Annotated in this window: 58 protein-coding genes (1 of these 58 running past the window's edge); 54 read left to right on the top strand and 4 right to left on the bottom strand. The window is 31.0% G+C overall.

Translation table 11 applies throughout. The features are described 5' to 3' along the window. From fliO to J2Z44_RS07785, 14 genes are all read left to right on the top strand, one after another. Positions 1-216 carry the 3' portion of a flagellar biosynthetic protein FliO gene (fliO, locus tag J2Z44_RS07845; protein WP_021283749.1) on the top strand. The gene continues 189 nt to the left of window position 1, outside the view, so the window shows 216 of its 405 coding nt (coding positions 190-405); its start codon lies beyond the left edge, outside the window; its stop codon occupies positions 214-216. Between the two features lie 13 nt (positions 217-229). Beyond that, on the top strand, positions 230-1,039 hold the full coding sequence (gene fliP, locus J2Z44_RS07840; RefSeq protein WP_021283750.1) for a flagellar type III secretion system pore protein FliP: 810 nt from the start codon (positions 230-232) through the stop codon (positions 1,037-1,039). A 12-nt stretch (positions 1,040-1,051) separates the two neighbouring features. Further along, entirely contained in the window at positions 1,052-1,321 is a 270-nt protein-coding gene (gene fliQ, locus J2Z44_RS07835; protein WP_021283751.1) for a flagellar biosynthesis protein FliQ, read from the top strand. A gap of 11 nt (positions 1,322-1,332) precedes the next feature. Further along, positions 1,333-3,174: a fused FliR family export protein/FlhB family type III secretion system protein gene (locus tag J2Z44_RS07830; RefSeq protein ID WP_021283752.1), complete on the top strand. Its 1,842-nt coding sequence runs from the start codon at positions 1,333-1,335 to the stop codon at positions 3,172-3,174. Between the two features lie 40 nt (positions 3,175-3,214). After that, positions 3,215-5,287: a flagellar biosynthesis protein FlhA gene (gene flhA, locus J2Z44_RS07825; RefSeq protein WP_378109462.1), complete on the top strand. Its 2,073-nt coding sequence runs from the start codon at positions 3,215-3,217 to the stop codon at positions 5,285-5,287. After that, positions 5,287-6,357, top strand: a complete 1,071-nt coding sequence (gene flhF, locus J2Z44_RS07820) for a flagellar biosynthesis GTPase FlhF (RefSeq protein ID WP_021283754.1) — start codon at positions 5,287-5,289, stop codon at positions 6,355-6,357. Before flhA ends, flhF begins: the two co-directional genes overlap by 1 nt. Continuing rightward, the gene (locus tag J2Z44_RS07815) at positions 6,351-7,220 is read left to right on the top strand and encodes a MinD/ParA family protein (RefSeq protein WP_021283755.1); all 870 of its coding nucleotides are present in this window, start codon (positions 6,351-6,353) and stop codon (positions 7,218-7,220) included. The genes flhF and J2Z44_RS07815 overlap by 7 nt, the downstream gene beginning before the upstream one ends. A gap of 9 nt (positions 7,221-7,229) precedes the next feature. Next, positions 7,230-7,883 (top strand): flagellar brake protein, encoded by a 654-nt coding sequence (locus tag J2Z44_RS07810; protein WP_021283756.1) that lies wholly within the window; start codon positions 7,230-7,232, stop codon positions 7,881-7,883. 11 nt (positions 7,884-7,894) lie between these two features. Next, a complete protein-coding gene (locus tag J2Z44_RS07805; protein ID WP_021283757.1) occupies positions 7,895-8,629 on the top strand; it encodes a FliA/WhiG family RNA polymerase sigma factor in 735 nt (244 codons plus the stop codon). A 15-nt stretch (positions 8,630-8,644) separates the two neighbouring features. Then, positions 8,645-9,247 (top strand): leucine-rich repeat flightless-interacting protein, encoded by a 603-nt coding sequence (locus J2Z44_RS07800; RefSeq protein ID WP_021283758.1) that lies wholly within the window; start codon positions 8,645-8,647, stop codon positions 9,245-9,247. 62 nt (positions 9,248-9,309) lie between these two features. Further along, the gene (locus J2Z44_RS21800; protein ID WP_021283759.1) at positions 9,310-9,444 is read left to right on the top strand and encodes a hypothetical protein; all 135 of its coding nucleotides are present in this window, start codon (positions 9,310-9,312) and stop codon (positions 9,442-9,444) included. After that, complete coding sequence (locus J2Z44_RS07795) at positions 9,444-10,232, top strand: flagellar hook-basal body complex protein (protein ID WP_021283760.1); 789 nt, start codon at positions 9,444-9,446, stop codon at positions 10,230-10,232. Before J2Z44_RS21800 ends, J2Z44_RS07795 begins: the two co-directional genes overlap by 1 nt. A 16-nt stretch (positions 10,233-10,248) precedes the next feature. Continuing rightward, the gene (locus J2Z44_RS07790; RefSeq protein WP_021283761.1) at positions 10,249-11,031 is read left to right on the top strand and encodes a flagellar hook-basal body complex protein; all 783 of its coding nucleotides are present in this window, start codon (positions 10,249-10,251) and stop codon (positions 11,029-11,031) included. Positions 11,032-11,281: 250 nt separating this feature from the next. Further along, entirely contained in the window at positions 11,282-12,073 is a 792-nt protein-coding gene (locus J2Z44_RS07785; RefSeq protein WP_021283762.1) for a hypothetical protein, read from the top strand. Between the two features lie 167 nt (positions 12,074-12,240). Here the strand turns inward: J2Z44_RS07785 and J2Z44_RS07780 are convergent, their stop codons facing one another. Further along, positions 12,241-13,884, bottom strand: a complete 1,644-nt coding sequence (locus J2Z44_RS07780) for a putative manganese-dependent inorganic diphosphatase (protein ID WP_209649472.1) — start codon at positions 13,882-13,884, stop codon at positions 12,241-12,243. Between the two features lie 556 nt (positions 13,885-14,440). Here J2Z44_RS07780 and J2Z44_RS07775 point away from each other — a divergent pair. Further along, on the top strand, positions 14,441-16,987 hold the full coding sequence (locus J2Z44_RS07775) for a cation-translocating P-type ATPase (protein ID WP_021282384.1): 2,547 nt from the start codon (positions 14,441-14,443) through the stop codon (positions 16,985-16,987). Between the two features lie 216 nt (positions 16,988-17,203). Here J2Z44_RS07775 and J2Z44_RS07770 read toward each other — a convergent pair whose 3' ends face one another. Further along, complete coding sequence (locus J2Z44_RS07770; RefSeq protein WP_021282385.1) at positions 17,204-17,626, bottom strand: hypothetical protein; 423 nt, start codon at positions 17,624-17,626, stop codon at positions 17,204-17,206. 402 nt (positions 17,627-18,028) lie between these two features. On the opposite strand from J2Z44_RS07770, the gene J2Z44_RS07765 reads away from it, so the two are divergent. Next, positions 18,029-20,380, top strand: a complete 2,352-nt coding sequence (locus J2Z44_RS07765) for an AAA family ATPase (protein ID WP_209649471.1) — start codon at positions 18,029-18,031, stop codon at positions 20,378-20,380. A 152-nt stretch (positions 20,381-20,532) separates the two neighbouring features. Here J2Z44_RS07765 and ychF read toward each other — a convergent pair whose 3' ends face one another. Further along, on the bottom strand, positions 20,533-21,630 hold the full coding sequence (ychF, locus tag J2Z44_RS07760) for a redox-regulated ATPase YchF (protein WP_021282388.1): 1,098 nt from the start codon (positions 21,628-21,630) through the stop codon (positions 20,533-20,535). 861 nt (positions 21,631-22,491) lie between these two features. On the opposite strand from ychF, the gene rsmH reads away from it, so the two are divergent. From rsmH to J2Z44_RS07630, 26 genes are all read left to right on the top strand, one after another. Then, positions 22,492-23,424 (top strand): 16S rRNA (cytosine(1402)-N(4))-methyltransferase RsmH, encoded by a 933-nt coding sequence (rsmH, locus tag J2Z44_RS07755; protein WP_021282389.1) that lies wholly within the window; start codon positions 22,492-22,494, stop codon positions 23,422-23,424. Between the two features lie 27 nt (positions 23,425-23,451). Continuing rightward, positions 23,452-23,934, top strand: coding sequence for a septum formation initiator family protein (locus tag J2Z44_RS07750; protein WP_021282390.1), 483 nt, complete (start codon positions 23,452-23,454; stop codon positions 23,932-23,934). 200 nt (positions 23,935-24,134) lie between these two features. Then, positions 24,135-26,333, top strand: coding sequence for a stage V sporulation protein D (locus J2Z44_RS07745; protein WP_021282391.1), 2,199 nt, complete (start codon positions 24,135-24,137; stop codon positions 26,331-26,333). Positions 26,334-26,534: 201 nt separating this feature from the next. Continuing rightward, positions 26,535-27,983, top strand: coding sequence for a UDP-N-acetylmuramoyl-L-alanyl-D-glutamate--2,6-diaminopimelate ligase (locus J2Z44_RS07740; protein WP_021282392.1), 1,449 nt, complete (start codon positions 26,535-26,537; stop codon positions 27,981-27,983). Then, complete coding sequence (locus J2Z44_RS07735; protein WP_021282393.1) at positions 27,984-29,360, top strand: UDP-N-acetylmuramoyl-tripeptide--D-alanyl-D-alanine ligase; 1,377 nt, start codon at positions 27,984-27,986, stop codon at positions 29,358-29,360. It abuts the gene before it with no gap. Positions 29,361-29,373: 13 nt separating this feature from the next. Next, a complete protein-coding gene (gene mraY, locus J2Z44_RS07730; RefSeq protein WP_209649470.1) occupies positions 29,374-30,330 on the top strand; it encodes a phospho-N-acetylmuramoyl-pentapeptide-transferase in 957 nt (318 codons plus the stop codon). A 21-nt stretch (positions 30,331-30,351) separates the two neighbouring features. Next, a complete protein-coding gene (gene spoVE, locus J2Z44_RS07725) occupies positions 30,352-31,452 on the top strand; it encodes a stage V sporulation protein E (RefSeq protein WP_021282396.1) in 1,101 nt (366 codons plus the stop codon). Between the two features lie 408 nt (positions 31,453-31,860). Next, positions 31,861-32,664: a cell division protein FtsQ/DivIB gene (locus J2Z44_RS07720; protein WP_021282397.1), complete on the top strand. Its 804-nt coding sequence runs from the start codon at positions 31,861-31,863 to the stop codon at positions 32,662-32,664. A gap of 12 nt (positions 32,665-32,676) precedes the next feature. Then, positions 32,677-33,393 (top strand): DUF881 domain-containing protein, encoded by a 717-nt coding sequence (locus J2Z44_RS07715; protein ID WP_021282398.1) that lies wholly within the window; start codon positions 32,677-32,679, stop codon positions 33,391-33,393. 10 nt (positions 33,394-33,403) lie between these two features. Beyond that, positions 33,404-33,745 (top strand): small basic family protein, encoded by a 342-nt coding sequence (locus J2Z44_RS07710; RefSeq protein WP_209649469.1) that lies wholly within the window; start codon positions 33,404-33,406, stop codon positions 33,743-33,745. Positions 33,746-33,754: 9 nt separating this feature from the next. Beyond that, the gene (locus J2Z44_RS07705; protein WP_209649468.1) at positions 33,755-34,471 is read left to right on the top strand and encodes a DUF881 domain-containing protein; all 717 of its coding nucleotides are present in this window, start codon (positions 33,755-33,757) and stop codon (positions 34,469-34,471) included. 157 nt (positions 34,472-34,628) lie between these two features. Next, on the top strand, positions 34,629-35,291 hold the full coding sequence (locus tag J2Z44_RS07700) for a YggS family pyridoxal phosphate-dependent enzyme (RefSeq protein ID WP_021285808.1): 663 nt from the start codon (positions 34,629-34,631) through the stop codon (positions 35,289-35,291). A gap of 18 nt (positions 35,292-35,309) precedes the next feature. Further along, positions 35,310-35,780 (top strand): cell division protein SepF, encoded by a 471-nt coding sequence (locus J2Z44_RS07695; RefSeq protein ID WP_021285809.1) that lies wholly within the window; start codon positions 35,310-35,312, stop codon positions 35,778-35,780. A 9-nt stretch (positions 35,781-35,789) separates the two neighbouring features. Next, complete coding sequence (locus tag J2Z44_RS07690; protein WP_021285810.1) at positions 35,790-36,053, top strand: YggT family protein; 264 nt, start codon at positions 35,790-35,792, stop codon at positions 36,051-36,053. Between the two features lie 15 nt (positions 36,054-36,068). Beyond that, the gene (locus tag J2Z44_RS07685; protein ID WP_021285811.1) at positions 36,069-36,842 is read left to right on the top strand and encodes a YlmH family RNA-binding protein; all 774 of its coding nucleotides are present in this window, start codon (positions 36,069-36,071) and stop codon (positions 36,840-36,842) included. A 16-nt stretch (positions 36,843-36,858) separates the two neighbouring features. Continuing rightward, the gene (locus tag J2Z44_RS07680) at positions 36,859-37,464 is read left to right on the top strand and encodes a DivIVA domain-containing protein (protein WP_209649467.1); all 606 of its coding nucleotides are present in this window, start codon (positions 36,859-36,861) and stop codon (positions 37,462-37,464) included. A gap of 305 nt (positions 37,465-37,769) precedes the next feature. After that, positions 37,770-38,855: a 3-dehydroquinate synthase gene (gene aroB, locus J2Z44_RS07675; protein ID WP_209649466.1), complete on the top strand. Its 1,086-nt coding sequence runs from the start codon at positions 37,770-37,772 to the stop codon at positions 38,853-38,855. A 4-nt stretch (positions 38,856-38,859) separates the two neighbouring features. Continuing rightward, complete coding sequence (locus tag J2Z44_RS07670; RefSeq protein ID WP_021285816.1) at positions 38,860-39,552, top strand: 5'-methylthioadenosine/adenosylhomocysteine nucleosidase; 693 nt, start codon at positions 38,860-38,862, stop codon at positions 39,550-39,552. A gap of 10 nt (positions 39,553-39,562) precedes the next feature. Next, complete coding sequence (gene aroF, locus J2Z44_RS07665) at positions 39,563-40,363, top strand: 3-deoxy-7-phosphoheptulonate synthase (RefSeq protein WP_021285817.1); 801 nt, start codon at positions 39,563-39,565, stop codon at positions 40,361-40,363. 92 nt (positions 40,364-40,455) lie between these two features. Further along, positions 40,456-41,763, top strand: a complete 1,308-nt coding sequence (gene aroA / locus J2Z44_RS07660) for a 3-phosphoshikimate 1-carboxyvinyltransferase (RefSeq protein ID WP_209649465.1) — start codon at positions 40,456-40,458, stop codon at positions 41,761-41,763. Positions 41,764-41,837: 74 nt separating this feature from the next. Further along, the gene (locus J2Z44_RS07655) at positions 41,838-42,455 is read left to right on the top strand and encodes a TraR/DksA C4-type zinc finger protein (protein WP_021284432.1); all 618 of its coding nucleotides are present in this window, start codon (positions 41,838-41,840) and stop codon (positions 42,453-42,455) included. A gap of 63 nt (positions 42,456-42,518) precedes the next feature. Next, positions 42,519-42,971 (top strand): signal peptidase II, encoded by a 453-nt coding sequence (gene lspA / locus J2Z44_RS07650; protein ID WP_021284433.1) that lies wholly within the window; start codon positions 42,519-42,521, stop codon positions 42,969-42,971. Next, positions 42,971-43,891 carry an RluA family pseudouridine synthase gene (locus tag J2Z44_RS07645; RefSeq protein WP_021284434.1) on the top strand — a complete coding sequence of 307 codons (921 nt, stop codon included), beginning with the start codon at positions 42,971-42,973 and terminating at the stop codon, positions 43,889-43,891. Before lspA ends, J2Z44_RS07645 begins: the two co-directional genes overlap by 1 nt. A 68-nt stretch (positions 43,892-43,959) precedes the next feature. After that, entirely contained in the window at positions 43,960-44,499 is a 540-nt protein-coding gene (gene pyrR / locus J2Z44_RS07640) for a bifunctional pyr operon transcriptional regulator/uracil phosphoribosyltransferase PyrR (RefSeq protein WP_021284435.1), read from the top strand. 12 nt (positions 44,500-44,511) lie between these two features. Continuing rightward, entirely contained in the window at positions 44,512-45,624 is a 1,113-nt protein-coding gene (locus tag J2Z44_RS07635) for a THUMP domain-containing class I SAM-dependent RNA methyltransferase (protein WP_209649464.1), read from the top strand. Between the two features lie 322 nt (positions 45,625-45,946). Next, the gene (locus J2Z44_RS07630; protein WP_021284437.1) at positions 45,947-46,753 is read left to right on the top strand and encodes a hypothetical protein; all 807 of its coding nucleotides are present in this window, start codon (positions 45,947-45,949) and stop codon (positions 46,751-46,753) included. 129 nt (positions 46,754-46,882) lie between these two features. Here J2Z44_RS07630 and J2Z44_RS07625 read toward each other — a convergent pair whose 3' ends face one another. Further along, a complete protein-coding gene (locus J2Z44_RS07625) occupies positions 46,883-48,628 on the bottom strand; it encodes an Rqc2 family fibronectin-binding protein (RefSeq protein ID WP_021284438.1) in 1,746 nt (581 codons plus the stop codon). Between the two features lie 164 nt (positions 48,629-48,792). Here J2Z44_RS07625 and dapF point away from each other — a divergent pair, with 164 nt between their 5' ends. The 12 genes from dapF to efp all read left to right on the top strand — a co-directional run bounded on the left by dapF (position 48,793) and on the right by efp (position 57,530). After that, positions 48,793-49,620, top strand: coding sequence for a diaminopimelate epimerase (gene dapF, locus J2Z44_RS07620; RefSeq protein ID WP_031271735.1), 828 nt, complete (start codon positions 48,793-48,795; stop codon positions 49,618-49,620). A gap of 322 nt (positions 49,621-49,942) precedes the next feature. Further along, complete coding sequence (locus tag J2Z44_RS07615; protein WP_021284440.1) at positions 49,943-51,484, top strand: GspE/PulE family protein; 1,542 nt, start codon at positions 49,943-49,945, stop codon at positions 51,482-51,484. Beyond that, positions 51,474-52,670 (top strand): type II secretion system F family protein, encoded by a 1,197-nt coding sequence (locus J2Z44_RS07610; RefSeq protein WP_209649463.1) that lies wholly within the window; start codon positions 51,474-51,476, stop codon positions 52,668-52,670. Before J2Z44_RS07615 ends, J2Z44_RS07610 begins: the two co-directional genes overlap by 11 nt. A 3-nt stretch (positions 52,671-52,673) precedes the next feature. Next, positions 52,674-53,111, top strand: a complete 438-nt coding sequence (locus J2Z44_RS07605) for a pilus assembly FimT family protein (RefSeq protein WP_021284443.1) — start codon at positions 52,674-52,676, stop codon at positions 53,109-53,111. Then, on the top strand, positions 53,092-53,529 hold the full coding sequence (locus J2Z44_RS07600; RefSeq protein ID WP_209649462.1) for a type II secretion system protein: 438 nt from the start codon (positions 53,092-53,094) through the stop codon (positions 53,527-53,529). The genes J2Z44_RS07605 and J2Z44_RS07600 overlap by 20 nt, the downstream gene beginning before the upstream one ends. Beyond that, positions 53,504-54,001, top strand: coding sequence for a type II secretion system protein (locus J2Z44_RS07595; protein ID WP_021282297.1), 498 nt, complete (start codon positions 53,504-53,506; stop codon positions 53,999-54,001). The genes J2Z44_RS07600 and J2Z44_RS07595 overlap by 26 nt, the downstream gene beginning before the upstream one ends. Next, positions 53,973-54,449 carry a hypothetical protein gene (locus tag J2Z44_RS07590; RefSeq protein WP_021282298.1) on the top strand — a complete coding sequence of 159 codons (477 nt, stop codon included), beginning with the start codon at positions 53,973-53,975 and terminating at the stop codon, positions 54,447-54,449. Before J2Z44_RS07595 ends, J2Z44_RS07590 begins: the two co-directional genes overlap by 29 nt. Before the next feature lie 243 nt (positions 54,450-54,692). Next, entirely contained in the window at positions 54,693-55,205 is a 513-nt protein-coding gene (locus tag J2Z44_RS07585) for a hypothetical protein (RefSeq protein ID WP_209649461.1), read from the top strand. Positions 55,206-55,208: 3 nt separating this feature from the next. Then, positions 55,209-55,649: a hypothetical protein gene (locus J2Z44_RS07580; RefSeq protein ID WP_021282300.1), complete on the top strand. Its 441-nt coding sequence runs from the start codon at positions 55,209-55,211 to the stop codon at positions 55,647-55,649. Next, positions 55,642-56,034 (top strand): hypothetical protein, encoded by a 393-nt coding sequence (locus J2Z44_RS07575; protein WP_021282301.1) that lies wholly within the window; start codon positions 55,642-55,644, stop codon positions 56,032-56,034. The genes J2Z44_RS07580 and J2Z44_RS07575 overlap by 8 nt, the downstream gene beginning before the upstream one ends. An 83-nt stretch (positions 56,035-56,117) precedes the next feature. Continuing rightward, positions 56,118-56,618: a shikimate kinase gene (locus tag J2Z44_RS07570; RefSeq protein WP_021282302.1), complete on the top strand. Its 501-nt coding sequence runs from the start codon at positions 56,118-56,120 to the stop codon at positions 56,616-56,618. Positions 56,619-56,972: 354 nt separating this feature from the next. Further along, positions 56,973-57,530 carry an elongation factor P gene (gene efp, locus J2Z44_RS07565; RefSeq protein ID WP_017415703.1) on the top strand — a complete coding sequence of 186 codons (558 nt, stop codon included), beginning with the start codon at positions 56,973-56,975 and terminating at the stop codon, positions 57,528-57,530. Positions 57,531-57,671 lie beyond the last annotated feature (141 nt).

The following is a 57,671-nucleotide window of genomic DNA, read 5'->3' as shown; positions in this document are numbered from 1 at the left end:
AAGGCTTATTTAATCTCTAGCTCAAATGGTAAAATTGAAATCCTTAAAGAGATGGAACCAGAAGAGATTGAGAAAATAAGAGAAATTAACGCTTTAAACATGCAACAGTTTAATAATGGCATAGAAGGAATTAAAATGGATTCTTTTAAATTATCAAAATTAATATCAAAATTTAATTTGAAAAAATCCGATGATGATCAAATTACTAAGGACTAGAGGAAAGTGATTTATGAAAAAAAGAAGTTATAAACCTATTATATTTTTGGGTGTTTTGTTAATTTTTATATTGCTAAAAGAAAATATTGCTTATGCTGCAAATAACACTATTCCTATACCTAATGTAGATATATCCTTCAATGAGCCATCTACACCAGTTGAATATGTGGACAATATAAAGTTACTATTGATATTAACTGTTCTTACAGTATTACCATCAATATTAATTATGACTACCGGATTTGTAAGAATAGTTACAGTTTTATCATTTTTAAAGAATGCTATTGGAGCACAACAATCGATTCCAAGACAAGTAACAATTGGATTAGCGTTATTTTTAACTTTCTTTGTAATGGCTCCAACCTTTAATACCATAACTACAGAAGCTGTAACACCTTATTTGAACGGAGAAATTACTACAGAAGTAGCTATGGATAAAGGTGTTAAGCCACTTAAAGATTTTATGCTAAGGCAGACAAGGGTTAAAGATTTAAAACTGTTTTTAGAGGCAGGCAAAGCAGAAGATTCTGTCAAAATGGAAGAAGGAGAAGGTGGAATTCAAACTCCAAACTATGATGAAGTTCCTGTTCATGTAATACTTCCGGCGTTTGTTATTAGTGAATTACGAACAGCTTTCGAAATAGGATTCTTATTGTTTATACCTTTTTTAATAATAGATATAGTAGCTTCAAGTGTTCTTATGTCTATGGGGATGTTTATGCTACCACCTGCAATGATTTCTTTACCTTTTAAATTGTTACTATTTATATTAGTTGATGGGTGGAATTTAATTAGTCAGTCTTTAATTTTAAGTTTTAAATGATGAGGTGAGTACATGTCAGATACAATGGTTATTGCTCTGTTAAAGGATATGATTAAGGTAGCACTTATGATTTCTGGTCCAATTTTGATTACTGCTACAGTAGTGGGACTTATAATCAGTATTTTTCAAGCCACTACTCAAATACAGGAGCAAACATTAACCTTTGTTCCTAAGATTTTGGCAGTGGCTGCAGTAGGACTTTTAACTGCTAGTTGGATGGGAAATCAACTAATAAGTTTTACCAAGCAAATCTTCACAATAATTTCTAATATTGGAGCTTAGGTGGGATAAATTTGATTGACTTAGCATTGTTTGTAGTTTTTTTTATGGTATTTCTAAGACTTACTTCATTAATATTTTCTGTGCAAGTATTTTTCCCAAGTGATACACCTGCACTCTTAAAAGTTGGACTAGCTATGGTCATTTCTATAATCATTACACCTATGTTAGATTCTAGTTCAGTTGAAGCTATAAGTAGTATAATGGGAATTATACCAATAGCTATTAAGGAAATTATCGTAGGTCTTTCAATGGGGTTCGTTATTAACTTAATATTTTCTATGGCACAAATGGCAGGGCAAATGATGGATTTTTCCATTGGTTTCTCAATGATGACTCTATTTGACCCAATTGCTAGTGAAAACTTATCTGTAATGGGAAGACTTTTATATTGGATTTCCATAATGGTTTTTATGTTAGTTGATGGACACTTAATTGTTATAAAGGCCCTTATTGATAGCTTCAATGTTGTTTCACTAGGGAGCTTTACTTTTTTACCTGAACACTCCACCTATATGATTCATGTTATCTTAGAGTTTTTTGTTATTGGAGTTAAAATAGCAATACCTATAATTTTAATATTACTAATTACAGAAATAGTTCTTGGTTTAGTTTCAAGGGTAATGCCTCAGCTTAATGTTATGATTATGGGTATGCCTATAAAACTTTTAGTTGGCCTTTCAGCCTTTGGAGTATTAATACCCATGATTATGAAAGTTATAGTTGCAAATATTGGTAACTTGGATCGGATATTTACTCAGTATTTCAACATTCTACCATTCCTTGTAATCTTTGTAGCTAGCGACAGTGGTGAAAAGACTGAAGAAGCTACACCTAAAAAGAAGAAAGATGCTAAGGAAAAGGGGCAAGTTGTTAAAAGTAAGGAGCTGACCTCAGCTATAGTGTTGGTAACGGTTACTATTATTGCTTTAACACTTAGTAATTTTGCTATTAATAAATTAAAAGAAACTATCATATTGTATTTGCATTACTATCCTAATTTCGTGCTAAATAGTCAAAGCTTTAAGGGTATTTTAATAAATTCTTTTATTAGAATTATGATGATTTTTTTACCTGTTGCAATTCCGATTATGATAATTGGCGTTATTGCGAATGTAGCCCAAACTGGAAAGGTATTAACCACAGAAACTTTAAAGCCTAAACTTGAAAAGTTGAACCCAATTAGTGGGTTTAAAAGAATGTTTTCGATAAAGGCGCTTGTGGATTTAGTAAAAAATATAGCTATTGTAACTATTGTTGGCTATGTAGGTTATAACTTTATTAAAGATAATTATTATTCAGTAATAAATTATAGTAATTTTAAAGTTGATGCTATAGTTAGTGAGATTTCTAAGCTTATAACAAGTATTTTTTCTAAAGTTTCACTAGTTTTAATAGTTATAGGGATAGTAGATTATGTTTACCAGAGATACCAGTATAACAAAGACTTAAAGATGACTAAACAAGAAGTAAAGGAAGAATTTAAACAGCAAGAAGGTGATCCCTTAGTGAAATCTAAAATTAGACAAAAACAAAGGGATATGGCAATGAGACGAATGATGCAGTCAATACCTGATGCCACAGTGGTTATTACAAACCCAACTCATATCGCAGTTGCTTTGAAATATGATGAGAATAGTGGTAAGGCACCAATGGTTGTAGCAAAGGGTAGCGATAACATCGCAGTTAAAATAAAGGAAATTGCTATAGAAAATAAAGTTCCAATTATTGAAAACAAACCTCTTGCAAGATTAATGTTTAGTAAGGTAGAGTTAGATGAAGAAATACCTTATGACATGTATCAAGCAGTAGCAGAAATTCTTGTTTTAGTAGTGAAGGCATCTTCAAAAAAATAGATATTTATTATAATTATTAATTATGAAATTATAAAGAAGGATGATGGATTTGGCAGAGTATGGAACTTTTAAAATAAAAAATAACTTAGATGTTGTAGTTGCTTTTGGAGTAATACTTATTGTACTTATGATAATTATTCCATTACCACCAGCAATACTGGATGTTTTCTTTGCAATAAATATTTCAATATCAGTGGTAATATTACTTATTTCTATGTTTACTACTCATGTACTACAGTTATCTGTATTTCCAACGCTACTGTTAGTTACTACATTATTTCGATTAGCGTTGAATGTATCCTCTACAAGACTTATATTATCTCAAGCTAATGCAGGTAAAATTGTGCAAGCCTTTGGAGAATTTGTTATTGGTGGTAATTACGCAGTAGGAATAATAATTTTCTTAATTATTATTATTATACAATTTATAGTTATAACTAATGGTGCAGGAAGAGTTTCGGAGGTTAGTGCAAGATTTACCCTTGACGCAATGCCAGGTAAACAAATGAGTATAGATGCAGATTTGAATGCTGGTATGATTAGTGATGAGCAAGCTAGGGAGAGACGAAAAAATCTTCAATTAGAAGCTGATTTCTATGGAGCTATGGATGGAGCTTCTAAGTTTGTAAAAGGGGATGCTATTGCTGGAATTATTGTAACTATTATAAATATTATTGGTGGAATAATCATTGGAGTTTTAATGATGGATATGGGTGCAGCAGAAGCAGCAGCAACCTACACTAAGTTGACTATTGGAGATGGACTTGTAGCACAAATACCTGCATTATTAATTTCTACTGCTTCAGGTATATTGGTTACTCGTTCAGGAAGTGATGATAACTTAGGTACTCAAGTTACATCACAGTTAACTGCTTTCCCAATAGTAATTGCAATAGCTTCTTTTGTATTATTTATCTTTGCATTCATTCCTGGAATGCCAACTTTTATTTTCTTAGTGCTTTCAGCCGCTATAGGATATAGCTCATATCTATTATATAAAGAAGAGAAAGCTAAAGTGGTGTCTAGTATGGAGCTTGAAGAAAAAGAAATAATTGAAACAGAAAATCGTGAGCCAGAAAATGTGATGAATTTAATCACAGTAGAACCACTTGAAATAGAAATTGGTTATGGATTAATTCCATTAGCAGATGAGTCTTCAGGAGGAGATCTCCTTCAAAGAATTTCTTCTGTAAGACGACAGTGTGCTATTGAGATGGGAATAGTAGTACAGCCTATTAGAATTAGAGATAATTTGCAGTTAAAAACTAATGAGTATATAATTAAAATTAGAGGAACTGTAATAGCAAGGTCAGAACTAATGCCAAATATGTTACTTTGTATGAATCCAAGTAATGAGGAATTTTCAATGGCAGGTATTAGGACTGTGGAACCCACTTTTGGAATAGAGGCTTTATGGATTAATAAGGATCAAAGAGAGGATGCTGAGATTAAGGGCTTGACAGTTGTAGACCCAACGACAGTTATGGTGACTCACTTAACTGAAACTATTAAATCTCACTGCCATGAACTTCTTGGTAGACAAGAAACTAAGCTTATTATTGATTCAGTTAAAGAAAAATATAATACTGTAGTTGAAGAACTAATTCCAGATTTAATGACGATTGGCGAGATTCAAAAAGTTCTGCAAAATCTTTTAAGAGAAAAGGTTTCAATAAAAGATATGGTTACAATTCTAGAGTGTCTGGCAGATAATTCAAGGAATACTAAGGATATTGAGATTCTTACAGAGTATGTAAGATTTTCTCTTGGAAGAAATATATGTAACGAACTTATTGATGAAGATAATATTCTTACAGTATTAACCTTGTCACCGGAGATTGAAAATATTATTGGAAACAATATTCAAAAGTCCATGCAAGGATCTTTTCCAGCTGTAAATCCTGAAGTTACAACTGAATTACTAAACTCAATTAGAGATGGATTGAATAGAACATATTTTCCAAACAATATACCAGTTATTTTGGTTTCCCCAAGGATAAGGCCAGCTTTTAGAAAGCTTATTGAAATGGTATTTCCTAATGTGGCGATACTTTCACTTAATGAAATACCAAATGATATTGAGATAAGAACTGAAGGAGTTGTAGCACTATAATGATAATAAAACGGTACTTTGCCAGAAATATGAGGGAAGCACTAAATAAAATAAGAGAAGACCTAGGAAAAGATGCGGTTATCATTAGTCAGAGAAAGGTTAAAAAGCCTGGACTAAAAGGCTTTTTTTCATCTAAAGTCTTTGAAGTTACAGCTGCAATTGATTCAAAGGAAAATACTGAGGCTCAAAATGTGGATATACCTAAATATAGTGATAATAATTCAGGTATCTTACTTAAAGAGATGGAAGAAATGAAAACATTGATGAACTCCTTTATTGAAAACAGAAGCAATATTCCCAATTATGATTTTAGGGAAAATGATAGTGTTGAGGGTTTGCTTAAAGATTTAGACTTATCAAATGAAATTATAAAAGATATTTTAAGCAAATTACCTAAAGATTATGACGAGTCTGAGGTAAGAAGTTCATTACAAGCTTTAATTCATGAACTTGTTAATGTTGAAACTCCAACAATGGAAGGGATTATTGCATTGATTGGACCTACTGGAGTTGGAAAGACTACAACAATAGCAAAGTTAGCTGGTAAGCTTGCTCTTATTGAAAAGAAAAAAGTTGGATTGATTACTGTTGACACCTATAGAATAGGTGCTGTGGATCAGTTAAGAACTTATGCAGAAATAATGTCAATTCCCTTCAAGGTAGTATTTTCAATTGAAGATATGGAGAGTGCAGTTGATAGTATGAAAGATTGCGATGTGGTATTAGTTGATACAACTGGGAGAAGTAGTAAAAATGCCATGCAAATATCAGAACTAAGAAGATATATAGATAAATCTAAAGCTAATAAAGTGCATTTAGTTGTTAGTGCTACAACTAAAAATAAAGATGTAAAAATTATAACAGAAGGTTATAGTACTATAGCTTATGATTATGTAATTATTACTAAATTAGACGAAACAAGTACCTATGGTTCAATTTTAAATATTATTCACAATTCAGGAGCACCTATTAGCTTTATAACTACTGGTCAAAATGTGCCAGAAGACATAAAAACACCAACAAAAATTGACGTTGTAGACTTGATACTAGGAGAGAAAAGCATATGTTAGATCAGGCAACTAAATTGAGACAAATGGCAGAACAGTATGTTATCAAAGATGATAGAAGAGATACAGAAACCAAAGTTTTAACTATAACATCTGGTAAAGGTGGAGTTGGAAAAAGTAATATTGTGGTAAATTTGGGCATTATGCTCCAAAAGCTTGGTAAGAAAGTCATGATTTTTGATGCTGATTTAGGTATGGGTAACGATGATGTTTTAATAGGATGCGTTCCTAAATATAATGTATTTGATGTAATTTTTTCAGATAAGGAAATAGAAGAGGTTTTAGTTGAAGGTCCATATGGAATAAAGTTACTTCCAGGTGGGTCTGGATTATCTAAAGTAGATGACTTAACTGAAGTGCAAAGAAAGAAGTTTTTAAAAAAGCTTGAGAATATAGAAGGGTTTGATTACATATTAATTGATACTGGGGCGGGTGTTAATAGAAGTGTTCTAGGGTTTATTGCTTGCAGTGACGAACTTGTAGTTGTAGTTACACCTGAACCAACTGCTCTTACAGATGCTTATAGTTTATTAAAAGCTGTGAATCATTTTAAAATTAAAGCTAATGCAAAAGTTATAATAAATCGTGTCATTAGTGTTTCAGAAGGTAATAATACCTTTTCTAAGCTCAGAAACGCTGCAGATAAGTTTTTAAAGATTAAGTTAGAACACCTTGGAAATATAGCAGATGATTCAAAGGTAACCCAAGCTGTTAGAAAGCAAAAACCGTTAGTATTATCTTATCCTAACACTGAGTTTGTTGAGGATATAACAATAATTGCAAAGCATTTACAAGGCATTAATTATAGAGTTACTACTAGTGGAGTACAAGAATTATTCAAAAGAATTTTTAATATATTTTCTTAGGGAGGCAAAATGAATACAATTACTTTTCAAGTTAATAAAAAGTTAGATATAATATGTGATAATGGTGCTATAGCAAAAAGTATAATTCAAGAAGTAAACGAGAGTTTTTTTTATATTAGCATTCCTATGAGTGGAGGGATTTACTATCCGTTAAATCAAGGTGATATTATAGAGGCATACTATAGTGATGAGAAAAAGAATATATATAAGTTCAAATCACATGTAGTAGGAAGAAAGCATGAAAATATCCCACTAATTGCAATTAGTATGCCAACAGAATTTTATAAGGTGCAAAGAAGAAATTATGTTAGAATTAATTATGTAACTGAAATTAGTTATTTAGTTCTAAAAAATTATGATATTAAAGCTAAAAAAAATGTTCTTTTAGAAGAGTTTACTAAAGGTTATTCTGTTGATTTAAGCGGTGGTGGAATTAAGGTTAAAATAGCAGAAAAGTTAGAACTTAATGATATTTTAATGGTATGTCTACCAATTGAGCATAACCAGCACTTAGTTAAGTGTAAGGTGAAAAGAATAGAAAAGAATACTAGCAATAATGCCCATGTTTATGGTCTTTCCTTTCAAGATCTTGACAATACCATAAGAGAAGCAATTATAGGGTTTATTTTTAAGTACATGAGAAAAAACATTAGATCTAAATAGGAGGAATAAAAATGTCTGTAGCATGCCATGTAGACGTTAAAACAGAAATTGTTAAGAAGTACCTACCACTAGTAAAATACATAGCTTCAAAGGTTATAATTGGTAAGACAAGGTATGTTGAATTTGAGGACTTAGTTAGTTATGGGATAATTGGACTTATGGATGCTATAAATAAGTTTGATGAAGGCAAAGGAATGAAATTTTCAACTTATGCATCAATAAGAATAAAGGGTGCTATTATCGATGAACTAAGGAGAAATAGTCCAATTCCTAAAAGGTCTATGGATAAGCTAAATAGATATAATGAGGCCATAGAGGCGTTACGCAATAAATTGCTTAGAGAACCTACTAATTCTGAAATTGCAGATGAGTTACAAATTGCAAAGGAAGAAGTTTCACAAATCGAAGGATATATAAACTATATCTCAATGGTATCCTTAGATTCTCTCTTATTTAGTGAAGATGATGATGTTGCATTGTTAAACTCTATTGAAGATATTAATAGTCCAAGTCCACAAAAAACTCTTGAAGATACAGAAATGAAAGAGTATTTATATAAGGCTCTAGATTTATTAAGGGAAAAGGACAAATTAATATTAAACTTGTATTACTTTGAGGGGTTAACCTTAAAGCAAATTGGAGATGTTTTAGACGTTTCAGAGTCGAGAGTATGTCAGTTACACAGCAAAGCAATCATTAATTTAAAAAATGCAATTCGCAAGCTGAAATACGATTTAAATTCTTAGAAGTAGGGTGGATACATGTATATAATATTAATTTTTATTGGTTTTTTCTTAGTCATATTAAATTGGAAAGCTATAAGAAAGGAAAAGACTTCATTTAAGTCAGCCTTTGACACTGCATCAGCTAGTGTAGAGGAAGTTGATTTAATGCTACTTGAATTGAGAAGAGAATTTGCAGAAACAATTACTGAATTACAACGAGAAATTCTAGATTTAAAAGATATAATAGATAAGGGAACCCTAATAAAAAGAGAAGATATAATAAGTCAAGATGCTAACGTTGATATAAAGAATGAAATGAATAGTATAGAGAAATTAGATTATGATGAAGAAAAAAACTACAATAGTAGTGCACAAAGACTTGAGATAAGTTATAATAAAGAAGATAGTGGGATAATTACTAAAAGTTTACTGGAGAAAAGCGAAGCTAATATTAAAAGTGAATTACATAAAGACTTTGTTTTGGATGTAGAAAGCAATGATACCTTATCCAGTAATACTCTAAAGATTGAAGATATAAAAAATCTATTTAATGAAGGTCTAACTTTAGATGAGATTGCAGCTAGACTTAATATTGGAAAGGGTGAAGTCCTATTAATAAAGGAATTATATCTAAAATAAAGAGTTTTTTTGAGTTTTTCAGTGATAGAAAAATTTTATTTGGTATAGGTATTGGAATTTTAATGGCAGCTTTTTTTTCGTTTTTCAATGTAATTAGCTATAGCTTAAGTGATGGACAAGTTGAAATTAGAGCTAGGAAAATGGGAATGAAATATCCAGAGGAAATTAGGGTAATGATTAAAGATGAGGTGAAATAATGATAAGAGGGTTATATACAGCTACAGCAGGTCTTATAACAAGTGAGGCAAAACAAAATGTTATTATGAATAATATTGCCAATGCTAATACTTCAGGCTATAAGTCTGAAAATATCTCTATAAAAAGCTTTAATGAAGTAATGATATCTAATAGAGATAAGTTTCAAGGTAATAGAAATGTTCGAAATAATATTGGATATCTAAGTAACGGTTCTGAGATTAATGAAAGAAATACTAATTTTTCTCAAGGGTTGGTAAAAGGAACAGGTATTAACACTGATTTTGCTATTGAAGGAGAAGGGTTCTTTGTAGTTCAAAGAAATGAAGCTGGTGGAATGAAAAATTACTATACCAGAGATGGTCATTTTAATATTGATGGGAACGGTTATTTAGTTACAGTTAATGGGGACAGAGTTATGGGGTATAAAAATGGTCAATTGGAGCCTTTATATGTAGGTAGTGGAGATTTTGTATGCAGTAAAAGCGGCGAGATTTCTGTGGAAGGCATAGGAAGAAGTCAGCTTGCAGTAGTTGATTTTCAAAAAGAAAATAATACTTATGGAAATCTTATTAAAGTTAGCGATAACTTATACCAAGGTGAAAATCCAATTATGTCTACTAAGTATTCTATTAGTCAAAGATCACTAGAAACTGCAAATGTAAATATAATTAAAGAAATGTCAGACATGATGGCTGTAATGAGAAATTTTGAAAGCGATACTAAGGTTTTAAAGGCTTTAGATGAAACTTTGGGTAAGGCTGTAAATGAAATTGGTACAGTAAGATAGGTTAGGAGTGAGGATTATGTATGCACTTTTGTACACTAATAGAAGTTCAATGATGGCACAACAAAATAAGCTAGATGCTATTTCTAATAATATTGCAAATGTAAATACTATAGGATATAAAAAAGTTAATGTTCAGTTTCAAGATTTATATAATAATTCGTTACAGAGAGAAGGCGTTCCTACAAGTGTAGGTGCTAACAACCTTTACACAGGCAGTGGAGTTAAAAGTACTATTGCCCTTAGGCAATTCTCTCAAGGTGGGTTTAATGAAACTGGACTTAGCACAGATTTAGCTGTAGACGGAAAAGGGTTCTTTAAGGTTTATAAACCTGATGGCTCTGTTGCTTACACAAGAAATGGTAACTTTAAAATTGACTCTAGTGGAATCTTAGTTGACAATAATGGTTATAGATTAAGTGTTGTTGATGCACAAGGTAATGAACTAAATGTGCAAGACAGATTAAAGCTACAGGGTTCAAGCGTCCAAGTGGATAAAAACGGAAGTTTTATGATTAAAACAGATGGTAATTTTAGAACAATAGGTGAAATAAAGACCTATGATTCTATTAGTGGTGATGGATTATTATCAGCAGGCGATAGTCTTTTTGTTCCAAGGGAAAATGTGCAAATGGTTGAAGTGAAGGATAGGTCTATTCTTCAAGGATATTTGGAAAACTCAAATGTAGATATGGGTCAAGAAATGACGGATATGATTGTAACTCAAAGGGCTTTCCAATTAAGTTCTACTGGGTTAAAGACAGTAGATGAAATGTGGCATATGATTAATAGTTTAAGATAAGGCATCATAGCCTTCACATCTTGGACTTGTTATTTATTTTCAGATGCCTAACATATAATAATACATATTAAACTCATGTAAAAGGAAACTTTTGCGTGAGTTTTTTTACGGTGGAGGAAACTCACCTTTAGTTCCTTTAGCATTCTAAAAAAATTAGTGGAAACATATAATAGTGTATAAAAATTAATGGGTTTAAGGTATATATGAGAAATAATTGACTTGGTTACTTTTTTAGTAGGGGAGGAAGGCTATGGGGGTTGGATACCTATTTGGATGCTTACTTAGTATAGTTCTATGGCGATTTGATAGGCATGCTATGTTTGAAAGATTTCATGAAATTATTGTAAATAAGCTAGAAAAGAAAGTTTATTGCAATATATTTTATTTGTTTTTTATTGCAATTGTGTGCTTTATAGTAGGATTAGTTTGGCATAGAGAATTTAGAAATCTTTTGGTAACTCTACTAGTGATAGAAATTAGTGATACTGAAGCTAAAGGTAATTCAAATAGGATAGGTGATAAAAGGCAGTTCTACAATAAACTTTCCTGTATTGCTAGAGGTTTAGTTTGTGGATTCATTGCGCCAATTTTTTATATAGTGATTTTAGGGAATTTTGGAGGGGTTATTTATACTTTAATATACTATATTGGATTCCATAGTGAACTGCTTACTTTTAGATTTTTAAATAATCTACTAAATATTATTCCTTCGCTTATTGCCATATTAATACTATATACCATATATGTACCTAGAAATAAAACCTTAAGGATAAGTTTTAAAGGTGACTTCATTGGAAATGTTATTAGAGATCCATTAATAAATGTATATATTATATCCGCTTATATTGAGGGAGTAAATTTTTACTATGATGTGGAAAGAAAAAATGTTCACTACCTTAAAAGTTACGGAATCTTCTCAAATAAGATTGATTACATGTCTATTAAGGATTTTTCATCATTAGTTTATAGCATATGTTTTGTTGTCTTTGTAGCATTTTGGATTTATGAAGCAGAGCTAATAAAGGTAATTTTAACATCATAAACCATCTTTATAATATTACTTTTCTTAACAAAATTATAAAGCCTAGTTAAACAAAATTTGCCTATAGGAAGCCTTAGTTAATAGATAACTTTTGGCTCCTATAGGCTGTTATAATTCACACAAAATATAAAAGTAATATGTAGGTTTTAATTTTAAACCTAGGTTAACTACTTAGTTTGATTTATAACCTCAGTAATTGGAGGAATAACTTGTTTTTTTCTAGATACAATGCCATCTAGGAAAACCGTATCATTTTTAGATTTTACATTGAAGGCTCTGTAGAACAATTCTTTATGTTCACCAGCAGCGATAAATAATGAACTACTGCTAAATATGTCTGTAATCATTAAAAGCATTATGTCAAAGCCGTTTGAGGAGGCTTTTCTATTCATAAGAGCCTTGAAATCTTCTATCATTGGGTTAAAGCCTTCAATATAGGTAGTAGTTACTTGAGATACCCCAACTTTATAATTGTTAATTGCAAAGGTTTTAAAGTCTTGGTATATGATTTCCTTAGCAGTTTTACCTTCAAGAGAAGTTCCAGCCTTAAACATTTCCTTTGCAAACTCTTCAATATTTAAGTTAGCAATTTCTGCTAATCTTTTTAGTACTATCTCATCTACTAAGGTTGCTGTAGGTGACTTTAGTAAAAGCGTATCTGAAATAATTGCAGCACATAAAAGTCCTGCAATTTTCTTGCTTGGTCTAATACCATTTTCAAAGAAAATTGAAGCTACAATAGTTGAGGTACTTCCTACAGGCTCATTTCTAAAGTAGATTGGAATCCCAGTTTGAATATCAGCAATTCTATGATGATCAAGAATTTCTAGAACTTCTGCTTCTTCAAGGCCAGCTACTGATTGAGCTTTTTCGTTGTGATCCACTAAAATCAGTTTTTTTCTATTTTGAGTAATTAAATGATATCTAGAAATACTTCCAATTACCTTACCATTTTCATCTAGGACTGGATAGCTTCTATATCTAGTTTCAAGCATAATATCTTTTATGTCCTCGATAAAATCATTAGTATCAAAGGAGATTACATTATTTTTAGTCATAACAAAGCTAATTGGGATACTTTGAGGAATTAGTCTTGCTGCAGTGAAAGAGTCGTAAGGCGTAGTTATAACTGTGCAACCTTTTTTCATGGCCATGTCTATAGTACTGTCACTAGGAATATGACTACCACAAACTATCATAAGTTTTGCTTGTTTTTCTATAATAAACTTTTGAGTATCCTCTCTATCTCCGCATATTACAATATCCCCTGGCTCAATTATAGTTTTATCAGAGTCAGGTGCCATAGTAGAAACTACAACTTTTCCAGCAAGTATTAAATTTTCTTCCGATAAATATATAATTTTCCCAGATAGTGTTTCAAGTATGTTATTAATACTTGTATTGCTTTTAGCAAGAATGTAATTGTCCCAAATATCTAAATAGCTTGAAGCTAAGTTTGATACAGAAACTATTCCCCAAAGCCTGTCATTGGAATCTATTACAGGGAGGGTCTTTATGTTATTTTTTTTCATTATGGACCAAGCCATCTTTAAAGATATGTCAGGAGCAATAGGAGCTACGGTATCAATATCCAAATCTGCAACTTGAGTCTTTACAGTTTGAACAAGCTGAGGAGGTTCAACACCAAAATAATTTAATACAAAGGCTGTTTCCCTGTTTATTTCGCCAAGTCGTATAGGGATAGCAGGAATTTTTTGAGTTTTATTTTTAAACTCAGCATAAGCAATTGCAGCACAAATAGAATCTGAATCTGGATTCCTATGTCCTGTAATATAGATGGTATTCTTCATTTACATACCTCCTTAAAAATTTCCTTAAGGCATCTGAAATAAGGCGTTTGAAAATAAATAACAAGTAAAAGATGCCTAAGAGTATATGTAGTATTTTATAATGTAATTATTACCATGTCAATGAGTCTATAAAGACCACGGAGAATTTATAGAATTTCAATGGGCTTTTTACTAGAATAGAAAATTTTGAGCTAACTTATATTAGTAGCAATTTTTAAATATGGCATTAGGCATCTGAAAATAAATAACAAGTCCAAGATGCGAAGGATATTTTTTGATAGACAAGAAAACAGGTTCCGCAGATAGTGGGCTATCTAAGGGTTCTGTTGACGCAGTATATCACAAAATAGACGAGCAGATTGACTTATTTATTTTTTGAAGATGCCTTAAGTAAACTAGACTAATAAATATATACTTTTATTTGTTGAGATTGAAGCATTTTACTAAGGAATATACTAAAGGGCTAGTACATATATTTTATGGAAAGGCATCTATGTGGAAGTATATATAACCAAATCCTATAGATTCCTAAATTTTATAAAAAGGGGGAAAAAGTGTGAGAGCTAAAGAATACAGAGGGCTTACTAGCGAAGAAGTTGAAAGAAAATTAAAAGAACATGGCCTTAATGTGCTGGAAAATAAGAAAAAAATTTCAGCTATTAAAATTTTTCTTTCACAATTTAATGATTTAATTATATGGATACTTATTGTAGCCACCTTAATTTCAGGAATTATGGGGGACAAGGCCGATGCTATAACTATCCTAATTATCGTAGTAATGAATGCAATATTAGGATTTGTTCAGGAATTTAAAACTGAAAAATCTTTAGAAGCCTTAAAGGAACTTGCATCACCAACAGCTAAGGTAATCAGAAATGGAAGAATTGATATAATTAATTCTATTTATCTTGTGCCTGGAGATTTAATTGTTTTAGAAAGTGGAGATAGGATTCCAGCTGACTGTATCCTTGTAGAGGATAACAATATTATGGTGGATGAATCGTTGCTTACTGGAGAGTCTGTAGGAGTATTTAAGAGTAGTAATGATGACAATTGCCATATGTATATGGGCACTATAGTTCTTACTGGCAAAGGAAAGGCAAAAGTGTACTCTACAGGTATGAATACTGAAATGGGTAGAATTGCAGATATGCTTGGAAATATAGAAGATGAGACTTCACCTTTAAAGGAAAGGCTAAATTCTCTAGGAAGAATACTAGTGGTTTTATGTCTTTCTATTTGTACTTTGGTAACTTTTTTAGGCATATGGCGTGGTCAAAATGCCTATGAGATGTTCTTATCTGGAGTAAGTTTAGCTGTAGCTGCTATACCAGAGGGATTATCCGCTATTGTTACAGTGGCACTAGCTCTAGGGGTTTCTAGAATGTTAAATAGAAATGCTTTAGTTAGAAAACTTCCAGCGGTAGAGACCTTAGGCTGCACTTCTGTAATATGTAGTGATAAGACAGGAACCTTAACTCAAAATAAGATGACAGTTAAAGCCTTACTTTGCGATGGAAGGGTTCATAACTTAGATGAAGAAAAAGAATTTCAGCAAGATATGCTAAAAAAAATCTTTACCTATTGTAATGATTGTAACTATGATTTTACTAATAGTTCAATAGAAAAGGCTTTGATGGGAGATCCAACAGAAACCGCATTAATTAAAGCTTTTTTCAAAAAACCAAGAGATATCGAAAATTTTGTCACCTCTGCTGAAAGAGTTTATGATATACAATTTAACTCTACAAGAAAAATGATGACAGTTATTGTGAAAGATAGTAGAGATAAAGAAGTATGCTATGTTAAAGGGGCACCTGAGAGGGTAATAGAAAGATGTTCTCATATCCTAATTAATGGTAGAGTTGAGCCGTTTACTCCTGCTTACAGAAAAAGTGTAGAGAAATTAATTGATGATATGTCCTTTAGAGCTCTAAGATGTATTGCAGGAGCATATAAGGAAAATAACTTAGTTAAAAATGAAAGAGTTGAAAGTGATTTAGTTTTTGTAGGGGTGGCAGGAATCATTGACCCTCCAAGAAAAGAGGTTAAGGATGCTGTTTTAGAATGTAAAATTGCAGGAATAAAGCCTGTAATGATAACAGGAGACCACAAAAATACTGCATTTGCTATCGGTAAGGAACTTGATATTTGCACTGATGCTTCAGAGGTTATTACTGGGGCTGAACTAGATACTCTAAGTGATAAAGAATTAAACAAAAATATAAACAACTATAGGATATTTGCTAGAGTTAGTCCAAAACACAAATTAAGAATTGTTAAAGCCTTTAAGGCCCAAAATAAGATTGTGGCTATGACAGGAGATGGAGTTAATGATGCTCCAGCAGTTAAGGAGGCAGATATCGGTATTGCAATGGGAGTTTCAGGTACTGATGTAACTAAGGAAGCAGCCTCTATGATTCTTTTAGACGATAATTTTGCTACCATTGTAGCGGCAGTAGAAGAGGGAAGAGTTATTTATGATAATATTAGAAAGTTTATAAGATATTTATTGTCTTGTAACCTTGGAGAAGTACTAACAATGTTTTTAGCTTCACTTTTCTATTTGGAAGTCCCACTGTTGCCTATACAAATACTTTTTGTTAACTTGGTTACAGATGGATTACCAGCTATTGCTTTAGGAGTAGATCCAGCAGACAAAAATATTATGTATGAGAAACCAAGGGATAAAAATGAAGGAGTGTTCTCTAGAGGATTGAAAGAAAAGATTTTATTAAGGGGATCTTTAATAGGAATTTGCACAGTATTAGCCTTTTTAGTTGGTAAATACTATAGATTTGATTTAGAGACTTGTAGAACTTTAGCTCTTGGAACGTTGATTTGTTCTCAGCTAATTCACGTATTTGAATGTAGAAGTGAGAAACTTTCACTGTTTGAAATAAATCCCTTTACCAATATGTATCTAATAGGTGCTGTTACTATTTCTATAGGAGCCTTAATTTCTATTATGTATGTACCAACCTTCCAAGGAATATTCCATACTTCAGCAATAAATTTTGGACAATGGATGATAATTGTTTTCTTCTCAGGAATCATTTCCTTAATTAATAGTGTGTATATACTATTTACTCATAGGCATTAGAATACTTTTTAGGGAGCTGAAAATAACAAATAAGTTAACGCTGTGAAGAGATACTTTCAGTTGACAAATAGGCAGGTTCCTTGGATACTGAGCTATCTCGGGATACTGTTAGCGTAGTATAACTCGAAGTAGACCAGTGCACTAATATATTCATTTTTAAAAACTTCCCTAAAAAACCAATAAAAAAATAAGGTAGCAAATTCGCTACCTTATTCTTTATTTAAATCTTCTGTCTGCTCTCATTCTCTGCATTTTTAATCCACCCTCTACAGGAATTAAGTCCTTCTTAGTGGTTAGGTTCATAACATTCATAATTGAAATAAATTCTTTTAGATCTTTTTTCTTTTTCTTCTTTCTATCAGGCTTTAATCCCTGAATTACTAAAGAGTGACCCTGCTTTATTTCAATAAAATCAGGCTTTTTAAACCATCTTCTCTTATTGTAAATGCAAGTAGCAACAGCTTTGCTATTTTCTTGCTTTAATACTATTGTAACAGTTATCCAATTAATAATTCCTAAAAAACTTTTTTCCTCTGATTTTATGGAAAGAACTCTTCCTTGAAGCTGCGTAAGTCTGTCTCCATATTTTTTCAACCAATTATTAGTATAGCTTTCTGATAGTTTTTCTTTAAATCCCATATTGATGACTCCTTTTCGTGAAGAATATAAGGCATCTTCAAAAAATAAATAAGTCAATCTGCTCGTCTATTTTGTGCTATACTGCGTCAACAGAACCCTTAGATAGCCCCACTATTTGCGGAACCTGTTTCCTTGTCTATCAAAAAATATCCTTCACATCTTAGACTTGTTATTTATTTTCAGATGCCTAAACTTATAATTACTTAAAGTATATGTTTATTTATTAATATTATTATGATAACAAAAATATTATATAATAACCACATTATTATAACAAGTTTAAAGGAAAGTTTCAAAGATTAAAATAGAAAAACTTACTATTTTATAAAATTTTTATATTTTTGTTCCAAAATCACAGTTAAAAGAATATTAATATAATAAATGATTTTGAAGGAGGAGAGTATGTATAAAGAATTAACTCCCAAAGACATAATTTATGATTTTGATATTAATAGAGTCTCTGCATCAGAGGAAAAGTGGATGTTACCTCAATATTCAGAGGCATATAAAAAGATAAAAACTGCTCTTCAGATAGATAATGATGGTTATAATATTTATTTAGTTGATGATTACTCTAAAGATAGAATTAAACATATTATTGAGTATGTTAAAGATATCTTTAAAGATAATAAGGCTCCGGATGATATTTGTTATGTAGTTAAAGATGATGATAAACAACCAATACCAATTATACTTTCAAATGGGCTTGGAAATGAATTTAAGGAAGCACTTGAAGAATTACAGGGTTTATACTCCGAATATACTTTTCAGTTCTACAATGACTCAGAGAACAAAGAAAAAGATAATTTGGTAGACAAAATTCAAAAGAAAAGAAATGAAATTATTAATAGCTTAGTAGAGGTTTCTAAAAATAGTGGATTTGATATTAAGAGTAATAATGGTGGGTTTACCTTTATTCCACTAAATGAAGGCAGAGAAATGACTGAAGAAGAATATGAAGATTTAGACATGGATGAAAAAGATGCCATGATTAGTAAAGTAAATGAACTTAAAGCAAAGGCCAAGGACATATTAGAGCAGCTAAAGAATATGGAAGCCAATGAGCTTAAAAAAATAAAAGAAATAATGCTTATGTATCTCAATGAGCAAATTGAAAATAAGAAGGAAAACTTTAGAGAAACCTTTGAAGATAATAAAGAGGCAGTAGAATATTTAGAGTATGTATGCGAGACCATAGAAAGTAATTTAGTGGAAAACTATAGCATTAATTACGATGATGATGAAGAAAAGATAAATGAAATTATTTATAAGTATATGATTAATGTTATTGTTGATAATAATGGAAACAAAACACCACCGGTTATTTTTGAGGAAGATCCAAATGTTACAAATCTTCTTGGGAATATTGAATATGAAAACCACAATAATGTCTATGTTTCTGACGTATCTTTGATTAAGGCAGGTAGTCTAATTAAGGCTAATGGAGGATGTTTAATTATAAGAGTTAACAATTTATTAAACAATCTTCAATCCTATTATTATCTTAAAAAAGTATTAATTACAGAAAAAATAGATTTAGATTATAATAAGGGATATTTTGAATTATTAGCTCTTAGTGGATTAAAACCCAAGCCAATTGGAGTTAAACAAAAGGTTATTTTAATCGGGGACTACGAAACCTACGACTTGTTATACACTCATGATGAGGATTTTAGAAAAATCTTTAAAATGAGAACAGAGTATAAGACTGTTATGGAAATAGATAAAAATATTAAAGGTTCTCTAGTAAACGAAGTAAATAGATTTTGCGCAGAAAATAATATTAAACCATTAAGTAATGGAGCAATTAAAGAGATTGCCAAAGTGCTTTCAAGAAAAGCAGAAAATAAAAATAAAATCTTCTTCGATGATTATGATTTAACAAATTTAATTCTTTTAGCAAACGATAGAGTTTTGCAGCAAGGTAAAGAGACTATCGATGATGATGATATTATCGAAGTTGCCTATAAAAAAGAGCTCATTGAAGAAGAAATATTAAAGACTTACAAAGAGAAGAAAATGCTAATTAGCGTAAGTGGCAGCAGAGTAGGGCAGATTAATGGCCTTTCTGTTATTGACACGGGTTATGTAAGCTTTGGTAAACCTTTAAAAATAACTTGTACCTGTTACAAAGGAGATGGGCATATTATTGATACCCAAAGAGAATCTAATTTAAGTGGAAGAATTCATAACAAAGCAATAAGTATTTTAAGAGGTTTTATGAGTTCTCTCAATGGGGGATATAGAAAGCTCCCTGTAGATTTCCATATAAGCTTTGAACAGCTTTATGGAATAGTTGATGGAGATAGTGCTTCTGTAGCAGAAGTTGTTTGTATGATTTCCTCTTTAACAAAGCTTCCTATTAAACAAAATATAGCAGTTACAGGGTCTATAAATCAGTTTGGTGAAGTACAACCAATTGGCGGTGTTAATGAAAAAATTGAAGGTTTCTTTAGTGTGTGTAAAGAAGTGAATACCATAGAAGGAAAAGGAGTATTAATACCTGCATCAAATAAAGATGATTTAGTCCTATGTAAGGAAGTAGAGGATGCTATTTTACAAGGGAAATTTAAACTATATACAATGGAAAATATTGATGATGCCCTTCAAGTATTACTAGATTACAAAGACCCAACCTTGGAGAAAATTTTAAAAGTTATTGATAAGGAAAGTAAAAAATATATAGAAAAACCAAAAACACCTAAAGCTGGGGCTAGGAAAGTAAACCCAGAAAATAATAAGGTAGAAGATTAGGAAAACCTACAGGATAGAAATGTTATAAAATAAGAAAGTACACTGTGTGGATGAGAGGTAACTTATCCATAAAGTGTACTTTCTTATTTTATATAGAATAAAAGGAGATAAAAATCAGGTCACTTTTTCAGTGGCCTCATAAAAATCCTTTTTTATACGTTAAATCTAAAGTTAACTACATCTCCATCTTGCATTATATACTCTTTACCTTCGAGTCTATAACAACCCTTTTCCTTTGCCGAAGCTTCAGAACCACATTCTACTAGTTTATCATAAGAAACAATTTCAGCTCTGATAAATCCTCTTTCAATATCACTATGGATTTTTCCAGCAGCTTCAGGAGCCTTAGTTCCAATTTTAATTGTCCATGCTCTTACTTCTTGAACACCAGCAGTTAAAAAGCTCATTAGTCCAAGAAGAGTATAACTTTCTCTAATTAATTGATCTAATCCTGATTCACTTAAGCCATATTCACCTAGTAAATCCTTCTTTTCCTCATCGCTTAAAGTAGAAAGCTCTTCTTCGAGTTTTGCACAAACTATGATAACTCCAGAATTTTCATCCTTAGCATAAGATTTAACTTTTTTTACTAAATCATTTTCAGCATTCCCAGACATTAAATCTTCTTCACTCACATTGCAAGCATAAAGTACAGGTTTTGAGGTAATTAAGAATAAACTTTTAACAAATATATTTTCATCTTCTGTAAGTTCTAAGGTTCTAACAGGCTTATTATCTTCTAAATGTTTCTTTATTCTTTCCATAAGCTCGTATTCGGCCTTAGCAGTTTTATCTCCAGAACGAACTAATTTTAAAGCTTTTTCCATTCTTCTGTCTAAAACTTCAAGATCAGAGAAGATAAGCTCTAAATTAATAGTTTCAATATCTCTAATTGGATCTACTGAACCTTCAACGTGAACTATATTCTCATCATGAAAGCATCTAACTACATGAACTATAGATGCAACTTCTCTAATATGAGATAAAAATTTATTACCAAGTCCTTCACCTTTGCTAGCACCTCTAACAAGACCAGCAATATCATAAAACTCTATAGCAGTATAAACCTTCTTCTTTGAATTATAAATTTCTTGAAGTACATCAAGACGGTTATCAGGTACGCTAACTACACCTACATTTGGCTCGATAGTACAGAATGGATAATTTGCAGATTCTGCACCAGCCTGTGTAATAGCATTAAATAAAGTACTTTTACCAACGTTTGGTAAACCAACAATTCCTAATTTCATAAATTTTCTTTCCTTTCAAAGATAATACAAGATATAGGAGAACAAAGATAAGGCTTAGAATACATATAATACCAATCTTTGCTACCTTAAGGCCTTTAGAAGATGAATATAATAAATTTTCACCTTAAGAGCCTATGTTATTGAGAATCAAAGTTAAGAATTAACTCACACATTAGTGTTACAATAGATGCCTTAAGACCTTTTAAAGATTAATAAAACATATTTTCATTCTTTAAGTCTTTAAACAACATATAAGTCTTTAAACAACATATTATGAGTAAATAACATTATTCTTTACATATTTATATTTTTCTAAATAATTCTTTTAAATTATACTCTACAAATAAATATATTTCAATATTAGGCATCTGTAAATAGATAACAAGTCAAAGATGTGAAGGCTATTTTGTGATAGACAAGGAAATAGGTTCCGCAGATAGTGGGGCTATCAAAGGGTTCTGTTGACGAAGTATAGCGCGAAATAGACTAGCAGATTGACTTATTTAGTTTTTGAAGATGCCTTAGTAAAGGTTATGGAAATTTTAATTTTATTATGATTTAATTATAAATGAATGGAAAATTGCAAAAAAGGGGTTTATTATTTAAAATAAGGTGTAATAATATAACCCATCCAATTACAGCATTTTACAGTATTTGTAAATAAAAAAGCTGTTGAAAAATAAATTATAAAATCACAAAAAAAAGCAATAATTCCTTCACCTTTTTGAAGGAATTTTTAGGTAAGCATAGAATAATATGATAGGTAAGTAGCCTATATGCATTTATTTTTAAAATTATGAAATAAAATTGTAAAGATGGTAAAAATATACACAGAACTATTCGTAGAAGGAGAAGATGTAAATGGAGTTTAAACATATTTCTGTAATGCTTCAGGAATGTATAGAAGGTTTAAATATTAAGCCCGATGGTATATATGTAGATTGTACCTTAGGTGGTGCAGGACATTCTTTAGAGATTTTAAAGAATTTATCCTCAAAAGGCAGATTAATTGGTATTGATCAAGATGAAGATGCACTAAATGCAGCTAAAGAAAGACTAAAAGATTATAACAATGTAACCTTTGTGCATGATAATTTTTATAATATCAAAGAAATACTAGAAGAACTTAACATAAAAAAGGTAGATGGTATACTAATGGATTTAGGAGTTTCTTCTTACCAGCTAGATGAAGGAGAACGTGGTTTTAGCTATATGCAGGATGCTCCTTTAGACATGAGAATGAACAGAAATTCTCCTTTTTCTGCTTATAATGTGGTAAACGAATACAGCCAAGAAGAACTTTATGATGTGATAAAAAGCTTTGGTGAAGAAAAGTTTGCTAAGAAAATTGCTACAATTATTGTGGACAGGAGAAAGAAAAAGCCTATAGAAACTACCTTTGATTTAGTAGATATAATTAAAGCTTCAATTCCTGCAAAGTTTAGGCAAGAGGGAGGACATCCAGCTAAAAGAACTTTTCAAGCAATTAGGATTGAAGTTAATAAAGAACTACATATTTTAGATAGAGCCATAACTGATGGAGTAGAAGCTCTGAGCTTAGGTGGAAGAATGGCTATTATTACATTCCATTCCCTTGAGGATAGGATTGTGAAAAATAAGTTTAGGGACTTGCATGATCCATGTAAATGTCCTAAAGAGCTACCTATGTGCGTTTGTAATAAAACACCTATAATAAAGCTCATAAATAGAAAGCCTATAGAGGCTTCAGAAGAAGAATTAAAGTACAATTCAAGAAGTAAAAGTGCAAAGCTAAGAATTGCAGAGAAAATTTAGTTCTAAAAACGATATGGGGGTCGTAAAATGTTAATAGAGAATGAGAGTAATTCAATACATGGAAATACGGTATTAGCACCTAAAACAACTGCTCTACCTAAAGAAAAAATAAAAGTTAAGAAAAAGGTTAAAAGCAATTCAGAAGAAAATAGACAAAGATTACTAAAGGCCATGAAGTTTGCAGGAACTTTAGCCTCATCATTTGTTATTGCTTTTACAATACTTTTTAGATATAGTTCCATTTATTCAACTCAAAAAGAACTTATAAATATTAATAATCAAATTAGTGACCTCGCTGAAGAAAATGAAGGTTTAAAAGTTCAATTATTAAAGTATAACAATATAAGTTATATTGAAGAGGTGGCTACAAAGGAACTAAAAATGATAACACCAGTTGCAGGCAGTGCAGTATACTGTAATTTAAAATCAATTGAATTACCCCATGAAGAAAAAAATATAGAAAGTGCATCAAGGAAGTTCCTTGATAAGTTGAAAAGTTTCTTATTTTAATTTTAGGTATTTGAAAATAAATAACAAGTCAAAGATGTGAAGGATATTTTGAGTTCACAAGCAAGCTTGTGCGACCAGGAAACAGGTTCCGCAGATAGTAGAGCTATCTAAGGGTTCTGTTGACGCAGTATAACTCAAAATAGACAAACATACTGACTAATTTATTTTTTGAAAATGCCTTAGTTAGTGGGGGAGTAGAGGTGGCAAGAAAAGAATTTAGAGACAAAGTAATAATGAAAAAAAGAATGCTGTATACTCTTATGATAGTATTCGCTATTTTTATTGGACTTATTGTAAGAATTACTTTTATAATGTTCGTAGAAGGCGGTACATATAAGGCAAGAGCGACTCAACAATGGACAAGTGATGTTAAGATTAATGCTAAACGTGGTAGGATACTAGATAGAAATGAAAAGGAGTTAGCAGTGAGTGCTAACGTTTATAGGGTAGATTTAGATCTTAATGCCTTAAGGAATTCTATTGAACAGCAAAAAATAACAATGGAAACTATAGCTCCTAAAATTGCAGAAATAGCAAAAATGGATCCTGCTGAGGTACTAGATAAATTAACTAGACCACTTCCAAATGGTAAACCAAGAGGAGCAGCAATTTTAAAAAGAAGAATTGAAAAAGATATAGCTGATGGAATTAAAAAATATTCTGAGGAAATGTCTCTTCGTGGACTTGTTATTTCACCCGATACTAAGAGATACTATCCTAATGGAAGCTTTGCAGCTCATATATTAGGACACACTAACTCTGATGGAGAAGGGCTTACAGGAATTGAACTCCAATATAACAAGTTTCTTGCAGGTGTGCCAGGTATAAAAATTGCTGAAACAGATCAAAAAAGTGAAGACCTTCCTTATAAAATATCTGAGTATACAGAACCAGTTGATGGAAGAGATGTAGTTTTGACCATTGACGAAAATATACAATATTTTGCTGAGAAAGCGGCCTCACAAGCTTTAAAAGACAATGATGCTAAGGCGGTTTCGGTTATTGTAATGGATCCTAAGACTGGCGAGATACTAGCTATGGCAAACAAGCCTGATTATGATCCAAATAACCCATGGCCAGAAGGGCTTAGTAACGAAGATACGCAGAAGACCTGGAGAAATAGAGCTGTAAGTGATGCTTATGAGCCAGGGTCAATTTTCAAGGTTGTAACCGCTACTGCTGCCATTGAAAAAGGGGTTTTAAAAGAAGGTGAAACCTTTAATTGTGGCGGCGGATTGACTATTGGTGGAAGAACTATTCACTGCTGGAAGACTTCAGGCCATGGACCTTTAGACTTCGAAGGAATCATAAAAAACTCTTGTAACGTAGGGTTTATGGTACTTGCCGATAGGATGAAAAAGGAAGCATTAAATGAATATATATATAAATATGGTTTTGGTAAAAAAACTGGTATTGATTTGCCAGGAGAAGCAAGAGGGATAGTAAAGCCAACTGAGCAAATATCTGTAACAGATTTGGCAACCATATCTTTTGGACAGAGTAATACTGTTTCTGCTATACAATATATGCAAGCTTTTAATAGCATAGCCAATGGAGGAACCTTAATCACTCCTCACCTAATGAAGGAAGTTATACATTATGATGATGACAGTAACAGAGTAATTGACGCTACCTTCTCAAATTACAATAAAAGATCTGAGATAAAGTCAGAAACTATGGAAAGAATGAGAAAACATTTAGAAGCTACAGTTGCAACTGGTGGGGCATCAAAAGCACATATTCCAGGTTATCATATAGCGGGTAAAACTGGTACAGCTCAGAAGGTGGATCCAGTAAATGGAGGATATGCACAAGGAAAATATATTTCTTCATTTGCAGGAATGGCTCCTGCTAATGATCCAAAGGTAACTGTGTTTATTTCCATAGATGAGCCTAACCCATCTCTATACTATGCTGGCCAAATAGCAGCACCAGTAGGAAAAGTGTTGTTTAATGATATATTTAACTATTTTGCTTTAAAGCCAGATGCAAACTCAGAGGATGTACAGAAAAGCTTAAAGAAAGATGTTGTTATATCTGAAATAAGAGGACAGAAAAAAGCCGATGCAACTAAAATTTTAAAGGATATTGGGCTTAGCTATAGAATAGAAGGTGATGGAGAATATGTAGTAGATATTAGTCCAAAGCCAGGTTACATGGTTAAAGAAGGAAGCGAGATAATTCTCTATACCGGTAAACAGTCACAAACAGATAGCACTGTAGGTGTACCAGACTTAATGGGAACTACACCAGAGTCAGCAAGAAAACTTTTAGAAAACCTGGGACTCAAAGTACAATTTGTTGGAGACGGAGTTGTGGGTGGTCAGAGTATTGAAGCTGGTCAGATAGTTAAGAAGGGTACTGTTATAACTTGTCATTTACAGGTTTTAGCGGACTAGAAAAGTGCTGAGCGAAAGGTTATTGCACACTGTAATAATCTGGTGTATAAATATAATATGTTAAAGGAAAATCACCGGTAGATTGCAGCAGCTTTGCTGTGCTACCGGATTTGCCTTGTATGCCAAGATTTTTTATTACATAGAAAGCTCATAATAATATAAATTCAATCACTATTTACAAAAATATAAAGGAGTGAAAAAATGGAGATTAAGAGTCTTTTAGAAAATATAAATTATAATATATTAAGTGGACTAGACGATGTTGAAATAAATTCTGTTCAATATGATAGCAGAAAAGTAAAATCAGGAGACATATTTTTTGCTATAGAAGGGTTTAATGTAGATGGACATAAATTTATAAACAAGGCCATTGACAATGGAGCAAAGGTTATAGTAGTACAAAAGTCTGTAGAATATGTAGAAGGAATAACTTATATTAGTGTTGAAGATAGTAGAAAAGCTTTAGCATTAGCAGCATCCAGTTACTATGGTCATCCAAGCAGAAAAATGAAGATTATTGGAGTTACAGGAACTAATGGTAAGACTACTTCAGTTTTTATGCTTAAAGCTATACTAGAGGAAAAAGGTTATAAAGTAGGTTTAATTGGAACTATAGCAAACTATATTGGTAAAACAGAAATTCATACGGATAAAACTACTCCAGAATCTTTAGAACTACAAGGATTATTTCAAGAAATGGTGGAAAATGGAGTAGACTACTGCGTTATGGAAGTATCCTCTCATTCTTTAGATCTACATAGGGTTTATGGAATAGAGTTTGCAGAAGGAATTTTTACAAATCTTACACAAGATCATTTAGATTTTCATAAAACCTTTGAAAATTATTTTAATGCAAAAGCAAAACTATTTTCAATGAGCAAAAATTCTATAATAAATATAGATGATACTTATGGCAAAAGATTAGTAGAAATGGTAAAGGAAAATATAACTACCTATTCACTATTAAAAGATAGTGACTTAAAAGCATATAATTTAAACTTACACTCTAGGGGAATAGGATTTACTTTAAATCATCAGGGCCAGGAGATAGTAATTCAGTTATCTATTCCAGGAAAATATAATGTGTATAATGCTCTTGGTTGCATTGGAGTTGCTTTAAATGAAGGGGTGGATTTATATACAATTAAAAATGCCCTTGAAAAAGTTACAGTGCCAGGAAGATGTGAAATTGTTACTTTAAACAATCATTTAGATTTCGATGTTATTGTGGATTATTCCCATACTCCAGACAGTTTAGAAAACATACTTAAAAACGTGAGAGAATTTACTCCAGGAAGACTTATTTGTGTCTTTGGCTGTGGTGGAGATAGAGATAGAACTAAAAGACCGATTATGGGTGGAATTGGTACTGAATTAAGCGATTTTGCTATAATCACCTCTGATAATCCTAGAACTGAAGATCCTTTCAGTATTATCGAGGAAATTAGGGCAGGAGTGAAAAAGAATAATTATGAAATGATTGAGAATAGAAGAGAAGCCATAAAAAGAGCTATGTGCATAGCAGCTAACGGAGATATTATCGTTATTGCTGGAAAAGGACATGAAACCTACCAAATACTTAAAGATAAAACTATAGACTTTGATGAAAGAAAAGTTGTAGCAGAGATTATAAAGGAGCTGGAGTTATAGATGGAAAAAATAACGTTAGATCAAATAGTTGAAGGAGTCAAAGGAAAGATATTAAAACCGGGGAAAACTATAGAATTTGATAAAGTTTCAATAGATAGTAGAAAAGTAACTCCTGGAGATATATTTTTTGCTTTAGCTGGAGAGAATTTTGATGGTCATAGTTATCTAGACAAAGCAATAGAAGCAGGTGCAGCTCTTTGTATAATTCACAGGGAAGATTTAAATTTAAAGGATTTTAATGAGAATGTAGCTATTATATTGGTAGAAGATACTAGAACAGCTCTTTTAGATTTAGCGGAATATTATAGAAGAACACTAAATATAAAAGTTATAGGCATTACTGGGTCTACTGGGAAAACCTCTACTAAAGATTTAGTTGCTGCAGTTTTAAGTCCCAAATATAAGGTTTTTAAAACAAAAGGAAATTTTAATAATGAGGTAGGCTTACCACTTATGGTATTTTCTCTTGATAATAGCTATGATATAGCAATATTAGAAATGGGAATGAGCAATCTTGGAGAAATTGAAAGGCTTGCAAAAGTTGCAAGACCGGACCTTGGAATAATAACAAATATTGGCCTTTCTCATATAGAAAATTTAAAATCTAGGGAAAATATTTTGAAGGCAAAAATGGAGATTACCTCATTCTTTGGAAGAGATAATAAGCTGATTATAAATGGTGATAATGACATGCTCCAAAGTTTAACTTCAGACAATTATAAAATTATAAAAATTGGATTAGAAAATGATTATAATTTTACAGCTAGCAGAATAATTATAAATAATGACCATATAAAATTTAATGTTGTTGAAGGGGGAAAAGAAGTAGAAAATCCAATTGAAGTGGGAATTCCAGGAATGCATAATGTGTTAAATTCCTTACTTGCTATTGCAGCAGCTAGAGAACTAGGGGTAACTTACGAAGAAATTTCTAAGGGAATTGAGTCTTTAGAATTTACTTCTATGAGATTAGACATTGTTAACTGTGGCAAGTATATAATTATTAATGATGCCTATAATGCAAGTCCAGATTCTATGGAAGCTGCCTTAGATGTACTTAAAAACTATGAAGGCAAGAGAAAAATTGCGGTTCTTGGTACAATGAAGGAATTAGGACATGAGGCTTTTAATGCTCATATGAGAGTTGGAAGTTATGCTAGAAAGTCCAATGTAGATTTACTACTTACAGCGGGGGAATTTAACGATGCCTTTAGGACTGGATATGGAGACGAAAGTATTTTCACCTTCCATACTGGGGAAGAATTATTAAGTTATTTATCAACCACTATAAAAGAAGGAGATGTTATTTTGGTAAAGGCATCAAGAACTATGAAATTTGAAAGTATTGTTAGTGGTATACAAAAGACAACTGTTTAGGGAGGGGTATAGTATGAGTAAAGTTGTATATTCTGTGCTAGTTGCTTTTTTAGTAGCACTTTTAATAGCTCCATTTCTTATTCCAATGCTTCATAAGTTTAAATTTGGTCAAAACATTAGAGATGAAGGACCAGAAAGTCATAAGAAAAAGCAAGGAACTCCAACAATGGGAGGAATAATTTTTATAATTGCTACTTGCTTAACAATGATTGTCATTGTTAGAAATCCAAAGGATGAAGCTATGATAGCTCTTTATTCCTTAGTTGCGTTTGGAATAATTGGACTTATAGATGATGCACTTAAAATCATCAAAAAGAAAAACGAGGGACTAAAAAGTTATCAAAAGATGATTCTGATAGTTCTTGCTTCAGGATTTTTAGGGTATTATGCAACTAGGAAAATTGGTACAGACATCATGATACCATTCTTTACAGCAAATACCTTTGACTTAGGAGTATTCTTTATACCTTGTATAATAGTTTACTTTGCAGCAACTACTAATGCAGTTAATCTTACTGATGGTCTTGATGGATTAGCAAGTTCTATTACATTGCTTGTTATGACCTTCTTTGCACTTGTAAGCTTTGGCATGGGTTACTATACTTTAGCTATCTTCTGTGGAATTTTAGCTGGTTCTCTTTTGGGCTTTCTAAGATATAATTCCTATCCAGCGCAAATATTTATGGGAGATACTGGTTCTCTAGCCTTAGGTGGTGCTATAGCTGCCATTGCCATGATTTTAAAATTAGAACTACTTGTTATAATTGTTGGTGGAATATATGTTATAGAAACTCTATCTGTAATAATACAAGTAATTTCCTTTAAGCTTACTGGAAAAAGAGTATTCAAAATGAGTCCTCTTCATCATCATTTTGAACTTAGTGGATGGCATGAAAGCAAGATTGTAGCAGTATTTTCAATCATTACAGTAGTGTTATGTTTGATAGGTTTTTTATCAATAACACATTAAAATACAATAGGGGGATTAAATATGAAGAAACCCAAAATGAAGTTGGGAGAAGTTGATTTTATTCTTTTTGCTACTATTTTAATGCTAGTTACCGTAGGAGTTGTCATGGTTTATAGTGCTAGTTCATATTTTGCAGCCTTTAGATATGAAGATCCAGAATACTTTCTTTGGAGGCAATTGTTTGCAGCTTGTGTTGGTATGGTAGCTATGTTCTTCACACTAAATACTGATTATCATAAACTAAAGAAATATACAAGAATTCTAATTATATTTACTTTTATAGCACTATGTTTAGTGTTTGTATTTCCACCTGTCAATGGAGCGCAAAGATGGATAAAATTAGGACCACTATCCTTTCAGCCCTCTGAGTTGACAAAGTACGTTGTAGTTTTATACGTGGCAAAAAGTATCGAAGCTAAGGGTGAGAGAATTAAATTATTTATAAAGGGTGTAATACCACATCTTGCATTTGCAGGATTCTTTGCTGGAATGGTAATACTTGAGAAAAACCTTAGTATTGCTACGGTTATAATGTTAGTTACTGTAGCTATGCTTTTCATAGGAGGCACTAAGTTTTCATATATTGCGGAAATGGGATTAGGGCTATTAGGACTTGTTGGACTGGCAATATGGTTTGAACCTTACAGAATGAAGAGAATTACAGGGTTTCTAGATCCTTGGTCAGACTCTCAGGTTACAGGCTATCAGTTAGTACAATCTCTTTTAGCTTTAGGTTCAGGAGGACTTACTGGAGTGGGTATAGGACAATCTAGACAAAAGTGTTTTTATATACCAGAACCCCACAATGATTTTATATTCTCTGTTATTGGTGAAGAATTAGGCTTTATTGGATGTATGTTTATTGTAGTGCTTTTTATTATCTTCTTATGGAGAGGAATTATGGCTGCTTCAAAGGCAAAGGATGTTTATGGAGCACTTCTAGCAACGGGCATAACAGCGGTTGTAATATTACAAAGCTTGATTAATATAGCCGTTGTAACTGGTTCAATGCCAGTTACTGGAGTGCCACTGCCCTTTATTAGCTATGGAGGTACATCCTTATCTATTAATATGATGTTTGTGGGAATTCTTCTGAATATAACAAGACAAAATAATAGTTAAGTATAGATTTATTACATGTAATTATAACTTTAAATTAAATAATAGGAATTTACCTGTAAACAAAAGTGACTTACCAGTGGTAAGTCATTTTTTTAATTATTTTAGGCAATTTATAATGAATTTAATTATAATTAGTGGTATCATGATATTGTATAAATTTTATAGTTTTAGGCATTTTTAAAACATAAATAAGTCAGTATGTTTGTCTATTTTGAGTTATACTGCGTCAACAGAATCCTTAGATAGCTCTACTATCGGCGGAACCTGTTTCCTGGTCGCAAAAGCTTGCTTGTGAACATAAGCTTGCTTGTGAACATAAGCTTGCTTGTGAACTCAAAATATCCTTCACATCTTTGACTTGTTATTTATTTTCAAATGCCTTGTGCTGAATTTTATGGTGGTGAATTAATGAATAATAAGCAAAATAAAAAGGAATATGGAAAGTATATTCTTGAGAATAAACAAGCTATACTAAGCAAAAAGAAAAAACTTAAATCGATAAGACGCGGTGTCTTTTGTATAATTATTATGACATCCATATTAGTAACTTTATGCTTTAATTTGGATTACTTTGACATTGGAGAAATTGGAGTAGTGGGTAATAGCACCTTAACTTCAGAGGAAGTAGTAAAGCTTTCAGAGCTAAGCAATGGAAATAATATTTTTAAGTTTCAATCAAATTCTGTGAAAAATAAGGTTCTAAGAAATCCTTATATTATGGATATTAAAATAGAACGGAAGCTTCCAAATATAGTAAACTTAATTGTTTCTGAAAGAAAAGCAATGTTTTATGTCCAATATGATGATAGTTTTTATATCGTTGATAGCAATGCTGTTGTATTAGAAAAAAGAAGCAGTATAGAAGGGATGAATTTGGCCAAAATAGAGGGTGTTGATTTATCTGCTGCAAAAATCGGTGAGGTATTGCCTTTGGATAATGAAGAAAAGAAAAAGGCAATAAGAGAACTTTGTGATTTTGTCTATAGTAATAATGCAATAGGAAGTCACGTGGTATCAGCTATTCTACTTAATGACCTTGTAGATATAAAAGTTTTAGTAGATAAGGCAGAAATAAAGCTTGGTACTAGTGAAGATATGAAAGAAAAACTGTCAAAAGCTTTTAGCATTTTAAGTGATGAACAATTTAAAGGCTTTAATGGATATGTAGATGTAAGTTTTAAGGGTAATCCAGTGATTTATAAACGAGAATAGGAGGACAAAGTATTGAAGAAGTTTGTTTACCAATTAACTATGGGACTAATATTTTTATTATTTGGATTTATGGTAACTTCACAATTAAATATGAGAGAAAAACAAGCTGCTGTGGCAGATAATAATAAACAGAGTCCAGAAATTCTTGTTGAGAATGAGCAGCTAAAAAAGAGAAGAGATGAACTTCAAAAAAAGGTTAATGAGCTTACAGAAAAATCTCAAAACTACGAGGCTGCTGCAGCTGGGAAAACTGATGAGAGTAATTTGTTAGTACAAGAACTTCAGGAAACTAGACTAAGAGCAGGATTAAGTGATGTAAAAGGCCCAGGAATTGTTATTTATATAACTCCGAAGGCAAACTTATTCGGTAGTTCAGTTGATCGTCAACCAATTCTTGACTTTGATTTATTATCTATTGTAAATGAGCTTTATGCAGTAGGGGCAGAAGCCATATCTATTAATGATATACGTCTTACAAATAGAAGTGGAATTAGGTCAGCAGGAAATGGTATTATTATAAATAATGAAAAAGTTTCACCGCAAAAAAGAGTAACGATAAAAGCTATTGGAGATAAGAAAACCTTTAGTGAAACTCTTAACTTTTATGGAGCTTTTTCGAAACATTTGGAAGATGGTTGTGACATTTCTATTGAACCAAGTGATGAAGTAATAATAAAAAAAGGACAAGATTCTTTAAAATATGAATATGTTAAAGAGGTTGAAAAATAGGGGTGGTTAAATGGTTGCATTTGTAGGATTAATTCTTGGTATTGTATTAGGGATAGTTTGGAATGTCAATATTCCATTAAAGTTTTCTCCATATATATCTGTAGCTATATTTGCGTGTATAGATTCTATATTTGGGGCAATTAGATCAAGTTTAAATAAGGATTTTAGACCAGATATCTTTGTTTCAGGTTTTTTTGGTAATGCTGTACTAGCAGCATTAATGGTTTATCTTGGAGATAAGCTGGGAATTCCAATATATATAGCTGCAATTATTGTATTTGGAGAAAGGGTTTTTACAAATTTTGCGATAATAAGAAGGTTACTTATGGAACGAGCAAAGTTCCGTCATTGAGGTGATTAGATGCAAACAAATGAAGCAAGTATTTTTCTGTTTATAGCTTCGATTATTATTGGACTTTTAATTGCAATGAACATGGATTTAAGTAAGGGAGGCAAGCTGCTTGACGTAGAGCAGTATGAAACTGCATATAACGAGCGGATCAAATTACAAGGAGAAATTTATAACCTTCAAGAGAAATATGATGAGCTAACAGGAAAAGTTAGTAAAATTGAGGATAACCCAGGTAATCACAAGGATATTCTAAAAGATATAACCGAGGAACTTAAACGAAATAGATTAATGTTAGGTAAGACTGCAGTTAAAGGAGAAGGAGTAAAAATTACCCTAAATGATGCACCTGAGGCAACTTTTGGGGGAGTGTATGATCGGAGAATGGTAGTCCATGATTCTGACTTAGCAATAGTAATTAATGATTTAAGGAATGCAGGGGCAGAAGCTATAGCAATAAATGATCATAGGGTAGTGTTTAACTCTTCAGCAATTTGTTGGGGTGCTCCTATAAGATTCGATGGAGTTAACGTAGTTGGTCCTTTTTACATTACTGCTATAGGAAACAAAGATGTAATAAAAAACTTCTTAGATACTCAAAAAAATCAAGTGAAGGAACTAAAGCTAAGAAAATGTTACGTGGAAGTAGAAACTTCTTCAGAAATTATAATTCCTGCTTATAATAGCTCTTTAGAAAATAAATATTTATTGCCATATGTGGAAAAATAAATCTGAGATTTTACCAATATATTAAAATAATTAAAAAATTTATTAATTTTTGAAGGAATTTCAGCAGGTTATGAAGAATACATGGTATAGTACCTTGATGACCTAGGATAACCTAATTTGAAAATAAGGAGAATAGGATATACAAGGAGGAATAAAAGTGTCAATTGAAGAAAATTATTTAAATATTTTAAAAGATATTCCAAAGGATGTAACTTTGCTGGCAGTATCAAAGACAAGAAGTGTGGAAGAAATTCTTGAAGCTTACAACGCTGGCGCAAGAGAATTTGGAGAAAATAAAGTTCAGGAACTTAGTGAAAAATTTGAACAACTTCCAAAAGATATTAAATGGCATTTAATTGGACATCTTCAGAGAAATAAGGTGAAGTATTTAGTTGATAAAGTCCATTTAATTCATTCTCTTGATAGTATTAAGCTTCTAGAAGAGTTAGAAAAACAATTTTCATCGAAAGATAGGGTTGCTAATGTACTTATACAAATTAACATTGGAAAAGAAACTACAAAAACGGGCATAAGTGTTGAAGAGTTAGAAGATATAATCAGTGCTTGTGAAAAATGTAACTCAGTGAAAGTTAGAGGTTTAATGGCAACCATTCCTATTGGTGGTGAAGAGAGCTGTAGAGTTTATTTCAGTGAGATGAAAAAGATATTTGAAGGATTAAAGAAGAGGTCCTTTAAAAATATAAACATGGAAGTTTTATCAATTGGAATGACTGGTGATTATAAACTAGCTATTGAAGAGGGGTCAACCCTAATTCGGATAGGTGAAGGTGTTTTTGGTAAAAGAAATTATAATAAATAATCTTTGGGAGGATAAATTATGGAGAACAAGTTTATGAAGGGTTTAGGAAGAATAATTGGATTTGAAGAAGAAGATTATGAAGATGAAGATGTTGTAGAAAATGAAGATGAGAAAGAGCAAGCTGAAGACAAAAGTGAACTTGAAATCGAACCTTTTATGGCAAATATGAAGAAACAAAGCAAGATTGTTAATATTCATACTGCCTCTACAGCAAAGGTAGTAATTAGCAAACCCATGAACTATGATGAAGGCACTGCCATAGTAGATAATTTAAAAAACAGAAGAATTGTTATTGTGAATATTACTGGGGTGGAACAAAAGGTAGGTCACAAAATTTTAGATTTTCTTATAGGAGCAATATATGCTTTAGAAGGTGGTTTGCAACAGGTTGAAAAAGGAGTGTTCATTTTAACTCCATCAAATGTTGAAGTTACAAGTGAACTTAAAAATGAATTAACTAATAAAGGAATTTTTAGTTGGTCTAAATAGGAGGCTTAAATGGCTGTAAGAATAATTAACATTTTATTTGAAGTATTAAAAATGGCAATTATAGCTGATGCGATACTTTCATGGGTTCCTAATGCTAAAAACTCTAAGCTCTGGTATACAATAAGAGCTTTCACAGCCCCGTTGATGGAACCAAGTGAAAAAATTAATGACAGATTTTTAGGGAATTTGCCAATTGATTTATCTCCTATTATTGCTTATGGTATAGCTTCAATTATACAAAGCATTATTCTAGTAATTGTGGGAATTATATAAAAAGGGTGTTTATTTATGGAAAAAACAGCATTTATTAATTCTTTTGATCAATGTGACAAAAATTATATATCTAATATCTACAACAGTATAATGCTTTGTAAAAAAACTCATAATACAGTTTTTACTAAAGAATTCCTTATTCCTTATATTTATAACAAACTTATTAATATGGAAAAGGAACTTGGGGTAAAGATCTATTGTTATGGAGTATATGAGGAGTGTGAAAGGAAAATTGTTGCCTTTGACCTCTATGAGGAGCCTAGAGAATATCCAATTGATTTAATTAAAATAACTAACAAATCGAAATTCAAAAATTTAACTCATAGAGATTATCTTGGATCACTGATGTCTTTGGGATTGAAAAGGGAAGTTTTTGGAGACTTAGTGGTTGAGAATAATAGTTGTTATGTACCTGTATTAGGTGACATAACAAATTACATAGTGGCAAGTTTGGAAACTGTAGGAAGTTGTCCTTGTGAAATTGAAATTCTTGAGAGTAATATAGAAAATATACCTATGGTAAAGTTTCAAGAGAAAGTTATTATCTGTTCATCTCTTAGGTTGGATAACGTAGTTAGTGAATTGTGTAATTTGTCTAGAAATGATGGCAATACTCTAATAAATAATGGCTCTGTTATGATTAATCATATATTGTATAATAAGAAAGATAAGTTAGTTAAACCATTAGATATTATTACTATAAGAGGTTATGGTAAGTTTAAAATACAAGAAATTGTAGGAGAGACTCAAAAGAATCGCTTAAAGGTCGTAATAAGAAAATACACTTAATATAGGGGTGATTAGTATGAAAATAACTTCAATGGATATTAATAATAAAGAGTTCAAAAGAGTGATGAGAGGTTATAGCGCTGATGAAGTAGATGAGTTTTTAGAAAAAATAGCAGAAGATTATGAAGTAATATATAAAGAAAATACTACTTTAAAAGAGAAAATCAGTGTTTTTCAAGATAAGCTAGATCACTACACAAAGATAGAGAGTACAATTCAAAGCACATTACTTCTTGCTCAAAATGCGGCAGAGCAGGCAAAGCTAAGCGCTCAAACTGAAGCAGAATTAATTATTAGAAATGCAAACGAAAGTGCAAAAAAAGTTATGGATAAGGCTCATTCAGATGTGCTTACAATTAATGATGAATTTGAGAGAACTAAACAAGAATTTGCTAAGTTCAGAGCTAAATTTAGAAACTTTATGATAAGTCAAATGGAAATGTTTGAAGCTTTAGAAAAGGATTTTGATAAAAATTATAATATTTCTACTATAGTAGAAGAGGATAATGCCAATATTTCAAATAATAGTTTAAACCAGAAGAAAATTAAAGAAATAGAAAAATTTGATTACAATACTTCTGAATTTGAAGAAATCAAAAGTTTTTTTGCCTCTGATAACTAAGTGAGAAATATAAGAGCTCACAAGAAAATTTTGTTTTTAATCTCACTCCTAGAGTGGGATTTTTAATTTTATTTAGTTTTATAATGAAATAATTTATGAGTAATGGAAATAATCACAAGGGGAAGGTGAATAAGGCTTATTTAATTTTATGATGAGATTAAATTTGATACCTTCAGTGAAGGTTATAGTAATTCACAAATATACTTTTTATAACAATTACCTTTCCTAGTTAAAAAATACTTAAGTATTTTTTAACTTCAAGATTTATATCTATATATTAAAACTCTAAATTTGAGGAGAAGTGAATGGATATTATTAATGTATGTGATGCTTTTAGTTCTTATAAGATTTATATTACCAGTGGATGTAAGGATTTTAAAAGCGTTTTAGGTGCTACTGGATTTGAAAAAAATAATAAAATCTTTATTATAACAGATCATATGATATATTCTATTTATAAGGAAAAAATTAATGAATTATTTTCAGGTTTTAATTTTAAGGTTCACGTTATATCTTCAGGAGAAAAAAATAAAAACATTAATACTGTAAATAACATATATGAGTTTTTATTGAAAAATGGTAGTGACAGGTCTAGTACTTTGGTGGCCTTTGGAGGAGGAATAGTTGGAGATTTAACTGGGTTTGTGGCTGCTACTTATATGAGAGGAATGAAATATATAAGTATTCCCACTACAGTTATTTCAATGGTAGATAGTTCTGTGGGGGGGAAGGTTGGTTACAACTTTCAAAACATAAAAAATGCTATTGGGACTTTTTATGTTCCACACTTAGTCTTTATAGATATAGATTATTTAAAGACTCTTCCCAAGGAAGAGTTCATTAATGGCATGGCAGAAGTAGTAAAATATGGTGTAATCAAGGAAAAGTCATTGCTAAATTATCTAAAAGAGAATTTGAAAGAGATAATGAGTTTAGAGGAAGAAAAGCTTTTATACATAATTAAAGAATCTCTAAAAATAAAAAATGAAGTTGTTTCAAAAGATTTTAGGGATAGTAACTTTAGGAATATACTTAATTTCGGGCATACAATTGGTCATGGAATTGAAATAGCTTCTGACCATAAGCTTCCTCATGGATATGCTGTTGCCTTGGGAATGTTAACAGAATTAAGGCTATCTCAATATAAATTAGGATTAGGTGAGGAAGTTTATAAGGAGATTTATAACTTATTGAGAAACATAGGATTCCCAACACAGTATAAAGTTGACAATATTAATTTGTTTATGTATGCTATTAAACATGATAAGAAAATAGAAAATAATGAAATTAATATGCCTTTAATTGAAAAAATAGGGCTAACTGTGACTAAAGTGGTTGTGGAAGAAAATCTTATTATTAAAGCAATTGAAGAAAGCATTGGAAGGAGATAAGTTTATGATAATTGGAATAATTGGAGCTATGGAAGAAGAAGTAGCATCATTAATAGATGAAATGGAAGTAAAAAGTAAAATTGCAAAAGCGAAAATGGTTTTCTACAGTGGAACTATCTACGGAAAAGAAGTTGTTATTGTAACTAGTGGAATCGGAAAGGTTAATGCTGCGGTATGTACTCAAATATTAGCTGATAAGTTTGATGTAGATTACATAATTAATGTAGGTATTGCTGGTGGCGTTGGGGAAGAGATTTACCCTGGAGATATTGTTATAGCAAATAATTTAGTGCAACATGATGTTGATACCTCTGCTTTTGGAGAAAAATTAGGTCAAATACCAAGAATGGATGCTTATGATTTCAAATGTAGTGAGTTTTTAATAAGTCATGGAAGAGTTGCCTGTAGTTCTTTAGAAGGAATAAATACTTTTGTAGGTAGAGTGGTATCAGGTGATCAATTTATTGCAAATAGTGAAAAAATAAAATGGCTGAGTAAAGAATTCAATGCTCTAGCATGCGAAATGGAAGGTGCAAGCATAGCCCATGTTGCTTATTTAAATGATATACCTTTCCTTATTATTAGATCCATATCAGATAACGCAAACAATGGAGCACATATGGACTATGAAAAATTCAAACCAATAGCAGTTAAAAATTCTAATACTATTTTAAGAAGTATGTTAAAGTCAATGTAGGTGATATTTAATGAAAAACTTACTAGTGGAAAAAAACAGTGGTCCTAATATAATAGTTAAAGTTAGAGATATAGCAATTGGAGACAAAGAGCCAGTATTTATTTCAGGGCCCTGTTCAGTGGAAAGCTATGATAAAATGATGGCTATTGGTAAGGAATTAAAGAATATTGGAATACACATTTTAAGAGGTGGAGCTTTTAAACCAAGAACCTCACCCTATGATTTTCAAGGTTTACATATGGAAGGAATTAAAATTCTACATGAAGTAGGTAAGTCTTATAACCTCCCAATTGTTACTGAAATTATGGATGCTAGAGATATTGAAAAATGTATTCCATATATAGATATGATTCAAGTAGGTTCAAGAAATATGTATAATTACACTTTACTAAAGGAACTTGGCAAAAGTTCACTTCCAATTTTATTAAAAAGAGGTATAAGTGCTACGGTATCAGAATGGCTATATGCCGCTGAATATATAATGAGTAGTGGAAATTCACAGGTAGTACTCTGTGAACGTGGAATTAGAACTTTTGAAACATATACTAGAAATACTTTAGATTTAAACTCTGTGGCTGTAATAAAGGAAAATTATAGGCTGCCTATTATAGTGGATCCAAGTCATGGCACAGGAAAACGTGAATTAGTAGAATCAATGAGCTTAGCATCTATAGCTTGTGGAGCTCATGGACTTATGATTGAAAGCCATATTTGTCCAGACAATGCAGTGTCAGATGCAAGGCAAACTGTAAATATGGATACTTTGAAAAGTATTGTTAATAAGAGTAAAGTTCTAAATGATATTTTATAATTTGTAGAGTTTAGCTAAAATTCATATAATGTTATAGATTTTAAAACTAAATTTTATTTATAAACATATAATTATTTACATTGAGGTAATTTATGAAAGCAGTTATAAAAGGATGCAAAGCAAATTTTGATATTATAACTACAGTACCGGGAGATAAATCTATATCCCATAGATCTTTAATTATTGGAACTATTCCTAAAGGGGTATATACCATAGAAAACTATGCTATGAGTGAAGATTGTAAAACAACTATTGAGGTTCTTAAATCTTTAGGGGTTTCCATTGTTTCACATGAAAACAAATTACTGGTAAACTCTCCTGGGGTCTATGAGTTTCATAAAGATGTTGAGATACTAGATTGTAAAAATTCTGGAACAACTGCCAGACTTATAAGTGGATTAATTTGTGGTGCAAATATCAAAACTAAGCTTATTGGAGATGAATCTCTAAGCAAAAGACCCATGGGGAGGGTTATAGATCCCCTTGAAGTCATGGGTGGGAATATTTATGATTTTAAAGGAACTCTTCCAATTAGATTTGAAAAGAACAGGGGACTTACGTCTATAGAGTATGAACTTCCTGTACCCTCAGCTCAAGTAAAATCTGCGGTTCTAATTGCAGGTTTTTTATCTAATGGAGTTACAAAAGTAATTGAACCAATTCCTACAAGAGATCATACTGAAAATTTATTTAAGTTTTTAGGAGCTAGGGTTGAAAAGTGTGGAGATAAAATTTCAATAGAGAATTCTCCTATAATATGCAAGGATATAATTGTTCCAGCAGATCCATCTTCTGCTTCTTTCTTAATTTGTGCAGCTCTTTTAGGTCATAATATAAAACTTACTGTTCAAAATGTTTTACTCAATGAAAGTAGAAAAACTTATATTGACATTTTAAAAGCTATGGGAGCTAGCATTGAAATAGTTGGAAAAGGAATTGTTAATAATGAGCCTGTAGGTGACTTAGTTGTCTATAGCAGTGAGTTAAAAGGCGTTAAGATAGAACATCATATTATACCAAGTATTATTGATGAAATACCTGTACTTAGTGTAGTTGCGGCATTTGCAGCTGGGGAAACTGTTTTTCAAGGAGTAGAAGAGTTAAAGGTTAAAGAAAGTGATAGGGTAGAGGGAATAGTGAAAAATTTAAGAAAAGCTAATCTCAAGGCTACTTATAGTAACAATAACTTAATTATTCAAGGTTTTCATGTTGAGGGAGAAACCTCAACTGAAGGAAGTGTAAGTATAGAGACAAATAATGATCATAGAATTGCTATGGCTTTTGCTATACTAGCTATGAAGTTAAAAGCTACAATAATCATTGACAACTGGGATTGCTCAGAGATTTCTTTTCCAGATTCAAAAACTTATTTTAGTAAATTTATGAATTTTATGAAATAGTGTAATAAAATTTTCTGTAAGGTAGAAAATAAGTAAGATAAATAGTATAAACCTTTATCTAAGGAGTTGATATTATGGATAAGTCTAAGCTTAACTACTTTAAGGAAAAGTTATTAGAAGAAAAAAAAGATGTTTATAAGTTGTTAGACCAAATGAGTGATAATGACACTATTACACCTTTAGTTGAGAGAAATACGGAGCTTTCCTATTATGATAACCATGGTGCTGACAATGGTGGAGAGCTAAATGATTTGTTAAGAGGCCTCGCACTAGAAGGAAATGAAAAATCAATAATTGGAAAAATTGACAGAGCAATAAGGGATATTGAAAATGGAGACTATGGTGTTTGTAAGGTATGTGGAAAGATAATACCTGAAGAAAGATTAGAATTTATTCCTTATGCTGAGCACTGTGTAAGTTGTCAAAGTAGCATTAACGAGGCTGTTCCAGAAGACATTTCTGATGCTGCAAGACCAGTTGAGGAAGAAGTTTTAGGAAGACCTTTTAGGTTAGACAGAGATAGTAGAGATTATACTGGCTTTGATGTGGAGGATAGCTACCAAGCAGTAGCAATTTATAACGATAGTGATGGGTTTTATGACACTTTTGAGGATGACGACATCGAAAATCGTTATGTAGATCCTATGGATTTAATTAGTAATGAGCAGTATAGAAGACAACTTCCAGATTAGAGGTTGAAATTTCTGGCAGCTATAAGCTGTCAGAAATTTATTTATAATTATAGGGGGATAAGTATGGTTTTAGAAGTGGTTGTTATTATTTTAGGCTTATTATTAGATAGAATAAGCAAGTTATGGGCTTTAGCCGGTTTAAAGAGTAACTCAGGAATTGTAATAATTAAAGACTTCTTTGGTTTTGAGTACCTAGAAAATAGAGGAGCAGCTTTTGGCATACTCCAGAATAAGCTTTGGCTCCTAGTAATAATTACAATATTTGTAGCATCAGGAATGGTTTATTACCTAATAAAATATAAGCCCACATCTAAACTTCTTAGAATTGCAATGGCGATGATTGTAGCAGGGGCCATTGGCAATTTAATAGACAGGGTATATTATAATTTTGTAGTTGACTTTATTTTAGTACACTATAAAAATGTATATTATTTTCCTACTTTTAATGTGGCTGACATTTTCGTTAGTGTAGGAACCTTCTTTTTAATCATTTGTATTTTAAAGGACGAGATTTAATGAGTACAGAAATGTTTATAGCAAGTGAGCCAGATATAAATAAAAGATTAGATTTGTTTTTAAGTGAAAAGTTTGAACACATGTCCAGGTCCTATGTTCAGGGCCTTATAGAAAATGAAAGTGTAAAGGTTAATAACAAGATTAAGAAAAGTAATTATAAATTAAAGTTTAAAGATGAAATATCAGTTGAAGTTCCTATACCAGTTGAACTTCAGGTTGAAGGAGAAAATATACCAATAGATACTATTTATGAAGATAGTGATGTAATAGTAGTAAATAAGCCACAAGATATGGTTGTTCATCCTGCTCCAGGTAATTATACTGGAACTTTAGTTAATGCTCTTTTATATCATTGTAAAGACTTGTCAGGAATTAATGGGGTAATAAGACCAGGCATCGTTCATAGAATCGATAAGGATACCACAGGGATTCTAGTTGTTGCAAAAAATGATAATGCACATAATAAGCTTGCTGAGCAACTAAAGAATCACAGCATGACCAGAACTTACTATGCTTTAGTAGAAGGAAATGTAAAACAAGACGAGGGAATTGTTAATGCGCCTATTGGACGTCATCCAGTGGATAGAATTAAAATGGCTGTGGTTAAAGATGGAAGAGAAGCTGTTACTCATTATAAAGTTATTGAACGATTTGGAGATTATACTTTAGTTAAGTGCAATCTAGAAACAGGAAGAACACATCAAATTCGAGTTCATATGGCCCATATCGGGCACCCTTTAGTAGGAGATAATGTTTATGGATATAAGAAGCAGAAGTTTAACCTTAAAGGGCAAGTGCTCCATGCTAAGGAACTTGGATTTATTCATCCTACCTCTGGTGAGTACATTCATTTTGATTCAGAGCTTCCTAAGTATTTTATAGAGTTATTAGAAAAGCTTAGGGGTAGAGTTTCTAAGTAGTAAATTTTAAAAGTTCTAGGATAGACCTATGAGTTAAGTATTGTAATATAAATAGGAGTGTTAAAGAGATGGAGTTAAAATCAGTTTTGCTAGATGATAAAGCTATAAAAAGAACCCTAACTAGAATTTCACATGAAATTATAGAAAAAAATAAAGGGACAGAAAATTTAGTTCTGTTAGGAATTAAGAGTAGAGGAGTTCCTCTTGCTAATAGAATTGCAAATTTAATTGAACTATTTGAGGGAAAAAAATTAGAAGTGGGTTCAGTGGATATAACTTTGTATAGAGATGACCTCACTACATTAGGAGAACAACCTACTTTAAATAGTAAAGAAGTTGGAATTGATATCAAAGGGAAAAAAATAATTTTAGTTGATGATGTACTATATACTGGAAGAACTGTTAGAGCTGCTATTGATGCTATAATTGATATAGGAAGACCTGAAATGATACAATTAGCTGTACTTGTAGATAGAGGACATAGGGAACTTCCTATAAGAGCTGATTATGTAGGCAAAAATATTCCAACCTCAAAAAAAGAGGTGATTTCGGTACAACTTCAGGAAATAGATGGAATAGATTTAGTAAATATATTTGAAAATGACTAGGAGATTTAAGTTATGTATAAAATTATTGCAACCACTACCTTTGGACTAGAAGCAATAACAGCTAAAGAGCTAAAGGCTTTAGGTTATGAGGATTTAGTGGTAGAAAACGGGAAAGTCACCTTTGAAGGGGATGAAATGGATATTGCTATTTGTAATATTCATCTTAGAACTGCTGAAAGGGTTTTTATCAAAATGGCAGAATTTAAAGCTACTTCCTTTGAGGAATTATTCCAAGGAACTAAATCAGTAGATTGGGGAGAACTTATACCCATAGATGGAAAAATGCATGTTATAGGAAAATCGGTTAAATCCCAGCTCCATAGTGTGCCAGATTGCCAAGGTATAGTTAAAAAGGCCGTTGTGGAAAAGATGAAAGAAAAATACAATGCTTCTTGGTTTAGCGAAGAAGGGCCTGTATATAAAATAGAAGTTAGCATTTTAAAGGATTTAGTTACTCTTTCAGTGGATACTTCAGGAGTTGGATTACATAAAAGAGGATATAGAGAAAATGCTGGTGAGGCTCCATTAAAAGAAACCCTTGCAGCTGCTTTAGTTCTTTTAACAAAGTTTGATGGCTCAAGACAATTGATTGATCCTTTTTGTGGTTCAGGTACAATAGTCATAGAGGCAGCAATGATAGCAAAAAACATGGCACCAGGACTTAAGAGAAATTTTGTAAGTGAAACTTGGCCGTCAATGGACAAGGAAATTTGGCAACAGGTGAGAGAAGGGGCAAAAGCAGCTATTAATAGTAAAGAGTTTAAAATTCAAGGTTCCGATATAGAGGGAAGAGTTTTAAGAACGGCAATCAACAATGCCGAAAAGGCTGGAGTAAGCAACTATGTAAACTTTCAAAAGCTTCCAATGCAAAGTGTAAGTTCGAAAAAGAAAAATGGGCTAATTATTACAAATCCTTCTTATGGTGAAAGATTAGGAGAAGTAGAAGAAATAAAGGTTTTATATAAAGAATTTTCAGCTATGTATTCGAATCTTGAAGATTGGTCTTGCTATATACTAACCTCCTTTGAAGAGTTTGAAAAAGTATTTGGCAAAAAAGCTGACAAGAATAGAAAGCTTTACAATGGAAGACTTCAATGTTACTATTATCAGTATAATATAAAATAGAATTTGAAAGCAGCTTATGGACACTCTGAACATAAGTTGTTTTTTATTATATAGAAAGTTTAACTTTTTTGCCTGAAAAAAGCACCGCAAATGCCTTGTAATTATTGAGTTTCAGAGTGCGTATAAAAAATGTAAGTAAGCGCTAGCTTTTAAACGGGTGTGAGAATACACACATTTGGACTAAAGAAAAGTGAATTTTAATAGTGTGAGAACTATTGGTTTAAGTTCAACTTAGAAAACTCATGATGAATAATTTTGAATTTTCTTATCATTAGTGTTTTATTATTGTATAATGTAATTAGAAATTAAGAGGAGGAGTATAATGTTTTCATATGCTTTTAAAAAATATATAAGGGGGTTTCATAATTTTTTACCCTTTATTGTAATTAGCTTAATAATTGAGTTAGTTACATTGAAAATATTTTCGTTACAATCAGCAGGAAATGAGTTAATAAATGCCATACAATTAGGAAAAGATATAGATTGGAATATGGCTGTGTCAGACCCTAAGTTCAAAGGGTTAGCTGTTACCTTTTTTTCAATTATTGCAGTAAGTTTATTAATAAGTCCTATTTTAAGTAATTACATAAACTTAATTATTAAAGAAATACTAGATAAAAAGGAAGTAAGACATATAGAGACACTAAAAGAAAGTTTTAGATTTTATTTTCCTTCTATAGGTGTAACCTTAACCATAGGTCTAATGCTTCTAGGCCTTTTAGTAGTTTCAGTATTAGTTGTTGTATTAATACCCTTTCTTGGAATTATTGCTGCTATTGCTGGATTTATATTTTTCATATATCTTGCAATAGTCTATTCTACCTCAGTACCGTATTTATTATATTATAATAGTACAATTTCTGAAGCTCTTCACTATGGAAAGGAAGTTGGGAGAAAATATTTTTGGAGAATTTTTGGCTTTCTATTACTTATTAATATTGGAAGTCAAATAATAAACTTGCCAGATACAACGCAAATTTTAGCCTTTATAATAGTAACTTTACTAACTATATCACTGAACATACTAAGTAAAACTTATTTCCTTACTTTATGCAAAGGGTATAAACATCCTGAAATAGAATATGACCATACCTATGATAATGAAGATAAGGATGATGATAATTTTTAGTAGAAATAATTATAAACTTATGAAATAATAAAAACTTAACCACCTTATGCTTAGGGTGGTTAAGTTTTTTCTGTGTATGAAGAAAAATTAATGGCGGTTTATCAATAATAATAAACTGATATGGTTATATTAGTTCGAATTTAGATTAAGTTCCCTAGGTGTAACATATATAGTTTTATTAGTATAATATATTACCATGCCAGGTTTTGCTCCAGACATTTTTCTAACATTTTTTACCTCTGTATAATCGACAGGTACATTTGAAGAGTTCTTTGCCTTGCTATAAAATGCTGCAAGAGTAGCTGCTTCTAATAATGTTGTTTCAGGAACAGGTCCCTTACTCTTTATGATAACATGGGAGCCAGGGATATTTTTAGTATGAAACCATATATCATTTTTATCAGCAAATTTTAAGGTTAAGTAGTCATTTTGAATATTATTTTTTCCCACATAGATTTCAATTCCATCAGAAGAAATAAAATGAAGTGGTTTTGAAGGTTTTGACCTTTTATCCTTTGAAGCTTTTTTATAAGCGATATAACCAGTTTCCATAAGTTCATTTCTGATATCTTGTATTTCTGTATAATTATCAGCATTTAATATATTTGATAATACGGATTGAAGATATTGCTCCTCTTCTTCTGCTAATTTAATTTGAATCTTGGCATTCTCTTCTGATTTTTTTAACTTGTTGTACTTTTTAAAGTAACCTTGTGCATTTTCAGAAGGAGACTTATTTTCATTAAGAGGAATTTCAAGGTATTCTTCATTCTCACTATAGTAATTTAATAGTCTAGCGCTTGAATCACCTTTTTTTATACTGTAAATATTAGAAGTAATCAATTCTCCATAGAGATTTAACAATTGCATTTCTTCACATTCCTTTAAGGTTAACTTAAGAATGTTCAATTTTTTAGCAATTCTATCTAAATTATTTGTTACTATTTTTTGTAAGTCTGCACTTCTAGCATTTAACCTATCAAACTTATCCTTCTCGTAATAGTACTCTTCAATTAGCTCACTTGGAGAAGTAAATTCCTTAGAAGTGTATCCTTTATCTAATAGATTAGTTAACTTAATACAGTGAAAGTCCTTTAAAGCTCCATCCTTACTATAGGCTAGTAAACTATAATTATTCTCTTTAATACTATTGAAAAAAATATTAGTAAAATTAAAAACTTGGTTTAAGTTCACCGTAGAAATATCAATATTATCTAGGTTAGCTCTATAATAAATTTCATTTGAAAGTGGATTACTTACACCAGCTATAATAGTGCTAAATAACTTATTATCAATAGGTTTCTCTGCATACTTTTTATTGACTATTTCTATAAACCCTTCCTTATTAAAAGAAAAACCATTTAGTTTATCAGATTTTGGAGGATAAATATATTCCATACCTGGATAGAGAACTCTATAGCTATTCATGTCAGAGGATAGATGTTTTATACAATCCATAATTTGATTGTCTCTTTTTCTTACAAGGGATATATTACTGTGTCTACCCATTATTTCAATAATTAGTCTATAAACACTATCAAAGCCTAAATCATCTGTACTTTCAAAGTCTAAAATGAGAACTCTATCACTTTCAATTTGAGATACATTGACTAAGGTAGCTGTATTTAAGTATTTCCTTAAAACCATGCAAAACATAGGTGGCTGCATTGGGTTCTCTTTAGATTCCTTGGTGAAATTTACTCTAGCATAGTTTGAGCTTGCACTTATAAGTAACTTCTTACTCTTTCTGTTAACTTTAAAACTTAAAATTATTTCATCCTTTTCAGGTTGAGTAATTTTATCAACTCTACAATTTAAAATCTCATCTTTAATTTCTTTTATTAAGCTGCTAAGATATATTCCGTCTAGTGCCATATATATCATCCTTTCTTACAGGCAATTTCCAGTAGTATATATAGTATAACATTATAGGTAAATATTGAGAATACTGCAATACCATAAATAATAATTCCTCATATACATATAATATGGTAATATTACTATATTATATTAGTTTTTGAGGTGGTATTATGAATTCAATAAAGTTTACTAAAATGCATGGTGCAGGTAACAATTTCATTGTATTAGAAGATCTGGATAATAGATTTAAAGATTTAAACTTATTAGCAAAAGTTCTGTGTGATAGGGCTTTTGGAATAGGCGGAGATGGTATATTGGTAGTTAAAAAAAGCAATACAGCAGACATAGATATGGTGATAATAAATGCAGATGGTTCCTATGCTGCTATGTGTGGTAATGGTATTAGATGTTTTGCAAAATACGTGTATGAAAACGGAATTGTAAATAAAGAGCTAATAAACATTGGAACAGGAGATGGAATTAAGATTGCAAGACTAGTGGTTAAGGATGGTGTTGCTAGTGAAGTCACTATTGATATGGGAATGCCTTCTTTCGAGCCAGATAAAATTCCTGCTATAACAGATAAACCAATAATTAATAAAACTATAAATATTCAGGGAAAAGATTATATTTTAAACACTATGCTAATGGGAGTTCCTCATACTGTAATTATTGATAAACTTAATAATTATCAGGTAGAAGAGGGGAAGTTAATAGAGAAGCTTAGTATTTTCCCAGAAGGCACTAATGTGAACTTTTGTGAAGTTTTAAATAAAAGTGAAATAAGAGTTAAAACTTGGGAGCGTGGAGCAGGAGCCACCTTAGCCTGTGGCACTGGAGCTTGTGCATCAGTAATTGCTTGTAATAACCTTAGTTTAGTTGAGGATAAGGTTTTAGTTCACATTCCTGGGGGAACTCTAAAAATAGAAGTAACAACTAATGGTGTATTGATGACTGGGCCAGCAGTGAAAGTGTTTCAAGGGGAAACTTTAGAAATGAATATATAAAAAAACTAATTGAATAATGAATAACTTTAGAAACAGCTTTGGACTACCATGAAAGCAGCTACCATTTATACAAAAGAGTTGATAAGAAGCTTCTAAAATGTTGTTAAAAAGAGACTGGGTGTTTAAATTACTAGTCTCTTTTTGGTTTTTATGTAAATTAAGTAAACATGACATATTACAATATTTACCGTATATTAATAAAGTATTTACAAATTAAGGGTTTAAGTAATGATTATAAGGACAAACTTTGAATAGTTACATTACTTAGTTTCAAGAGGTAAATAATAGTTAGGTATTAGAGGAATCTAAGGAGGAGATAATATTGGAACATGTCAGCTTATTTATGGATTTAGATAATATAATAATTGATAAAAATGCAGTAGTTTATTTAACTAAAGATTTTTGTGAAAAGTATATGATTTTTCCTTACAAGGTAGAGGGGGATATTTTATATTTAGCTTCCATTAAACCACTAAATAGCCATTGGATTAGGGAATTGAAATTTATTACTAAAAAGAATATTGAGTATTCTATTTGTGATAAGTCTCAGATAATTAATCTTATAAATTATTATTATGGTAAAGATTCCGCTGATCGAGCTTTGCAGGAACTTCAACATGAAAATAATAATAGTGAAATCAGTGGTAAACTCGAAAAAGAAGAAACAGAGTTATTAAAAGGGCCAGTTATAACTCTTGTAGATTCTATTGTTTATAATGCTGTAGTTAAAGGAGCTAGCGATATACATATAGAACCCTTCAAGACCTATGTCACTATAAGATATAGAATTGACGGAGCTTTAGAAAAGTTTAATACATATCCCAAAGTCATATATGACTCCTTAACAACAAGAATTAAAATTATGTCAAAGATGGATATTTCAAAAAAGCATTACCCTCAAGATGGAAAGTTTTCTAAAGTTATAAATGACGGTGAATTTGATTTTAGAGTTTCGTCTCTTCCAACAGTTAATGGAGAAAAATTTGTTATTCGAGTTTTGCATAGAAGTGACAATACACTAACACTTAGTAGTCTAGGATTTAAGAATAACTGGTGTACGGTCATAGAGGAACTGCTAAAGAATAGACAAGGGTTAATTATAATTACTGGTCCCACAGGCAGTGGAAAAACTACAACCCTATATTCTATGTTAAAACATATCAACACAAGCTGTAAGAACTTAGTCACTGTAGAGGATCCAGTTGAGTATGTTCTTGAAGGAGTAAACCAAGTCCATGTTAATAATCAAAGTGGACTAACTTTTGCAAATACCTTAAAGGCAATTTTAAGGCAAGATCCTGATATCATAATGGTGGGCGAAATAATCGATGAAGCTACTGCAGAGACTGCAATCAGAGCAGCATTAACGGGACACTTAGTATTAACAACACTCCATACTAATGATGCCGCAAGTACCGTGAATAGATTAATAGATATGAATATTGCATCATACTTAATCAGTGATTCCTTACTAGCTGTAGTTGCTCAAAGGTTAGCCAGAAAAGTATGTAAAAATTGTAAGGAAAGTTATAATCCTAATAAAAGTGAAAGAATACTTTTAGGAATTAATGAGGGCACTCAGCTTTACAAAGGGAAAGGTTGTCCTAAATGTAATGGAACAGGATATAAGGGAAGAGTTGCAGTTTATGAAATAATGTTAGTAAATGAAAGGCATAAAAAAATTATTTGTAGCAGCCATAATAGTGAGGATTTAAAAAGATATTCAATAAATAATGGAATGATCCCTTTAAAGGAGTGTTTTAGACAACTTGTAATAAATGGAGATACAACCTTAGAAGAATACCTATGTAATCTGCAAGAGTTTAACTTGAGTCAAGTTATGGAGGTAAGTTATGCAATATAAGTATATTGCCACTAATATAGAAGGAAAATTTATAAAAGGAGAAATAAATGCTGAAAGTCCACAGGATTTAATAAGCAATTTAAGAAGTGAAAGTCTATTTTGTGTTCAGTACCAGAAAAAAATAGAATTAAAAGCCATTAAATTTTATATGCCGACATCACAAAAGGAAATAGCTCTATTTTGTAAGTATATGAGCACCTCCTTAAAAGCAGGAATGAATATATGTGACATTTTAAACTTAGTTTCTCTTCAATTTACTAATAAAAAGTTTAATGATTTATTACATATAATAAGGCAAAGCATAGAGAAAGGCAATACCCTTTCTGAGGCTCTAAAAAACTATCCAAAATTATTCCCGTCCCTTTTAAGAGAAATGGTTTATATTGGAGAAGAGAGTGGAAAATTACAGGATATTTTTTACAACATGGAGAGCTATTACAATTCAACCTATAAAAGAAATAAAAAAATTATCAGTTCTTTAATTTATCCTGCATTTACTTTTATTTTAACTATAATTATTGGGTTCATTATGATTTTTAAGGTTTTGCCTCAATTTGCTTCTCACATTACAAATCTTCAAGGAGAACTTCCTAAAATTACAAAATTTTATCTTGGGTTAGGTAATTGCGTAAGTGCTAATGGTGGATTGGTTGTATTTATGGTAGCACTTACCATAGTGGTGACTTATTTTATTGTTCATAAGTTTTTTCATAAGAAAGATATCTATTTTATGCTTTATAAACTTCCTGTAGTTGGCTCCATGTATAAAAAGGCTTTCTATGCTAGGTTTACCTACACTATGTATATTTTACTTCAAAGCGGTATGGACATTATTTCATCCTTAAACATGGCAATGAAATGTGAAGAGAGTCAATGGATATGTAAAGCCTTGGCACAGTGCTCAAAGGATATAGAAGAAGGTCAGTCCATTTATGATGCCCTTAATGCCCAGTCAATTTTTCCTAAGTTTTTTATGGGTATGATTCGGATAGGAGAAGAAAATGGTAATCTAGACAATATGCTGAATACTGCAAATGAGATTTTTGAAAACGAGCTAAGTACTTCTTTAGAGAGATTTTCAGCATTAATTGAACCAATTTTAATTTTATTATTGGGTGTTTTTGTGGGTACTATAGTATTAGCAATCATGCTACCACTGATAAAGTTATCTACCGTGGGGATTTAAAACATGAAAAAGGGATTTACTTTAATTGAATTAATGGTAACTATGGCATTAATATCTATTATTACTGCGGCTTCATTAATATGCCTAAAGGGCTTTAAGGAGCTAAGGGAAAAAATTGAAATGGATTATGCCGTAAACTCAATAGTAGAATTTGTTAACTCTGCAAAATGCTTTTCAAGAAATAATAACTGCTCCACAATTATTAATGTTAGTGGAAGTAAAGATTCATTAGAATTATATTCTAATATAGAAAGGATTAAGTTTTATAAGTTACCAAAGAAAATAAAAGTTACCCGAGTTTCAAGTGATGGGGATGATATTAAAATAAATAATCTTGGAAAAGCCATTAATGCATGTACCTTGACTTTAAGTAATGATGGAAGCTTGACTAGAGAAATAACAGTAAAGGTAGGAACAGGTTATGTTAGTGAGAAAAAGTAAGGGGTTTACAATGCTAGATACCATAGTAAGTATAGCAGTAATTTCTATAGCTATACTTACTATAATTACATCAGAGTCTCTAGCATTAAATATAAAAAATCGGCAATTAGAAAAGGATAAAGGCCTAGTTACAATAGAAGCAATAAATAAAATTATGGTAAATAATTTAACTTATGATGAGATTTCAAGTTTTTTTGGCAATAATGTAAGATATATAAAAGCTTCAAACTTAAATACTGATTTAATAAAGAAAAGTAGTATTTTAAATATTTGTAGTGAGAATAAAGAGTCTCAGTATCCATATGTAGAAATTAGAGGAAATAAAGATCCTAGCGATAATGTGGTAAAAATAGAGGTAAAGTATGAAATAAATGAAAAAGAGGAATTAAAATATGTATTCTATAAGGGAAACTATTAAAAATAAAAAGGGTTTTACCTTAGTGGAGGTTACAGTTACATTAAGTTTAATAGCCTTAACCTTATCATTATTAGTACCAATTTTATCAGTACATTTATCCACCTATTATGATTTCTCAAATTATAACAAGAGCACCATTGAAATAAAAGAAGCATTATCTCTTATTGAGAATGAAATTTCTAAAGATGGGGAGATTATATCGGTGGTGACAAATGGGGTGGAAATCCAAAAAAGAAACATATACTTTGATGAGAATAAAAGGAAAATTAAGTATGAGACTATATTTAAAATTATAAAACAGGGCTCAACCTTATATATTCAATTTAAAGAAGGTGTGAATAATTTTGTATCCCAACCACTGTTATATGAGGTGGAGGCTTTTAATATTGAAGAAAATGCAGGAGTAATATTTATGAAAATAAAGACTAAGGATGGTATCTCTTATGAAAAAACCTTTGATAAAGGGTTGTAAATCTTGGCCCAGAAGTAAGGGTAATGCACTAGTACTAGCGTTAGTAATTGTTAATTTTGTCATACTATTAAGCCTTTATATAGTAACTAAGGTTGATAATCTAGTTTTCTATAATGAAAATTTTGAGAGATATGCTTTAAAGGAAGACTTAGAGGCAAAGTTAAAGGAGTATGCTCTTTCAAAACTAAATGATATCATTATTCAAAATGCTGATAAAATATGTGCTGAAACCCCGGCTGAAACAGATGGAATACATGAGTTTTTCAAAAGCTACAATGATAATAGTATAGTAAATTATGATAGATGTAGTATTAAATATAATAGCAGCAAAAAGGAATTTTTAATAGAGACAATTATTTTAAATGACAATGGAAACCATAGAAGCTATGAAAATAGATTTTATGTAGAGCTTAAGGAAGGTAAACCTAAATACACATTCTTGAAGTAATAAAAAGGAGAGATTACTATTAGTTCTAATTATATAATTCAAATAAGCAATGATTCAGCAAGAGCTATCCCCTTTAAGAAAGTACCTCTATTAAAAAAAGTCAGGCAATTTAATGAAAGTGTTGTAGATAGAGAATTCTTCATAGGACTTAAAAATAAAAAGTTTACCATAATTATTGAGGGAGAAGAAATATATATTGATTTTATTACTTTACCTAAGGTGAAAAATGTTAGAATTTATGACTTGGTTAAAAATGAGCTTACTTGTAAGTTTGGAAACATTGATAATATTATATTTCATTATTCTGTTATTAAAGAGAGTGATAAACGACTTAATATTATAGTATATTGTGTAAATATCGAGAATCTTCCTATGCTGAAAAAGGAAAAATATAATGGTGAAACCTTAATAAAGGTGAACTTGATACAAAACTACATTGTTAGCTACCTATCTGAGCATATCCAAGAAAAAGACTATTTCTTTACTTTTAGGTACAAAAGAAATATATATTTCCTATTAGTAAATAGCAATAACTTAGTTGCAAATAGGGTCATAAAGGTTAATAAAAACTTAAATGGCTATACAGAAGAATTTGTTAGATTTTTAGAAGATTATAAAGAGGAATATAACTACATAAATAAAATATACACGCTAGATATGAATTTACTAAATGCAGAGCTTAATAATTTTATTGTAGTAAAGTTAAAGGAATTAAGCAATAGAGACTTTTTAAGCTATGTGGTTTTAAAGGGGTAAAATATGAGAAAAGATTACATGCCATTATGGTATATAGAAAAGATTGAAAAAAAAGAGATAAGATATTATCAATCATTTACCATAGTACTAATTATTTCTGTTTTAATTCTTTCTGTATTTACACTTAGGGCTATTAGTTCATACAATGATTTGGTTTTTGAAGGTGGTAAGAAAAGTGTTGTAGAAGGGAAAGATAAGGAGTTTTTAGAACTAAGAACCTTAAATCAAGTACATAATAAAATTATAAATAGTTCTCTAAAGTTAGACAAAGTAACTATTCACGAGGATACTATATCTATGGTTATCAATGTAGAAGATTTTCAAGAATATTTATCTAACATAAAGTATTTAGAAACTAATAGTGAAATCATATTTATTTCTACAGTTATGGGAAAAGAAAATGAAAAGTTTTTTGAAGTAAAGGTGAAAATGAAAAATGGATAAGTTTATGTATAAAATCATCATTGTGGTACTTGCTCTTTTGTGTTTAACAATTGCTGGAATTAATAGTGTTTATACTAAGAAAACGGATAAATATCTTTTATCCCAAAGTAATAAACCTGTAAACTCAAAACCTAAAAGTCAGTATAGTTTATATGATGCCTTAAATGCAATTAATAAGTACGAATCTTTTAAAATAGAGAAAATATCCTTAGAGCAAAATAACCAATGTAGCATGGAAGTTAAGTATTATGGAGATCTAGCTAATGTATCAGGGATTTTACAGGATATATCTCACATTGAAGAAGTAAGTAACATTCAAACCATAGTTCTAAGTAAAAAGGATAACACGGCAGCATTTAATATTAAATTTGTATTATGTAAATAAAATTTTAATATTAGTTTATTGAATAATTTTCTTTGTTTAGTTAGAATATATCTATGAAAATCTTCACAAATTCAGGAGAAAAAATGAAAGATAACATAATATTAATAGGCCTTAGTACCAGTGGTAAAACTACTATAGGCAAAGAAGTTAGTAGGATATTAGAAAAGACTTTTATAGACTGTGATAGTTTAATTCAGGAGAAGCAAGGTAAAACTATTAATGAAATATTTGAAGTCTATGGTGAAAAGTATTTTAGAGAATTAGAAAAAGAATTAGTAAATAATCTTATGGGCATAGAAAATGCGATAATTAGTACCGGTGGAGGACTACCAATATATAATAATAACTTAGATAAATTGAAACACATAGGATTAGTAATATTTTTAGATGCTCCCTTAAATGAAATAATTGAGAGGAGTATTAAAGTAAAAGATAGACCCTTGTTAACAGGTAATATAGAAAAGACTATTTCAAAACTTTATAATGAAAGAATTAATATATATCGAAAGGCACATTATATTTTAAACACTGAAAACTTGTCTGTAGACCAGTGTGCAAATAACATAATTAGTGTGCTAAAATAGAGGCTTTTATAATAACTCGTTTTTTAAAAAGGAAACTATCTTAGGTGATTTAAACCGATGGTTATTTCTCAAAAAATTAAAATGGGGGTTATAAGCATAAAATAAAAACACAGTAATTTTTTGTAATATACAATAATATATTTGCAAATGGTGTTGAGTTTTGGTAAAATGATTTTGTTAGCGAAAAAATAGTGTGGGTTTTTATGATAAATTTAGTTATTTATGGACTACATCTAAGGAGTAGCTATAAAAAATACTGATAAAAAATTAACATAAAATAGCTTTAGTATTAATTTATATTAATAGGTTATAATAAATGTAACTAACAACGCAATTATACAGGAGGTAACACTGATGATATCAGCAGGAGATTTAAGAAAAGGAACAACTTTTGAAGAGGGTGGACAAGTTTATACTGTAATAGACTTTTTACATGTTAAACCAGGAAAAGGTGCTGCTTTCGTAAGAACTAAACTAAGAAATGCAGTAACTGGTGGAGTTACTGAAACAACTTTTAACCCAACTGCTAAACTTCAAGAAGCAGTTATTGAGAGAAAAGAAATGCAATACTTATATTCTGATGGAGAATTATATTACTTCATGGATCAAGAAACTTATGAGCAAATTCCTCTTAACTATGAAAAAGTAGAAGAAGCTATAAAGTTCTTAAAAGAAAATATGTATGCAGTAATTAAGTTTTATAAAGGTGAAGCTTTCTCAGTTGAAGCTCCAAACTTTGTTGAATTAGTTATAACTCATACTGAGCCAGGTGCAAAAGGAAACTCTACTTCAAACGTTATGAAGCCTGCTACAGTTGAAACAGGAGCTATAGTTCCAGTTCCATTATTCGTAAATGAAGGTGAAACAATCAGAATCGATACAAGAACAGGAGAATACATGGAAAGAGTTTAATTCTTTCTAAAAGACTAGTTGATTAAATTCAATTAGTCTTTTTTTTAGTGCGCCCAGCATGGGCGGCAGCTCGGTGGTGAAAGTCCACTGTGGGGGTTGATAGCACCAACCACTAGCCTACGGCAAGGGTGTCCACCGTGA

Source organism: Clostridium punense (assembly GCF_017874425.1).
Taxonomy (GTDB): Bacteria; Bacillota; Clostridia; order Clostridiales; family Clostridiaceae; genus Clostridium_J; species Clostridium_J punense.
The sequence above is the reverse complement of the archived record's forward strand: the minus strand, read 5'-3'. Positions and strand labels throughout refer to the sequence as shown.

Excerpts from the sequence above, each read along its gene's own strand:
- fliP (WP_021283750.1), top strand. The coding sequence starts at position 230 with ATGAAAAAAAGAAGTTATAAACCTATTATATTTTTGGGTGTTTTGTTA.
- fliQ (WP_021283751.1), top strand. The coding sequence starts at position 1,052 with ATGTCAGATACAATGGTTATTGCTCTGTTAAAGGATATGATTAAGGTA.
- flhA (WP_378109462.1), top strand. The coding sequence starts at position 3,215 with ATGATGGATTTGGCAGAGTATGGAACTTTTAAAATAAAAAATAACTTA.
- flhF (WP_021283754.1), top strand. The coding sequence starts at position 5,287 with ATGATAATAAAACGGTACTTTGCCAGAAATATGAGGGAAGCACTAAAT.
- J2Z44_RS07815 (WP_021283755.1), top strand. The coding sequence starts at position 6,351 with ATGTTAGATCAGGCAACTAAATTGAGACAAATGGCAGAACAGTATGTT.
- J2Z44_RS07810 (WP_021283756.1), top strand. The coding sequence starts at position 7,230 with ATGAATACAATTACTTTTCAAGTTAATAAAAAGTTAGATATAATATGT.
- J2Z44_RS07805 (WP_021283757.1), top strand. The coding sequence starts at position 7,895 with ATGTCTGTAGCATGCCATGTAGACGTTAAAACAGAAATTGTTAAGAAG.
- J2Z44_RS07800 (WP_021283758.1), top strand. The coding sequence starts at position 8,645 with ATGTATATAATATTAATTTTTATTGGTTTTTTCTTAGTCATATTAAAT.
- J2Z44_RS21800 (WP_021283759.1), top strand. The coding sequence starts at position 9,310 with ATGGCAGCTTTTTTTTCGTTTTTCAATGTAATTAGCTATAGCTTAAGT.
- J2Z44_RS07795 (WP_021283760.1), top strand. The coding sequence starts at position 9,444 with ATGATAAGAGGGTTATATACAGCTACAGCAGGTCTTATAACAAGTGAG.
- J2Z44_RS07790 (WP_021283761.1), top strand. The coding sequence starts at position 10,249 with ATGTATGCACTTTTGTACACTAATAGAAGTTCAATGATGGCACAACAA.
- J2Z44_RS07785 (WP_021283762.1), top strand. The coding sequence starts at position 11,282 with ATGGGGGTTGGATACCTATTTGGATGCTTACTTAGTATAGTTCTATGG.
- J2Z44_RS07780 (WP_209649472.1), bottom strand. The coding sequence starts at position 13,884 with ATGAAGAATACCATCTATATTACAGGACATAGGAATCCAGATTCAGAT.
- J2Z44_RS07770 (WP_021282385.1), bottom strand. The coding sequence starts at position 17,626 with ATGGGATTTAAAGAAAAACTATCAGAAAGCTATACTAATAATTGGTTG.
- J2Z44_RS07765 (WP_209649471.1), top strand. The coding sequence starts at position 18,029 with ATGTATAAAGAATTAACTCCCAAAGACATAATTTATGATTTTGATATT.
- ychF (WP_021282388.1), bottom strand. The coding sequence starts at position 21,630 with ATGAAATTAGGAATTGTTGGTTTACCAAACGTTGGTAAAAGTACTTTA.
- rsmH (WP_021282389.1), top strand. The coding sequence starts at position 22,492 with ATGGAGTTTAAACATATTTCTGTAATGCTTCAGGAATGTATAGAAGGT.
- J2Z44_RS07750 (WP_021282390.1), top strand. The coding sequence starts at position 23,452 with ATGTTAATAGAGAATGAGAGTAATTCAATACATGGAAATACGGTATTA.
- J2Z44_RS07740 (WP_021282392.1), top strand. The coding sequence starts at position 26,535 with ATGGAGATTAAGAGTCTTTTAGAAAATATAAATTATAATATATTAAGT.
- J2Z44_RS07735 (WP_021282393.1), top strand. The coding sequence starts at position 27,984 with ATGGAAAAAATAACGTTAGATCAAATAGTTGAAGGAGTCAAAGGAAAG.
- mraY (WP_209649470.1), top strand. The coding sequence starts at position 29,374 with ATGAGTAAAGTTGTATATTCTGTGCTAGTTGCTTTTTTAGTAGCACTT.
- spoVE (WP_021282396.1), top strand. The coding sequence starts at position 30,352 with ATGAAGAAACCCAAAATGAAGTTGGGAGAAGTTGATTTTATTCTTTTT.
- J2Z44_RS07720 (WP_021282397.1), top strand. The coding sequence starts at position 31,861 with ATGAATAATAAGCAAAATAAAAAGGAATATGGAAAGTATATTCTTGAG.
- J2Z44_RS07710 (WP_209649469.1), top strand. The coding sequence starts at position 33,404 with ATGGTTGCATTTGTAGGATTAATTCTTGGTATTGTATTAGGGATAGTT.
- J2Z44_RS07705 (WP_209649468.1), top strand. The coding sequence starts at position 33,755 with ATGCAAACAAATGAAGCAAGTATTTTTCTGTTTATAGCTTCGATTATT.
- J2Z44_RS07695 (WP_021285809.1), top strand. The coding sequence starts at position 35,310 with ATGGAGAACAAGTTTATGAAGGGTTTAGGAAGAATAATTGGATTTGAA.
- J2Z44_RS07690 (WP_021285810.1), top strand. The coding sequence starts at position 35,790 with ATGGCTGTAAGAATAATTAACATTTTATTTGAAGTATTAAAAATGGCA.
- J2Z44_RS07685 (WP_021285811.1), top strand. The coding sequence starts at position 36,069 with ATGGAAAAAACAGCATTTATTAATTCTTTTGATCAATGTGACAAAAAT.
- J2Z44_RS07680 (WP_209649467.1), top strand. The coding sequence starts at position 36,859 with ATGAAAATAACTTCAATGGATATTAATAATAAAGAGTTCAAAAGAGTG.
- aroB (WP_209649466.1), top strand. The coding sequence starts at position 37,770 with ATGGATATTATTAATGTATGTGATGCTTTTAGTTCTTATAAGATTTAT.
- J2Z44_RS07670 (WP_021285816.1), top strand. The coding sequence starts at position 38,860 with ATGATAATTGGAATAATTGGAGCTATGGAAGAAGAAGTAGCATCATTA.
- aroF (WP_021285817.1), top strand. The coding sequence starts at position 39,563 with ATGAAAAACTTACTAGTGGAAAAAAACAGTGGTCCTAATATAATAGTT.
- aroA (WP_209649465.1), top strand. The coding sequence starts at position 40,456 with ATGAAAGCAGTTATAAAAGGATGCAAAGCAAATTTTGATATTATAACT.
- J2Z44_RS07655 (WP_021284432.1), top strand. The coding sequence starts at position 41,838 with ATGGATAAGTCTAAGCTTAACTACTTTAAGGAAAAGTTATTAGAAGAA.
- lspA (WP_021284433.1), top strand. The coding sequence starts at position 42,519 with ATGGTTTTAGAAGTGGTTGTTATTATTTTAGGCTTATTATTAGATAGA.
- J2Z44_RS07645 (WP_021284434.1), top strand. The coding sequence starts at position 42,971 with ATGAGTACAGAAATGTTTATAGCAAGTGAGCCAGATATAAATAAAAGA.
- pyrR (WP_021284435.1), top strand. The coding sequence starts at position 43,960 with ATGGAGTTAAAATCAGTTTTGCTAGATGATAAAGCTATAAAAAGAACC.
- J2Z44_RS07635 (WP_209649464.1), top strand. The coding sequence starts at position 44,512 with ATGTATAAAATTATTGCAACCACTACCTTTGGACTAGAAGCAATAACA.
- J2Z44_RS07630 (WP_021284437.1), top strand. The coding sequence starts at position 45,947 with ATGTTTTCATATGCTTTTAAAAAATATATAAGGGGGTTTCATAATTTT.
- J2Z44_RS07625 (WP_021284438.1), bottom strand. The coding sequence starts at position 48,628 with ATGGCACTAGACGGAATATATCTTAGCAGCTTAATAAAAGAAATTAAA.
- J2Z44_RS07610 (WP_209649463.1), top strand. The coding sequence starts at position 51,474 with ATGCAATATAAGTATATTGCCACTAATATAGAAGGAAAATTTATAAAA.
- J2Z44_RS07605 (WP_021284443.1), top strand. The coding sequence starts at position 52,674 with ATGAAAAAGGGATTTACTTTAATTGAATTAATGGTAACTATGGCATTA.
- J2Z44_RS07600 (WP_209649462.1), top strand. The coding sequence starts at position 53,092 with ATGTTAGTGAGAAAAAGTAAGGGGTTTACAATGCTAGATACCATAGTA.
- J2Z44_RS07595 (WP_021282297.1), top strand. The coding sequence starts at position 53,504 with ATGTATTCTATAAGGGAAACTATTAAAAATAAAAAGGGTTTTACCTTA.
- J2Z44_RS07590 (WP_021282298.1), top strand. The coding sequence starts at position 53,973 with ATGAAAAAACCTTTGATAAAGGGTTGTAAATCTTGGCCCAGAAGTAAG.
- J2Z44_RS07580 (WP_021282300.1), top strand. The coding sequence starts at position 55,209 with ATGAGAAAAGATTACATGCCATTATGGTATATAGAAAAGATTGAAAAA.
- J2Z44_RS07575 (WP_021282301.1), top strand. The coding sequence starts at position 55,642 with ATGGATAAGTTTATGTATAAAATCATCATTGTGGTACTTGCTCTTTTG.
- J2Z44_RS07570 (WP_021282302.1), top strand. The coding sequence starts at position 56,118 with ATGAAAGATAACATAATATTAATAGGCCTTAGTACCAGTGGTAAAACT.
- efp (WP_017415703.1), top strand. The coding sequence starts at position 56,973 with ATGATATCAGCAGGAGATTTAAGAAAAGGAACAACTTTTGAAGAGGGT.